Origin of the sequence: Enterococcus sp. M190262 (assembly GCF_005843965.1) — a bacterium.
Classification (GTDB): domain Bacteria; phylum Bacillota; class Bacilli; order Lactobacillales; family Enterococcaceae; genus Enterococcus_D; species Enterococcus_D gallinarum.
In genome coordinates this window covers 1,353,015-1,410,685 of sequence record NZ_CP040461.1, presented here as the reverse complement: position 1 = coordinate 1,410,685, position 57,671 = coordinate 1,353,015, and the positions used below count along the sequence as shown (strand labels likewise).

Sequence of the window (57,671 nt, the reverse complement as noted above, 5' to 3'; positions counted from 1 at the left end):
GTCCGCTTTTTAGCGCATAACCAATACCGGCTCCGTTGATGGCTCCCCCAAAAATCCCGCAGATCATCGGATCTGTCGTCAGTGTTTCTTCTGGAAGAATCTGTACGAACAAAGATGTTAGGACTACAGTAATTCCTGTGAAAATCGTAAATTTATGACCAATCTTGAACCAGCCGAGAAAGAAAAGCGGAATATTCAGCAACAATAGGGCGACTGAGACGGGGATATAGAATCCAAGCCAATCCGTGGAAACGGTGGTCAAAATTTGAGCTATCCCTGTGATCCCGCTAGAATAGATTTTGCCGGGTTGATAAAAAAAATTGACTGCGATCGCCGATAAAATGGCGTAGACGATCGAAAACGATAATTTGTTGGCATAATCAGGGTGTGGCAGCCATTTAAAGAGGGTATTCATTTCATTCAAGAGCCTCGCTTTGTTGATTTGCTCTTATTATACTTCAGATAGTAAAAAAAGAAACGAACAATGAAAGAAATAGACAAATTCTCATGGAATTTTCTTAATCGTCTATTTTCATTCATCATTCGCTCGTTTGTTCTTTACTTGTTCATTTCTTTTTACTTAGTCTTCTTCAACTGTCGTGACATCAATATTCAATTCGAACAATTGCAGCGGCGCCACTTTACTTGGCGCTTGTGACATTGGATCGGCGGCTTTCCCGTTTTTAGGGAATGCGATCACTTCACGGATGTTTTCTTCACCAGCCAGCAACATCACTAAACGATCCAAGCCTAGTGCGATTCCGCCATGTGGTGGGAACCCATAGTCTAATGCCGTCAGCAAGAAACCAAATTGTTCTTCCATTTCACGGCGAGAAAAACCAAGGGTTTCAAACATTTGTTCTTGAACATCCCGCTGATGGATCCGGAGAGACCCACCGCCAAGCTCGTAACCGTTCAAGACGATATCATAAGCTTCCGCATACACTTTTGCAGGATCAGTTGCCAACAATGGTACATCTTTTTCTTTAGGCATCGTAAATGGATGGTGAGCAGAGACATAGCGGCCAGCTTCTGCATCGTATTCAAATTGTGGCCAATCTGTTACCCATAAGAAATTGAACTTGCTTTCATCGATCAAGCCTAATTCTTTTCCTAACTTGCTGCGGATTGCTCCTAAAGCCGCCGAAACGATCTCAAACTTATCCGCACCAAACATTAGGATATCGCCCACTTCTGCATTCGTAGCAGCAATGATCGATGCTGCAGCGTCAGTCAAGAATTTTGCGATTGGTCCTTTTAAGCCATCTTCTTCTACTTTGACCCATGCTAACCCTTTCGCACCAAACTGTCCTGCGTAATGTCCCAAATTATCCATATCTTTTCGGGAATATTTATCCGCAGCACCTTTCGCATTCAATGCTTTCACCACACCGCCATTTTCAAGCGCCATTTGGAAAACTTTGAAATCAACATCTTTAACGGTTTCGGACAAATCAATCAATTCCATGTCAAACCGAGTATCTGGCTTGTCGCTGCCATAACGTGCCATGGCATCATCGTAAGTCATTCGCGGAAACGGCGTAGTTACTTCTAGCCCTTTGACTTCACGCATGACATTGACTAACAGTTCCTCCGTGTAAGCTTGAATCTCTTCCGCCGTCAAAAAGGTTGTTTCAATATCGACTTGGGTAAATTCAGGCTGACGGTCTCCCCGCAAGTCTTCATCCCGGAAGCAACGGACGATTTGATAGTAACGATCGAATCCAGCACCCATCAATAATTGTTTGAAAATTTGTGGCGATTGTGGCAATGCATAAAAATGACCAGGGTAAACCCGGGAAGGAACGAGATAATCTCTGGCGCCTTCTGGTGTTGATTTCGCTAAATAAGGGGTTTCGATATCTAGAAAGTCATTGGTATCCAAGAAATGACGAATCACTTGTGTCGTTTTTGCCCGCATCATGATATTCTTAGTCATTTTGGGACGGCGTAAATCCAAATAACGATATTTCAACCGCGTTTCGTCTCCTACGATTTGATCATCTTCGATCGAAAATGCAGGTGTTTTGGCTGTATTCAAAATAGTGATCTCGCTGACCATCACTTCATAGTGCCCGGTTTTCATCTTAGGATTGATTGCTTCCGGTGCCCGATTGATGACTTGACCTGTCACTTCTAGCACATACTCGCTGCGGCAAGTATCTGCAATCGCCCATGCTTCTTTGGATACTTCCGGATTAAAGACAACTTGCACGATTCCTTCTCTGTCCCGCAAATCAATGAAAATCACTCCGCCTAAGTCACGACGTTTTTGGACCCAGCCTTTTAAAGTAACGGTTTGATCTAAATGGGCTTCTGAGACGCGCCCACAATATACTGTACGTTTGCTCATTCTTCTTCTCCTTGCTTGATTAAGATTGTAGTCATTTCATCATAGATTTCATCAAAATGATCATACAGATCGGCTAACTTAAATTGTTTCTCGATCCGGCTTGCCATCGATTTGATGTTGATCACTTGTTCAGCTAATTCATTTTCACCTAGGGTCAGCACCAAACGCGCCCCTTGCTTATCTGCCGATTTGAACTGCGCTTTTGCTTTCCGATTCATAAAATCACGATCTGCCGAAAAGCCAAAATTACGGATCGCCTGAACGACTTTCAATGCTTCCAAATTGGTTGCTTCTCCTAGACCAACAACATAAGCATCTAATTCGTTCAATGCTGGAATAACGACTTCTTCTGCTTCCATTGTGATCAATAGACGTTCTAAGCCCATCGCAAAACCGAAACCTGGCGTTTGTGGGCCGCCTAATTCTTCGACCAGATGGTCATAGCGTCCACCCGCACAGATCGTAGCTTGCGCCCCCATTTTTGGCGCTTCACTCATAATCTCAAAAATAGTATGGGTATAATAATCCAGTCCCCGGACCATATTTGAATCAATCTCATAAGGAATGTCCAAAGCATCCAACATCGTGATGACTGTTTCAAAATGGGCTTTAGCTTCCGGACTTAAATAGTCCAAGATCGAAGGAGCATCCGCAACGAACTGTTGATCTCGTTTGTCTTTACTATCTAAAACCCGCAGTGGATTCTCATGCAGACGACGTTTTGAATCTTCACTTAATTCTGCTTCATGAGGCGATAAATAATCAATCAGTGCTTGACGATAGTTCTTACGCGTTTCTTTATCCCCTAAAGAGTTAATCACTAATCGAAGTTGACTTAGCCCTAATTGTTTAAAGAAATCCATCGCCATCGCCATCGTTTCAACATCTGTCGCAGGATTTGCGGAACCAAATGCTTCTACACCGATTTGATGGAATTGACGTAAGCGACCTTTTTGCGGCCGTTCATAGCGGAACATCGGTCCAATATAAAAGACTTTGTAAGGCTTGTTGTATTCAGGTCCGAAAAGTTTATTTTCAACATAAGAACGAGCAATCGGCGCTGTGCCTTCCGGACGCAATGTCACATGGCGCTCTCCTTTGTCATAGAAATCGTACATTTCTTTTGAAACGATGTCGGTTGTATCGCCAACGCTTCTAGCAATCACTTCAAAATGTTCAAAAATCGGTGTGCGGATTTCATTGTACTGGTAATCACGAAAAACCAAACGGGCTGTTTCTTCAACAAACTGCCATTTTTCGGATTCTCCTGGTAAAATATCATTGGTGCCTTTTGGACGTTGATAACTCATCTGTTTTCATCCTCCTATTGTGGGTATCTTCGATCGATCAAAAACGATCGTATGTATTCATTACAACTGTACTGATTTGATCCATTGTGGGAAACGATTTTCTGTTCATCATCTGCTCGTCTACTCTGCGTTACCCTACAGTCGCTTCTAAGCTGTCGCTAAGAAGGACTTGCATGGTCTTCGACCAATCGCAGTGATTCGAAAAGCGGTGACTACTCTCCCTCCGGTCGCCTACTACTGTTCATCATCTGCTCTGCCCTGCTTCGCAGGTCAGTCGCAGTGATTCGAAAAGCGGTGACTACTCTCCCTCCGGTCGCCTACTACTGTTCATCATCTGCTCTGCCCTGCTTCGCAGGTCAGTCGCAGTGATTCGAAAAGCGGTGACTACTCTCCCTTCGGTCGCCTACTACTGTTCATCATCTGCTCTGCCCTGCTTCGCAGGTCAGTCGCAGTGATTCACAGCAAAAAACTCGCCCTTGTTTTCTACACAAGGGCGAGTTATTACACGCGGTACCACCTAAAATTCGAGAACTTTCATTCTCCTTTCGATTAACGCTCGTTCACGGAACAGCTTTTCTTCTGTTCATCTCCAGATTGTCTTTCCGGCATTTGTCCTAAACTGCTTGCAGCCATGGCAGTTTTCTCTTTGAAGGTCCAATAATGACGTACTCGATCTTTCACAGATTTTTGATATTATCTATAAACTACAAGAATCCTTTGGAAATGTCAAGCTGTTTCATAGGCTTTTTCAATACTTATGAATATCGTTTTTCAAGTTTTTCCTTTACACTAAAAGAAGAGATTAGAAGGAGGAATTGCTTTATGACAGATGTTCAAATCGGCAAATCACAAGTCTATGTACGCTCCCTTGGCTTAGGTGCAAATGCCATCGGTGGCCACAATTTATTTCCAAATTTAGATGAAGAAGAAGGCAAGGAAATTGTGCGGACGGCGCTGCGCAATGGGATCAATTTGATTGATACTGCCTATATTTACGGTGAAGGTCGATCAGAAGAACTGATCGGTGATGTCTTGCAAGAAGAAGCGTTCGATCGCAATCAAGTCATCATTGCCACTAAAGCAGCTCATCGACCAGAAGAACCAAACAAAAAAGATAATTCGCCGGAATTCCTGACCCAAGCCGTTGAAGAAGCTTTAACACGCTTAAAAACCAACTATCTGGACATATTTTATATTCATTTTCCAGATGAAACCACCCCTAAAGAAGAAGCGATACGCGCATTGCATCAACTGAAAGAAGCTGGCAAAATCCGTGCGATCGGTGTCTCCAACTTCACACTTGAACAATTAAAAGAAGCCAATGCCGAAGGATACGTCGATGTTGTGGAAGATGAGTACAGTTTGATCCATCGCCAAGCTGAATCAGAACTTTTCCCTTATTTAGCTGAACATTCAATCAGTTTTGTTCCGTACTTTCCACTAGCATCCGGGTTGTTGACTGGAAAGTACACACAAGAAACGACCTTTTCAAACGACGATATCCGTAGTAAAAAGCCGGACTTTCAAGGTGATCGCTTTAAAAAAATCGTGTCGGCTGTCGACCAATTGCGACCAATCGCTGCCTCTTATGATGCAACGATCCCCCAACTTGTGTTGGCTTGGTACATGAAAAATCCTGCAGTTGCAGCAGTTATTCCTGGTGCAAAACAAGCCAGTCAAGTTGCTGACAACGCGCAGGCATTGGATATCCATTTATCCGCAACCGATTATCAAGCGATTGATCACCTGTTTGCTGAATTTAAATAGTCCCGAAACAAGAGAAGGCACTTTGCATTTCTCTTGTTTTGTATTATGCTGATGAAAACAGTTATGAAAAGGAGCAACCCTGATGTCCTTATATTCCGGCTATATCCGCCAACCTCATTACTATGAAACTGATCAGATGGCAATCATTCACCATGCAAATTACATCCGTTGGTTCGAAGAAGCACGAGTAGATATGCTCGCCTTTTTACAATTGCCATACCATAAAATCGAAGAAGCGGGTTTGATTGTTCCCGTTCTTGAAGTCAATGCACAATACAAGGAAATGATCCGTTATGAGGATCAAGTACGCATCGATGTGCTCGTCGATCATTACACCGGTACTCGACTTGATTTTCGTTATGAGATTTATAGAACTGACAACAATCAGTTAGTCACAACTGGCGCTTCCAAACATTGTTTTTTGAGTAAAGAGACCTATCGCCTAGTCCATTTGAAGCGCAGCTTTCCTGAGATCCATCAAGTATTTTCAGATTATGCGACATTATCGGCTGCCTCGAAAAATTAATCTCGAGACAGATTAATTGCATTTAGAGCACTTTTTTGTATAATCAAAGGTAATTTTTATGGGAGGATGATGACAATGTATGTTGTTAAAGTCTTGCATGGTTACATTGGCAAAGATGGTCGTCGCACTCGTGAAAAAATACCGGACAAGTTGTGGATTTTTGAAGATCGGAAGCAGTCGGAAGCCTTTGCAGCAAAAATAGGCGGAAGAGTCAAACCTCTCACAGAATTAAAGCCAAATCAATAAAAAGCAAGACAGCGAAAGAACGCTTACTGGCGTAAGTTTCATTATTCGCTGCCTTGCTTTTTTTATTGCTTATCGCTTTTGCTAGTCATCTTGTTCAGTTTCTAAAATTTCTCCTGTTTGCGCATTGATTTTAACATTTGTTTTTTTGTTGCCGTCTTCAACTTTGACTTCCCAATAAGTCACATTCATTTCTTTATCAAGATCCCAATCTGTTGCTTGTCCACCGCCAGCTTCTTTCACAGCACTATCGGAAATCTCTTTCAATGAAAGCAAGTTGGTCAGATCCAATTGATCGGCTTCTTTTTTGACGCCGTTTTGTTCGTCCGCATCTAGTTTTTCGGTTCTTTCTTCAGAAGTTTCTTTTGTTTCTGCATCGATCTTTAGTTCAAATTCATTCGTGTCGTCTACGCCTTCAACTTGATAGAAGTACTTACCAAAAGAAGTATCCAAGTCAAGCGATGTGATTGCTGCATCTGGATATTTGTTTTGGAACACTTGGATGGCTTCTTCTACTGTCACTGTAGGCAAACCGCCATTTGCGATGGCTGCACTGCTTGAAGATCTGTCCACAGCTTGCGAAGAAGTTGTTTCACTTGATGATGCGACTGCTGAGCTTGAACTGCTGTTTTGTGCAGGTTCAGAATTTCCAGTGTTATTTTGTGTACATCCTGCCAATAATCCTAGGGCAGCGATTCCGAACAAAATTGTTGTTTTTTTCATGTTTCATTCCTCCAATTAATTGTCTATTCCTTTTTTCTATATATTTAGAATAACAAGTCCTTCAGAAAAAAGAATCAAAAATGCTTGAAGAAAATCTAAAAAAATATTCATCTTTCTCTTTCACTTGGGAAATCAATTTTAAAGACACTGCCTTGCGGCTGATTATCCGTGACGGTAATTTCAGCATGATACTTGTTGGCCAGCTGCTTTACCAGTGATAATCCGATTCCTGAACCGGAAATTTGACTGGAACGAGAATCTTCCACTCGATAGAAACGCTCAAAAATCAACGCTTTCTTATCATTGGGGATCCCAATACCAAAGTCGGCAACGGTTAGAGACAAGTGCGTTTGATCTTGTGTCAGTCTCACATGAATGGGCTGATCTGCTGGTGAATACTTCGCTGCATTTTCTAAAAGATTTTGGATGATCTGTTGGAAGTCACGTTTGTGCCCTTGCTTCCTACACTGGTTTTCCACAAAATATTCAATCGATTGCGGAACGATCGTTGCTTGTTTTTCACATTCTTCTCGCACGATCTGCGAGACATCAACGAGGCTTATTTCTTGGGTTTGGTTTTTTTCCAAATCCAGCAGTTGATTACTCAATGTTTCCAAACGCTTCGATTCTTTATCGATAAAGGCCAGTGAAGAAGGAATGACTTCTGGGTGTTTGGTTCCACGCCGCTGGATCAATTGGACATGTCCGCGAATCGCGGCTAAAGGTGTCCGCAGTTCATGAGAAGCATCGGCAACAAACCGTTTTTCTCGCGCGATCGTCTCACGCTGTTCTTTCAGTAGTTTATTGAAAGCCAACGCCACAGAACGAATCTCGATTGGTTCTTCAACAATCGTCAATTCGCCTTTTTGGCTTTGTTCGATTTCAGCAATTTCTTGCGCCATCCCTGTTAATTTCCGGCTCCATTTCCCAACGCTCCAATAAATCAATATACTGCCAACGACTACAGCGATCAGGTTCAAGAAACTGCTGATCATAAAGAGACCATAGGCTAATTCCACACTGTCCTCACCATTGATGGCGATCTTCACCTGATCCCTATCGATTTCTTGGGTTTTCGTATAATAGATACCATCATCTGTAAAGACGATGCCTCCAAAAATGGGATGATCCGTCCTTGATTGATCTCGGCAAAAATCTCTGCTGCATCTTCTGATAAAATGACACTGCCATCAGCTAAGATCACTTGCAAGGCATCTTCTTCATCTGCCGAAACATAGGCATTGACTAGATCATTCCAGTCATCCCCTGAAGCCTCCCCGTTTTCGATAGCCTCAAGAATATTGCTCGCACGATTTTCGATATGTTCAAACAAATACCCTACGGATAACAAGATAAACAATACATTGAAGAGAATCAACAGACCAAATAGAATCAAAGAAAAGCGGCTCGTTAATTGAAACTGGGCAGTTTTTCTGCGTGGGTTGGCGAACTTATTCTTCATGGGCGGTCCTCAACACATAGCCTAGTCCCCGAACAGTTGCGATCATTTTCCCTTTACCGCAGACATCCAGCTTGTTGCGAAGGGTGCGAATATAAACATCTACCACATTTGTTTGACCATCGTATTCATACCCCCATATCTCATTCAATAGCTCATCTCTGGTTTTGACTACTTCTGGTTCTTTCATCAACTCATATAAGATTCCAAACTCTTTAGGAGTCAATTCAATGGTCTCTCCGGCAACCTGGACCAAGTGTTTGGCGATGTCCATCATCAACTCGCCTACCACCAACTGATTTTGTTGATTCTTTTGCTGTTGGGCTTCCCGCTGCAACCGTCGCTCAATCACGCGAATCCGGGCAAACAGTTCTTCGATTTCAAAGGGCTTCGTTAAATAATCATCTAGGCCAACGTCAAGACCAGTCACGACATCGGCAGTTTGATTTCTGGCTGTCATCATCAAAATCGGAATATCGCTTTCTTTGCGAATTCGCCGCGCCACCGTGATGCCATCATAGATTGGCAGCATCCAATCCAACAAAATCAGATCAAACAGATCAGTTTGCTGATTGAACAAGGTCAATGCCTCTTGGCCATCTTTGGCCCATACCGTGTCGTACCCCTCAAAAGTCAACTCAGTCTGGATAAAACTGGCTAAACTTTCTTCGTCTTCCACTATCAAGATTCTCAAGGCCATCTGCTCTCCTCCTATTTTTGCTTCTATCATAACGGATTTTGTAAAAACTTCCTAACGGATTGAAAGAAAAAGATCATGAAGATTTTTTCATGTTCAGACAAAAACGGAGTGAACCAATGCTCACTCCGCTTTTCTTTTATCCCCCATTTGTCGCTAACTGATAGGTATCAACTAACTTTCCCTGTTCGAGTTGGATCACGTAAGGGCAGGTTTCATCCAAAAACTCTTTATCATGACTGATCACGGCTAACAGATCGACTTCTTTGGCAACTTCCTGCAGCAGATTTCCGACCTCTTCCATTTGTTTCAGGTCTAATCCGCTAGTCGGTTCATCGAAAAACAACAAGCGTTTACCTGAAAGCAATGCACTGCCGATCGCGACTCGCTGCTTTTCGCCACCGGACAAAGATTGTGGATGTCTGCGCAGTAAATGCTCTAGTTCCAACAAAGTCACGACTTGTTCAAAACGTTCCGGTCTGGCAGCTTTTGCCAACAATTCTTTTTCGACAGATTCAAAAAAAAGCTGCAGGTTCACATCTTGCATAACCAGAAAACTTTCTCGCAATAACTGTTTTTGATTGATTGGTTGACCATGCAGCCAAAATTGAGCTGCTGAACATTTTTTTAAGCCAGCGAACACTTGAAACAATGTCGATTTGCCAGCACCGTTCGGGCCAATCAAACCCACGACTTGTCGCGTAGGCACAACAAGTTTCGCAATATCAAGAGCTGGTTGCTGTTGACGTCGATAAGTGACTTGGAGATTCGTCGCAATCAGATCAGCTGAGAAACTCGCTCCCTCTGTTTCGTTGATTGCCAACTCGAACTGCGGTTCGTTGATCCGCCTTAATCCGAGATTGTGAATCTGTTGCGGGGTATGAGAAAGCAATGCTTCACTGGTATACTCTGTGACCAAGCGCCCTTCTGCTAGTAATAAGTAACGATCCGCAATCCCCGTCAAGTAGGACAATCGGTGCTCTGCAATGACGATCGTCTTCCCTTGCTCTTTCAAAAGGCGGATCGCTGCGGCAATTTTTTGTAGTGCTTCTTCATCAAGATTACTGGAAGGTTCATCGAACAAAAAGAGATCATGAGAAAGCATCGTTGCACAAGCGATTGCTACTCGCTGCTTTTCGCCACCAGACAGTTCGAAAACACTTGCATCCAACAATTCTGACAAAGAAAATTGTTCTGCCACTTCTTTGATCCGTTTTCGTATTTCAACTGGCTCTACCCCTGCATTTTCCATTGTAAACGCCAGTTCAGAATAAACATCTGTTGTAAAAAATTGTGTTTTGGGATTTTGAAAAACGACACCGATTTTTCTAGCGTAGGCGGGAAAGTCTTCCGTCGGCAAAGAATCCCCTGCCACTTGAACAACCCCCGTCATTTCTGCTGGATATAGTTCAGGAATCAAACCATTGAGAACATTCAACAAGGTTGACTTACCGCTACCGCTTTGGCCGCATAACACGACGACTTCACCAGCAAAAATCTGACAAGAGACATCTTTCAATACCTGCTGGGTGCCCCGTTTAAGAGATAGTTTTTCGATGGTGATCATTCCTTCACATCCTTACAAACAAAAAAATAAGTAGTAACACAGCACCAAACACTACATAATCAGCAAGTTTCAACCGCAGTGTATAAACCGAGGTATGAGGATTTTTAGCCGACAGGCCTCTTACTAACGCGGTCGCTGACAATTCTGTGGCAGTATTTTCTGCAGACATCAATAAAGGAATCAAAAAATACTCCACCGTCTGTAGAGGATGTCTTACATAGGACCAGCCGTTCAAAGCAATTCCGCGAAAGCGCATCGCTTGGCGAATACTTTTGACATCTTGCAACAATGTTGGAAAAAATCGAAACAGTACGGCCAGCGGTACCAGCAAAAACGAGGGAATGCGGATTTTTTGCAAAGCAGCTAACCATTCACTGATTTTCGTCCCACTCATCGCAAATACGGCTGCCATGATCGTCGGTAACAATCGGCGATACCCTACGGAAAAGAAATCCAGCAGGGTGGTTACTATTGAATTGTTTTGCCCTGCAAAAAAACCTTCTACCAAAGACAATAATAGAAACAGCCCGAAAAACAACAATCCCTTTCGCCAGAAACCGCTAAGTAGAAACAAGATAAACAAAAAGCTGATCACAATCAACTCTTTTGTCCACGTCAATGAAATCATCAATGTGACACTTGCAAAGAATGTCACAAATAATTTGCATCTGGGGTCAAGTGAGAGCCTAGTCACATCGATCACCCGTTTGTTTGATGCAACGTTGGTTGGAAATGTTTTTGATATAGACGAGCACCGAGGCCTATCCCGACAATCGAAGCAACCAGTACAGCGAGCCCGCAAATCACCAGCATCGCTGTGGAAGTATGCGCAAAGACCCCTGCAATATAGCTTTGGTCTTTTCCACGAGCAACTAGCGAATCAATATACGCATTTTTCATGAACCACAATGGCAAGATGGGACCCATTAAACCAAAGCTAAATACGGTATAACTAATAGTTGTCTTGAGACTTCCTTTCCACTTGCTTTTATACTGAATCGTATCTGCCAGTACTGCACATAAAATATTCGGCATAAAGGCTAGCGGAAAGTGACCTGAAATCAAAAAAAAGAGACCTACCACACTGCCCATGATGGTGATCGCGCCAAACTTTGGTACTTTATTCAACATCAATAGATAAATGACCCCAGAAAAAAGTGCTGTAACGGCTGGAATGAATAAATTATGAAATCCTGGAATAACAAACCGTAAAATCAGCAGACAAAAACTCATCAATAAAAAATAAATAGCTGTATATATCCCGACAGCAATCAGGTCTTGAACTTTTAAATTTTTCATTTCTTATGCTCCTTCTTTCAAGCACCGGTTCTTGGTGCGATTACAAGCATCTAGTATAGCACATTCCCGCGCGAAACAATGGAAATGATGCTTATCTAGTCTAAGACGGTATAATCTGTGCCAAATTCAAGTGCTACCCAGTCACTGGAATCTGTCTTCGTATTAACAGTTAACCCATCCAACAAAATCTTTTCGTTCAATGTATCGCGAATCGTATAGTAGTCAGCGTAAATTTCGTCGCCTGCAGAGACTGGAATATCCGCAACTTGATTGCCATCTTTGTCATAAACTGGTGTAATAACCATGTCTTTCGCTGCAATTTGATAGAGTCCGCTTGGAAGAGTGGCATTGGCTTCCCAAGTGAAATGATTTCCTGCTTTATTGGAGAAACCTTTTCCTTCTTCAACGGTCTTATCTGGTTCAAGCAAAGATTCCATAATGTTCTTCGGTTGAACGACTACATCATAGATTAATGAGCCTAGATCATCACGGTCCGTTTGAGGTACTTGCACAAAGAATGGATCTGCTGGTTTTGCAACGGCAGGAGAGACACCACGGTCATCTTCTAATTCGGTAACTAAATAAATGCCATCTGCCGCATTGCCGCTACCCAAATTCGCTTTGACAGACCCATCTGCTCCTGTCGTTACTGTTTGAGCAGTAAATGTGTTGTCAATCGTATAATCGGTTCCTTCTTTTTGATCTAATGGATTCGTTAAAGCAGCATCACCGATTGCCGTTACCCGTTGTATGCGGAATTTGATCCCTGCTAACGGCGTCTTTGTAACCGTATCATCCATCTCCCCATCGCCACGATCACCCAGTTCAGATAGATCTTTCACTTCATATTTCCAAAGTGTAATGGAACGAGGGCTAGTATTATCTGCAACAGGACCTGTAGTCGCTGCATAGGCAGATAAAGTGCCAACAGCTGGAACCACCAAACTACCTGCTGTGAAAAGAGTTGTTGCAACAACGAACTTTGTAACTAATTTTTTCTTTCGTTTCATTTCTGTACCTTCTTTCATATTTTTTTAAATCTTTCCTAACCTACACATGCCTAAACAACCAATCCAACATTTTCGTTTTACATAAAGATCACTCCTAAAAAAGTGCAAAGATTATCTAAACAGATTATCGGATATTTTCGCTATTAGGAACTGACAAAATCCTTTCAAAAAATAAGTATTTGAGTCTCATTCTTACTTAGTAATCTTTTTAAAAAAGGAGTAATTCTTATCATTTTGCGCCTGGAAATGAATGGATAAAAGCGATTTTTATCTCAGACTTGAGCATTTTTTTAATAAATAAGGACATTTTACTTCGTTTTTTTCTGAAATATGTGTTAAAAATCACATGATTTGGGATTGAGAAATCTCTTTCACTTATTGACCTGTTTATGAAAAAGACAAAATTCAAAATAAATCAACTTATTTTGTCATATTGCGCATTTTTAACGGTTTCTCTCTATTCGTTGATAGACAAAAAACAAAAAACACCTCATAAATCTCCGTATAAACAAGAGATTTATGAGGCGAGTCAATTAATGAAATAACCCCAATTTGAATTGGATCAATACTGTTAGTTTGTCGTTTTTATTGCGGATAAGAGGAGTATACTTTAAATATCAATAATCATCCCATCATAGGCTGTAATCAGTTGATGTTTGTCTCCTAATGCTTTCATTTCTTGATAGGTAAGACCTCCGTTATGAGAAAAATGATTTGCAATGAAAATTGTTGCATCATCGCACAATGCACGTTCTTTTAAGGTTGCGATTAATTGCAGATTCTCCTCTACATTCATATGAATACCGCCAGATCCTTTTAAACCTTGTCCGGTACAATCAAGGGAAATCACATCCAACTTCAAATGATGTTCTTCTAAGTAGTCCAACACATCCAATGTAGGAAATCCAGTGTCATGAGTGTAGAATAAGCGTTTGCCTTCCCGCTCAATCACATAGATAAAACAATCCCCCTCTTTTTTTCCATGAACTGCAGGCAATGCATGCACGGTATATTGACCGATCGTATAACATTCGAAAGGGGCTAGCTCTTGAAATTCGATTCGTGCTCCTTCGGTCATTCCTTCCAATTGAAACGCCCGATCATAAAATCGATGAACCTCTGCATTGCCGTAAACAGTCAATTTATTGTCTAAATCATTCCCATAAGGGCTCATACGGAATGCTAAATCTTCAGCATACAAGTGATCACTATGCCAGTGTGTAATCAATAGATGCTCAATCGTATTAAAATTTAATTGATGTTCGCGCAAATGCAAATAACTGTCGCCAGGAAAATCGATCAGCAAATCCCCATCATCTATTAATGTCTGTGTTTGGGACCGCAACTCCTTTCCCCCATACTGTCGGGCATACTGACACACACGACACTGACAAAAAATCGCAGGAACTCTTTCTGCTGCCGCAGTACCTAAATAGTGTAGTTTCATCTTTCCTCCTCCTACCAGTAAGTTGACCAGCTACGATGCAATCTTGTTAGTGCTTCAAAATAAAAATAATCACCCCAAGCAGTACATTCGTTTACCCCATTCCCATTAGGTTTGGAATAAACACCTTGAACCAGTAATCCATTTGATTCCGGGTAGTTTCTTGTTGTATAACTTTCCATTAATCCTAAGATGATTTCTTCAGCAGCTGCCTCATAGCGTTGTTTCTTCCCATCTGTTAGTGGTAGATGTTTTGCTAATTCTAGCAATCCACATACAGTGATGGCTGAAGCCGATGTATCCCGCTCTTCTGCCCCTGATTGAAAGAATAGATCCCAATAGGCAATTTTGTCTGCTGGCAAATGAGCTAAATAATAATCAGCAAGATGACAAGCAGCGTCCAAAAGTGTAGTATCCCCGATATGCGTAAAACTGATAGGAAATCCATAGATCCCCCACGCCTGTCCTCTTGCCCAGCAAGAATCATCAGAAAAACCTTGAGCAGTCGCGCCAAAACGGGGTTTTCCTGTTTGGATATCCATATAATACGTATGAAAAGTTGAAAAATCTTCTCGAATCAAATATTTTTGTGCTAGCTTCACGTGGCTTTCTGCTGCTTTTCGATACATTGGATCTCCCGTTTCATTAGAAGCAAAATACAAAAGAGGCAAATTCATATTGCAGTCAATAATCATTCTTCCCTGTTGTTCTTTGTCTGTTACATCTCCCCAAGCTTGAAAGATTCCCGCATTCTCATTGTACCGACGCATCAGAACTTTAGCTGCCCGCAAAGCCATCTCTCTTGACGAAACTGTCTTATTTTCCCGATAATCTGCTACTGCGGATAATGAATACAAGAAACCAATATCATGATGATTCAAGACGATTTCTTTGTCTAAACGATTACTAAAAACAGCTAGCTGTTTAGTGATCACTTTTTGAATTCGTTCATCGGGTCGATAAGATTGTGCCAAGTGCAACATTCCGATCCAAAAACCATCGGTCCAATCAGCATTTTCTACTGCTGGGTAAACATAATCAGTTGAAACAGCTGCTGGGACTAACGTTTCAAAAGTCGTTAAATTACCAATGATTTTTTGATAAACAAATTCTATTTCTTCTTCGATGCGTTCCTTGGATAGCATATAGGATCCTCCCATCAGTACAAAACCATTCGTTTATTATCTTTTACTACCATTATCCGACCATAATAGTATTTACCTTCTATCCGATAAGCACGTCTTCCTACATTTGGTTCTTGATGTTGCAAAATGACCAGTTGTTGTGTCCTCTCTTCAAATGTAAATTTGATGGCTTCTACTACATTTGATGATTGCTTTTGGTCCTCTGCATAAACCGGAAGCTGTTCGACATTTTGAATAAGACCCTGTGGAGCAAGAACATAGGAACTAGTGTCTGTCCTTTGAATTTCCTTTTTAAGAATACCGCAGCAAATGGACTTGGTTTCATTGTACGTTGGCGAAACAACAGTATCCTCAATCGTTGCTTTCATTCTTTCATCCAGACTGATCAATTCGAAATCCAGATCCTCAAGTATCAGTCCTCTTTGTGTCAGCTGGACGTCATTCGAATTGAAATGAAAATAGGTACAGATATTATGCGCTCCATGGCAGAAGTAACTATCACTGATCAAACAAAACCCTTCTGGAAAGTGTATTAATTTCCGATTGAGATAGACTGGATCTGACAAATCAAAATAGCCTAGATGTCCTCCTTCAAAGAAGTGAATACCTGAATGAGACAGCAATTTTTGATTGATTGGTGAAGCGACTTTTTCACTGTTCCAAGCATCTGTATGGTGATTGAAATTCTGATCATCCACTACAATTGTATTGTGTGCATAAGGCGCTTTATAATCAAGTCGACCTTTAGATACTTCATAACTATAACGGCCAGAATCAATCAAAATATCTTTGCCTCGGTGTGTATAAGACACATGAAGTAAATCATCATGTCCATGTCCCCCACCCAATGGACCACATTTAAACAAGGTATAGTCTTCAGGTGTTTTGGCAATCATCAATCCGGCTTGTTGGAAATGATGTACCGAAAAAACAGATAAAAATTTATTTTCTAACGGAAATTCCCCATAACCAAACGATTGCTTTGCAAAAAAAGTGGGACGTTTTTTTGCAAAAGATGAAGGACTTACTATTCCCTCTGCATACTGCAAAAGGCCCGTCATATCTTCTAAATCGCTATCACCATAGACGGGTTGCTTGCCATCAGGTTTGACAAAAGATGCCGCTGCCTGCGTCATCTTTTTGGCATAGTTCAGAATCAGTTCAGGAATTTCTTGCTGATTTCTTTGTGCCAATTGAATGATTTGCAGCAAAGAAAGCAACACTTCGTTATGATACATAAACGATTGTTCTCGCTGCATGCCATCTTCTTCCACTTGAAGTGCGAGTGATTCTTCCAAATAAGCCAAACTAGCTACTCGCCAGTCACTTGCTGATGCCCATTCGGGATAAGCTAGACTGATACTATACAAACCAGCAATTTCCAACACTTGCCAGTTACTTTGTCCTCGTTCGATCGAAAGATGATCATAGAGATACTTGCCATGATGGCTGATTTCTTCTTCCATTCGTTGCGCTAGTTCTGGTGTAAACAATGGGAAATGACGATGGATTTCAAGTAATTTAAGCCAATGAACCACTCGCAAGCCTACATCGATCGTTCGCCAACTATAGCCCTTCGTCTGTTCATTCAATGGATTATGCTCTATGAAAGCCTGTAGAAAATCGGCCAAATACCTTTTGTAAATTTCTTCTTCTGTCAGCAAATAGGCCAATCCGATATCTACCAAAAACCGATGACGGTTCAACATATAATTCCATTCTGGATCATTATTTGGGCTATCACCCCATTGAATCTCAGCCAACTGCCAATGAATAGATTCATGTGTTCTCTCCATGTCCCATTCATTGTCAAAAAGATATTCTCCCGAGACAAAACGTCTACTTCGCATCAATAATTTCTGACAATCGTTTGGGTACTCAAGCAGCTCCTCTTTAAACGAATTAAGTTCCTCTTTTGTGGTACAGTTAAAAAAAACTACATAGTTTTTATTCATTGCTTTACTCCATGATTGGTGATTGAAGGAAACGTAATTCATCAATAGGGATTCCTTCTGTTTCAAAAACGATGACTTCATTCGCGCCCTTTCGCCAGAAATAATCCGGAATATAGAGGGTTTTGACTGGTCCTTCATTCCAATAGCGTCCCATATTTTGCCCATTTACAAAAACAACGCCTTTACCAAAGCTACTACAATCTAGGAAAGTATTTCCAACCTGTTCTAAAGCAATTGTTGCCTTATAAAAAGCCGGTGTATTTGGTGTCATCGCTTTAGAAAAATCGATTCTAGCAATTTGTTCTGGCTCGAATTCAAGGCAATAGTGTTCCCAGTTGCTGATGTAATGGATATCTTCCATCACACCACTGCGAATCCCTTTTCTTTGGGTTTCTGCCACGAGCTTAGGACCGTAATTGTTTCTTCCCATGTTTTCAACTAGCAAACTCAATTCATTTTGTTCTTCAGTTAGGTCAAAAGTAATTTCTTCGCCGATCGTGTCTTGATATTGGGTTGCTACTCTAGCTTGATTCACAAAAAACTGGATACGATCCAATCCATCAATGACTTTCAATTTTTCTATCCGCCGCTTTTCCATTAATTGACTACGGTAAAGAGTGTAGCCAAAATTCTGTCCTAAATACTCCATCGGTAATGTGTAATCATTGCTGATCGGACTGCTGATTTCGTCGAGAACAGAAAATAATCCTACGCTTTCTTGAATTGGAAAAATCCCCAAACTAACTAACTGAGGATAGAGTGGTTCAGATGTCTGCGCTCCAGGAACTTCTTCTTGAATCACTTTTTGAATGGCAAAATATTTTTCGGTAGGTGCCCCCCATTCTGTCAATGGTGCATCATAATCATATGAAGTGATTTGCGGTTCATTCCGAACGCCTGCATCCGAAGAGCCATTATAAAATCCATAATTCGTTCCACCTTGAAACATATAAAAATTAATGCTGCCTCGTTTTATTACCTCGCGAACTTCTTCAGCTGTTTCCTGCGGATCCCTACGAATAATTTTTTTCTGCCAAGAATTGAACCAGCCGTCCCAAAATTCCATACACATAAGCGGTTCAATCAAGTTGTTTTTTTCTTGATAACGTTTGAGCCAAGCAAAGTTCTCGTTTGCATCAGAACCAAAATTAGCGGTAGCTAAAATGTCTTCTTCTGGAAGAGTGCCAGCTTCCAATACTTCTCGCCAACCTCCATCAGAAGTGAATAAAGGAACCGTGAGATATTTCCGAAGCTCTTTCACTAAGAATTTCAGGTAATCTTTGTCTTCACCATAGGAGCCATACTCGTTTTCCACCTGCACCATCAATAGATGGCCTCCATGGGTAAATTGATATGGAACCAATTTCGGCAAAAGTTGTTCATAATACTCCGTTATTGCTTGTAAATAACCAGAATATTGACTACGGATCCGCATCTTACTATCGCTTAACAACCAAGCAGGCAAGCCACCGAAATCCCATTCACCACAGATATAAGGACTTGGACGAACAATTGTAAATAACCCTAATTTTTCAGCTATATCCAAAAATGTCGTTACATCTGCCAACCCCTCAAAATCAAATACTCCTTTTTTTGGTTCGTGCAAATTCCACGGCACATATGTTTCAACACAATTACAGCCCATCGCTTGCAAATTACGCAATGTTTGTTCCCATTGTGTTGGCGGAATTCTAAAATAGTGGACAGCGCCAGAAATTAATTTTAGCGGCTGATCATCTAGGTAAAATTCCTCTTTGATTTCAAACTTCATTCCATTGTTCCTCCTAAAAAGCACCTATTTAATCGCTGAATCTAGCCCATTTGACTTGAATTTTGATTGTAAAAACATATATAGCAAAACGATCGGTATAACTGATGTGGCCAAAATTGCCATCAATGCGCCGTAATTCAATGGGTCATAATTGTTTTGTGTCATATTTTGTATAATCAACGGCACCGTAAATTTCTTGGAGTCAGACAGTACAATCAATGGAATCAAGTAGGAATTCCAATATCCCATGAAGGTAAGCAAAGCAGTCGTAATGATGCTAGGTGTTAAGACCGGAACGGCGACTTTCCAAAAGATCGTCCACTCACTTGCGCCATCAATTCTCGATGCTTCCATTAATTCATTAGGAAACTGCTGTGCATATTGTCGCATCATAAACACGGAAGTCGTGGAGGCCACACTAGGAATAATGACACCGGCAAACGTATTTGTCAGACCAAACTTACTTAAAATATAAAAAGTAGGGATCAATGTCGCGAACCCAGGAATCATGCGGGAGATCATGACTAGATTAAAAATTAGATTACTTCCCTTAAAGCGGTATTTCGCCATTACATATCCCGCTAATGTCGTGATAAAAGTTGAAACGGCTGTACCCACAAAAGTTATGATGCCTGAATTGATCAGTACGCGAATGTAATCATATTTTTCTTGGACTTCTTTGATGTTTCTCAAAAAATGAGGTCCAATCGTGAAATTTATTTTTTCGCCTAAAATGACATCATTGGACTGAGTAGAGGCAATCAGCATGTATACATAAGGTAATGCAAAAATGACCAATCCAATTAAGAGTACAAAGTAAATAAGTAATGGGTTCAGCTTACGCTTCATTGTTTTTTCCCCCTACAATAAATTGGATGATGGATAAAATGGCCGCAATGATTACCATTGTCCATGCAATCGCAGAAGCTTTTCCAAAATCGACCATTTCGAAACTCGTCTTATATAAATTAACACCGACAGTTACAGCCGAAGATTCTGGACCAAAGCCATTTTTAAATAAAATGTTTGGTACTTCAAACGCACCTAGACCGTTAATGGTTGATAAAATCATCCCCATCAAAACTACAGGCTTCAATAGTGGAATCGTGATCTTAAAAAACTTTTGCAGGCTGTTTGCTCCATCAATGTCCGCACTTTCATAGATTTCAGTTGATATATTTTGCAAGCCGGCTAAAAATAAAACGGTGTAATACCCCACGTTCAACCAGACCGAAATAATAATGATCGAAACCCTAGCCCAAAAGGGATCAGTCAGCCAAGGAATTGGCGCTAATCCAATCGTCGCCAAAACTGAGTTAAATAATCCTGTGGGGTTGTAAAAGGTCAAAAACACTGAGGAAACAGCTACGATTGAAGTAATAGCTGGTAAGTAATACACGGTACGAAAAAAACCTTTTCCTTTAATCGTTGGTTTATTTAACAACACAGAAAAAATCAGTGCTAAGAAGATTGTGATTGGTATGGAAAAAAGCATAAAAATGAAAACATTGAAATAGGATTTAAAAAATAATGGATCTTTAAAAATGGCAATAAAGTTTTCCAAACCAATAAATTCAATTGCTGTCGATACTTTCGAGAAACTAAATCCCAATGACATGACGGCTGGAATAAGTAATGTAACGATAAAAAGAAGAAGAAATGGCAGCAACATAATGTAGGCTGTGCGGGAATAATTTGTAATCCCTCTCTTTTTACGAAATTCCATATGGATACCCCTTTTCAATTTTAAAATCGGGGTTATTCTATCACTCAAAACAACGCTATAACTTTCAACTACCTCTACGTCTGAAATCAGTTGATCGTCATGAACTGAAGGACCTGCTAGAAATCAGAATCATTGTACATGGATTCCTACAGTCATTGGTTAGCTTTGTAGAATAACCCCTTTAAAAATTATTCGTTCACTTTAACGCCATATTTTGAAGCAAAATCATCAGCTTGTTTCTTCAATGCATCATCAACAGAAACACCGTTATTTTTGATATCGTAACTAGCAGCTTCAATATAGTTGTCTAAATCAGCTGAATAAGGGAAAGCATACCCTTCAATACTGTTTTGGCTGATTTCATCAAGTGTCAATAAGATTTTTTGATTGCCATAATAAGGAAATTCCTTCTGAGCAACTTCACTTGTATAAGCTGTTGTATTCGCAGGTAAGCCGCTTAACTCCATATAAGCATCTAACGCTTCTTTATCTGTTAATGCAAAAGTAATAAATTGTAGTGCAGCCAATGCATTTTCCGAATTTTTCGGAACGTAATAACTAGAGCCACCACTCATTGGAGAATAATTATTGTCCTCATCAACTGCTGGAATCGCACCAATTCTCCATTTCCCTTCATCATCGGGATAGTCACTTGCTTGATATGATGCCAACCAGCCCCCAGCAAGAATAATACCGCAGTCTTGACCGATCACTGTATAATCTTTTGAGTTACCATATGCAACTAAATCTTCATCTTGTAATTTTTTTATGATTTCATAAGAATGTTTTACAGCAGGATCTAAGAGATTCAAATTTCCGTCTTTATCAAATAATGAAACGCCTTGCTGTTCTGTTAAGTACTTGACCAAGTCTAACTCGCCAGTATCCCTCATAAATAATAGCTTTTTGCCAGTTTTCTCTTTTAATTTTTTACCAGCCTCGATCAATTCATCCCAAGTTTTGATTTGTTTCATATCTACACCAGCTGTTTTAAATGCTTCTTCATTGTAAAACATAGATGCATTGCCCCAGTCATTTGGAAATCCAAAAACTTTTTTCGATGGTGCAATATTACTTAACATATTCATTTTGGCTGAATAAAAGTCTTTTCCATAATCTTTCACAAATCCAAAATCTTCTGCTGAATAAAAGAGATCTTCAAATTTATCAAAAACAGAACCTGCATTGCTGTCTTGTAAAAAAATCAAATCTGGCATTTTTTCATTAGCGACTAGCTTTGGTGTTACCTTTTGCACCATCGGAATTGCAGGTGCCACATCTACCGGGTTCAATTCTAGTTCAGTGCTATACTTCTTGTTATAAAGCTCAATCGATTTTTTTAAATAATCCGTATTTTTCCCTTGTGGCACATACACTTCAATGCTCGCCTTTTCTACCCGTGCTTCTTTTGCCAAATCTTTTGCTGAATCCGCTTTCGATTCAGACTTAGAATCACCTCCACCACATGCTGCCAAACTAACGATTGCCAATAAGCCTAACGTACCGCACAACATTTTTCTGAACTTCATATTTTCCCCTCCATATTGTAAACGCTTTTTTTCAATACATAGAATACACGAAAGTAAACAAAAGGTCAATAAGTTCACTGAACTTTTTACATTTGTTTACTGAATATATTTGTACAAAAAAGAAGCCATGACAAGAGGTTTGTCATGGCTTTTTCTCACTTCTTTTCATTATCGGTACTTCCTCGCAAACTTAATTCCGTCGCAATGATTACTTTTTTTGCTACTTGGCGCTCCGTTTCTAAGCGTTCGAGTAATAATTCAACACTCACTTCCCCCATAATTTCCGTATGTATCCTAACTGAGCTAAGGGTCGGAAAGACATGTTTCGCTATGCTAGTATCATTAAAACCAATCAATGAAACTCTTTCCGGTACTTTGATTCCATTTTCCAATAAAGCCCTTAAAGCCCCTACCGCTAACGGATCATTTGCAGTAAAAAAAGCAGTAGGTAGATTATCGGCAAGTTTTTCGATAGCTTTTGTCATCATTTCGTAGCCACTCTCAACATCGAAAGAGTGCTGAAAAACATTTTCTGGATTATACACACCTTTTATCCGAGTATATTTTTCAAATGCAATGGTCCGCGTATCCTTGCCAATAGGATGATTGGGTAATGTTTTGCCGTAATCAAGTCCTCCGATAAAGCCAATATTCCTATGCCCTGTTTCAACAAAAAAATTTACTACACTACTGACCGCTTGATCAAAATCGAGTGAAACAGAGTCATATTTTGCAGAAAGAATATCCATCCCCACAAAGACTAGATTATCCGTAAAATCGATCAAAGATTGTTGCTGTTCCGGTGAACATTCGCCAATTGAAATGATGCCGATGATGTCATCATCGAAAAGCATTTCATCATTGCGAAAATAACGAAGGATTTCATACCCTTCATCTAAAATCTTCTTCTCTGCACTCATTCTAAGCGAAAGATAATAGACATCATCCAATTCATCCTTTTCAGTCATCCATTGAACGATCGCGATTTTCCCTTTATCAATCACTCGATTCCGCTTATATTTCGTATATTCAAGTTTTTCTGCTGCTTCAAAAATCCGCTTTCTAGTTTCATCACTAACAGAAAGAGTTTGGTCAAAATTCAACACCCTTGAAACAGTCGTTTTAGACACACCAGCTAAATCTGCTATATCTTTGATTGTTGCCATACGAACACCTCATTTTCTCTCTGTTTAAATTATATTTTTGCCTTTTTCAATAAAACATCTAACATGTATGAGTTGACCAAGCTGAATAAAACGCCAATAACAACGGATTTTATTCCGTATGTAAAAAAACCTAAAGCCAGTACCATAAAATTGATATAACGGATTCCTCGAGCAATGTTAAATTCAGGATGTCTTTTATTGATTGCCAAAGCAATCACATCCATCCCTACTGTCGAAGCATTTGCAGAAATACAACAATAATATCCTATTGCAATAAAAATGCTGGCAAGTAAAAAGTCAATTCCTATATTCACTTGAAAGTTGATATCTATATAATAAAAAAGAGCAAAAAATATATTATAGCAAATACTACTGACGATAGACTTGAAAAAATTGGCTTTCCCTAAGAATAACCAACAAAAAACTAATAGAAGCAGTGTGATGCCCGACGTTAAATAGACAATCGGTATGCTTGTCACCTTTTCAACGATCATAGCCATACTTGTAACACCGCCATTTATAATGCCATTTGGCTTCATCCATTTTGCATAAGCAAAACCCATCAATACATTTCCTAAAACAATTTTCATAACGTTCTTTGTCTCATCCATTGCCTTATCAGTGATGATCAATTTATTCATCTCACAGCCTCCACCTCAAACTGGAATCCGATTTCATTATAATTTAATATACCACTAATTTGGAGGTTCGACAATTAGTTTAGTGAATATTTAGTGAACTGAAAAATAAATTGACCGCTTTTTTAAATTCACCAAATCACTCCATAGACAGAAAAACAGTTTTCTTATCCCCATAAAAACAAAAAACCCGCTCATAGAGCGGGTTCAATCGTTGTAGAACAACGTGAGTTTATTTGTTTAAAGCGTCTTTTGCTTGGTCAGCCAATGCAGTAAATGCTGTTGCATCGTTTACAGCCAAGTCAGCTAACATTTTGCGGTTGATGTCGATTTCAGCTAATTTCAAACCGTGCATCAATTTTGAGTAGCTTAAGCCATTCATACGAGCCGCTGCGTTGATACGAGCAATCCACAATTTGCGGAAGTCGCGTTTCTTTTGACGACGATCGCGGTATGCGTAGTTGTATGAATTCATTACTTGTTCTTTTGCTGTTTTAAATAAAGTGTGTTTAGAACCGTAGTAACCTTTTGCTAATTTTAGCACTTTTTTACGACGTTTACGAGTTACTGTTCCACCTTTAACACGTGCCATGTATAATTCCTCCTAATATGAAAATCGATAGTTGTTTGAATTTGTAAAGCCTGGGACGCAATTATTTCATGCGTGCTAATTGTTGACGGATACGTTTGTAATCGCCAGCTGAAACCATAGAAGCTTTACGCAATTGACGACGTTGTTTTTTTGTTTTACCGTGGAAACGGTGGCTAGTAAATGCACGGAAGCGTTTCAATCCGCCGCCGCCAGTACGTTTTACGCGTTTTGCTAATCCGCGGTGTGTTTTTTGTTTTGGCATAACTAATTTCCTCCTCAAAATCTTTCGTTATCTGACTTTAAACTGAAACTCAGTGAGTCATTATTTATCATTTTTTGGCGATAATACTAAGAACATGCTGCGTCCATCCATTTTTGGTTTTTGTTCAACGGATGCTAAATCAGCTGTTTCTTCAGCCAAACGATCCAACACTTTCTGACCAATCTCTTTATGGGTAATGGCACGGCCTTTGAAACGGATCGAAGCTTTTACTTTGTCCCCTTTTTCAAGGAATTTACGTGCATTACGCAACTTTGTGTTGAAATCATTGACGTCGATCGTTGGACTTAAACGAACCTCTTTAATGTTGATTACTTTTTGTTTTTTACGAGCTTCACGGTCTTTCTTCTGTTGCTCAAAACGATATTTTCCGTAATCCATAATTCTTGCTACCGGTGGTTTCGCATTTGGTGCCACCAATACCACATCAAGGTTTGCTCGTTCTGCAATTTGCAATGCTTCAGCTTTACTCTTTACACCAAGTTGTTCGCCGTTTTGATCAATCAAACGCAATTCACGTGCACGAATGCCGTCGTTTACCATCATATCCTTTGCTATGGTCATTCACCTCCGAGTTTTTTGAGAGAAAGAAAAGCTTGTCGATTCGAAATCAGACAATAAAAAAAAACGAGTTCTTCACGAACCCGCACGTACTCCATACACAAAATGTAGGAATCCTATTCTGCCCAGCGATACAGTCACTCAGGCGAGAAGCGGGTGCTTCTGCTTTAATTTCTCAACTTTTATAGTATACTGCTTTTTTTAGTTCTTGTCAATGGTTTTCATGATTATTTCAAAAAAGAGCGCATAACAAAAGTGACCAGCCACCTGAAGTTTCGGCTTGGTTCCAAAGAAGCTACTTCTAATCGTTTATTTGAAAAAAGAAGCTGCGACAAGATTTTTGTCACAGCTCCCTCAGCTATTTATTATTCAGCTTTCAATGCAGCCATTGTGATGTAGTTGTATGGTTGATTGAAGTGTGGTAAGAAGAAGATATCAAGTAATTTCATCTTGTCGATGGTTACACCTTCTTCAATTGCTAATGAGAACATGTGGATTCCCATAGCGATTTCTGAAGTACGTGATGCCATTTGGGCACCAATCACCCGACGTGATTCTTCTTCGTAAACGATCCGGATTTTCACGGTATCGTTTTCTTTCATGAATCCAGGTTTTTGCGTATCTTCATAATCTGAATACTTCACTTTCACACCGTTTCGTTCTGCTGCTTCTACGGAAAGACCGGTAGAAACCATGTTGTAACCAAAGATTGAGATTCCGTTTGATCCTTGGACCCCAGTTGATTCCAATGATGTACCGCCAATGTTATGGCCAGCTACGATCCCTGAGCGAACGGCATTTGTTGCTAAAGCGATGTAGGTCGTTTGTTGCAATGCATTTGAATAAACCGTTGCACAGTCTCCAACCGCAAAAACATCTGGGTCACTTGTTTGTTGGTGACGGTCTACCAAGTAGGCACCATTCGTAAATAGTTCCAAGTGCTCTTTGCCTAATGTATTGTTTGGCAAGAAGCCGATCGCATTGATCACAAGATCCACTGGATATTCTCCATTATCCGTTACCACTGCTTCTACTTTGTCGGTTCCTTTGTATTCCCGAGCTAATTCACCAAAGTGCAATTCGATCCCATGCTCTGCTAAGTTTTGATCCATGTCATCCGTGAACCATTTGTCATAGTAGTTTGGTAATGCACGGTTAGCGGCATCAAATAAAAGAACGTTTTTACCACGACGTTTTGCAGCTTCTGCAATTTCCACTCCAATATAGCCGGCCCCGATGACAGCAACATTTTTTACTTCTTCAGCTGCTAGTTCTTTATCCACAGATTGGCCATCTTGGAATCTCTTCAAGAAATGAATATTGGCTAAATCACGACCAGGTACTTTTGGCGAAATTGGTACTGAACCTGTTGCCAAAACAAGTTTGTCATATGTTTCTACCACTTCTTCACCATCTTTTGTTACTGCATGAACCGTTTTTTTCTCAAAATCAATATGGTCAACAGTTGTTTCCATATAGATTTTTGCTCCCTTTGCCTCAAAATCTTCCCGTTTTGTATAGAATAAGCCTTCATACGAATCGATTTGACGTCCAACCCATAATGCAGTCCCACAACCAAGGTAACTGAGGTTTGTATTCCGATCGATCATTACCACTTCTTGATCTTGGTAATTGTCTAATAAGGTATTTGCTGCGGCAATCCCTGCGTGGTTCGCACCAATAATCACTGTTTTTGTCATGGAAAAATTTCCCCCTTTTGTTTATGGTTTCATTATAGCTACATTGTGAATTTAAAAACTATCAAGATTTTCGCAAACCGTTAAAAAAATGACAGTTTTTACTGGTTATTGCCGAATTATCCTTGAATTATGCTTCTGAAATGAAGATTTTTCTTAAAACAATTCATAACCTTGTGAATATAAGCGTATTTATTTTTCATAAAACCTTGCTATTTCAGCAGCTAAAGTTAGCCTATTGAATTAAATTCACAATCTATCCATCAAACATCTTTGCACTGCTAAAGGCATCGCTAAAAACATGGTATACTATTAAAAAAACAAAATTTTGAGGTGCAAAATGAAAAAAAAGCAGCCGGATCCTCTTTTACCGATTATTGAATACTCAGAAACAAAAGATTTTTATCTTGAAGATGAAGAAATTTTTGAACAAGCTTTTTTTACAGAAACTGATGCCAGTTATGACGCTTGTACGGGTCTTATTTTAAAACAGTGCCACTTGAAAAAGGTCACCATGCAAAAGACAAGACTAGAGCATTGGGAATGCCAAAATGTTTTCTTTGAAAACTGCGACTTTTCCAACATGGAATGTTTGGGCGCTAGCTTTCATCAAGTACACTTCAAAAACTGCAAGCTGACCGGTACAAATTTTGCAGAAAGTTATTTTCGTGACTGTACATTTGAATCTTGCGTCGGCAATTTTGCTTCCTTCAGCAACACCAATCTCAAAACGATCCGCTTTGCAGAGTGCCAGCTGAATGACACAGAATTTTACGAAGTCCAATGGAAAAATCTCCAGTTGCAGCACAATCAGCTGACAAACAGTAATTGGTTCCGAACCAAACTCTATCAGCTGGATCTGCGGACCAATCCTTTCCAGAAAATCGCTCTTTCGCAAGAATTGTTGCGGGGATTGATCGTTGACCAAGAACAAGCATTAGTGATTGCAGCGGGGTTAGGTCTAGTGATTGACTGAAGCATCACTTGATTCTGCGCCAGAGTGCAATCAACATCCATCCTGACAAGACTAAACTGATCAGCAGAGCGATTCCCCAGCCAAACACGGTATTCGTGAAGGGCAATGGAACGTTCATGCCAAAGAAGCTGGTAACGATCGATGGTACCGTCAGCAACAACGACCAAACAGTCAGGAATTTCATCGTGTCGTTCAAGTTGTTGTTCAACAAATTATTGTACGTACCTGACAATTGTTCCAGAATTTGAAACGCTAACTGAGTCATTTCAACGGCTTGTTTCGCTTCGATCAGTGCATCATCCAACTGCTCTTTTTCATTGTCGTCCATTAAACGAAAGAATGACAAAGCTTTGATCTGTTCTAATAAAACGGCGTTTTGTTTCGTTGCCGAAACCAGATAAACGAGTCCGATCTCCAAGTCAGACATTTCCAACAAATTTTTATTGGTGGTCTTTTCCCGCAGCCGTTGATTGAGATGCACGCGATCGCTATTGACTTCTTCGACTAAAGGAAAAAAAGTTCCTGAGATCAAAAAAAGACTATTAAAAAGAAAATGAATCGGTGTTTGCAAAGGATTTTGCACGAGTATCCGTTCCATCATCGGAATCACATATTGGGTATTTCTCGAAGAAAAAGTAAACAGCCGATCTTTTTTTAAGATAAACGTCATCGGACTTGTTTCAAAATGATTGTCTTTCTTTTCTTGTTGAGGTACGTTGAACACCAACAACAATGCTTGGTCATCAGTATCGAACTCCACACGGGCACGTTCATTCTTGTCTAATGAGTAAGTTAACATCTCATCAGTCAACTGGTGCTGTCTTTGTAAACGCGCAATACTGCTACTGTCTTGTTGATCCACTTGAATCCATTCATAACGGCCATTGTAAAATCGTTTTTTTTCCACTGGTTTCCCTCCACACGTTACATGTTCGCTTTCTTCTATTATAAAAGAAAACAGCTGGAATCCCCACTTTTATGGGCTGGACTCCAGCTGTTGCTTTATTTGCGCACTTTTGCCAGTGCTTCGTCGACCATCGCTAATACCTTTTGGGCTGCTTCTGGATCTTCAACAAAGTTGAATTGATCGCCGTCGATTTGGATTTTTGGACTTTCTTGGTATTCTTCATACCATTGATCATACCGCAGATTCAATTCTTGATAATAGTCATACAAGGTAGGATCAAAGGATAACTGTTCATATTCCCGTCCCCGTTTATTGATCCGTTCTAACATAGTTTCAAAAGAAACCCGAATATGGACCAATAAATCTGGATGTTTTTTATGAGCTGCATAAGGCAATTCTTCCAACATGTTGGCCAATAAATCATCATAAACCCGAACTTCTGTATCCGTTGCTCGTCCTAAATCAGCATTCAAATGGAAAAGCAGTGAATCTTCATAAATGGATCGATCCAATACATTATTATCATCATTCAATGCTTTTTTGATACTATCAAAACGTTTATTCAAAAAATAAATCTGCAATAAAAAAGCATATTTATTTGGATCGGCATAAAACAACGGCAGCACTTCATTATCATCGATTGACTCATAAAATGCTTGACTGCCTAAATGATCAGCTAACAATGCAGTTAAACTTGATTTTCCTGCGCCGATAGTTCCTGCTAATACGATCACGCTCATATCCCCCAACTCACTCATCACTAAATATTGTATGTTTCATTTGCGTAATCAACTATACACTACTAGATATTGTATCGTCAACCCAGCGCTTTTGAAGCACAAAAACAAAAAATTTTCAATAAAAGTTTAAATATTTTCAGTTTTTTACGATTTCTTTTTCGGAATGCTTAACGAAACAGCCTTCTTCTAGTAAAATAAGAAAGAATCTTTTATTCGTTTTTCTGCGAACTTTTCTGTTCTAACGGAAAAACAAGGATCTATGATGAAATCACTAGTAATTATTAAGTAGATTGCAGCTTAGTTTAAAAGAATGACTCACAGGATCAAAGGGGAACCTTTATTTTTTTGCCTGCTGCTTCCTCTGAGACATTCTTTTGACTTCTGCTGCAGTTCTAAGAGAAATGAGGATAATGAATGTCACTCGGTACTGGCATAGCTACAGGGAAAATCATATTAATGGGTGAACATTCGGTCGTCTATGGTGAACCCGCCATCGCTTTTCCATTTGCTGGCGCAAAGGTCCACGTGACGATCACTGCCAGCCTAACGAATGATTTAACCTCCCATTATTACCATGGCCCACTAGAAGAAGCTCCTTCGCATTTAAAAAATGTGAAAGAACTTCTTCATCGCTTGCAGCAAGACCATCAAACCGGTCCCTTTTCTGTTTCGATCGTTAGTACAATCCCTTCAGAACGAGGAATGGGTTCAAGTGCGGCAGTTGCAGTTGCGTTGACTCGGGCCTTTTTTGATTGGCAGCACAAAGAGTTAAAAAAAGAACGGCTATTGGATTATGTCGATTTTTCTGAGAAAATCGCCCATGGAAATCCTAGCGGTATTGATGCTGCAGCAACAAGCGGCAACGAGGCGATCTACTTTACCAAAGGGCAGCCGATTACTTCTTTTCCATTGACGATCGATGGCTTTTTGTTAGTCGCCGATACAGGGATCAAAGGTCAGACCCGCACAGCTGTCAAAAGCGTCGCGCATCTGTTTGAAACGCAAAAACACCAAACGAGTCAGGCTATCAGCCGCTTAGGTTCTTTAGCAAAGACCGCTAAAGAAGCTATCTTACATAATCAGCTGACGCAGCTAGGTCAGGCAATGATCCACGCACATGAGACCCTCCGGCAACTAGGTGTCAGCAATCAAAACCTGGACGATCTCGTGTCACTGGCATTAGCCAACGGCGCTTTTGGCGCAAAGCTGACGGGCGGTGGCCGCGGTGGCTGTATGATCGCTTTGACTCAAACAAAAACACAGGCTGAAGTGATCAGCCGTATTTTATTGTCCAATGGCGCCCATGCCACTTGGATTCAAGGATTAGGAGCTTACGAACATGTATAAAGGAAAGGCGCGAGCCTACACGAATATTGCTTTGATCAAATATTGGGGCAAAGAGAACGAAACACTGATCTTGCCAATGAATAACAGCTTATCTTTGACGTTAGATGCTTTCTATACAGAAACCTCTGTTACCTTTTCAGAGGAATATACTCAAGACCGTTTTTTCCTGGATGACAAACAGCAGAGTGAGGCTGCAACGAAGAAAATCTCCGCTTTTTTGGATCTTGTACGCGCAAAAGCCAATTGTCCTTTTTTCGCGCAAGTCAACAGCCGCAATTTCGTTCCAACAGCTGCTGGTCTTGCTTCATCTGCTAGTGGACTAGCTGCTTTAGCCGGAGCCTGTAACGCAGCACTTGACTTACAATTATCACAAACAGAACTATCCCGTCTCGCTCGGCGGGGATCTGGCTCTGCTTGTCGCAGTATTTTTGGCGGCTTTGTCGAATGGCATACTGGTGATGATGACACGTCTTACGCAACACCGATTGCTTCGGAAGGCTGGGAAAAAGAGCTAAGTATGCTTTTCATTTTGATCAACGACAAAGAAAAAGATGTTTCCAGTCGTGACGGGATGCGTCGGACTGTAAAGACTTCCAGCTATTATTCTGGTTGGCTAGAAAGCACACCACACGATTTGAAAAAGTTAAAGCAAGCCATCCGCGAAAAAGACTTTCAGTTATTAGGTGAAACGACAGAAGCCAATGCCCTAAAAATGCATGCCACTACTATGGCGGCGACTCCACCGTTCACCTACTGGTCTCCTGAATCCTTGCGAGCAATGGATTGCGTCCGTTCCTTGCGTCAAAAAGGGCTGGCCTGCTACTTTACGATGGATGCCGGACCAAATGTCAAAGTGCTTTGTCAAAGAAAAGACGAAGAAGCTATATTAACCCAGCTGAAAAAAGATTTTCATCCTGAACAATTAATCGTTGCTCACGCAGGACAAGGGTTGGTTGATTTACCAATGACAGTGACCGATCCGTCTATGACAAATGAAGGAGTGTCGAAATGATAGAAATCTCAGTCCCCGGCAAATTATTTATTGCAGGTGAGTATGCGGTCGTTGAACCTGGACATCCAGCGATCATCGTTGCGGTGGATCAATTTATCAATGTGACGATCGAAGGCGCCCGCAAAAACGGCAGTATCCAATCTGCCCAGTACAGTGACTTGCCGATCCGCTGGACTCGCCGCAATGGCGAACTAGTACTGGACCACCGAGAAAATCCTTTTCATTACATTCTAGCTGCTATTCGTCTAACAGAAAAATACGCTCAAGAAAAGGGAACCTTGCTCTCTTTTTATGACTTAAAAGTAACGAGTGAGTTAGATAATTCCAACGGTCGAAAATATGGACTTGGTTCTAGCGGTGCAGTGACCGTTGCTACCGTCAAAGCACTCAACCTCTACTATGATCTAAAAATGGATCGCTTGACGCAATTCAAGATCGCCGCATTGGCCCATTTGGCCGTGCAAGGGAATGGCTCGTGTGGTGACATTGCTGCTTCTTGCTATGGCGGCTGGCTAGCTTTTTCCACATTTGATCATGAGTGGGTCTTACGAAAACAGCAGGAATGGACATTGACTCAGCTATTGACCAGTGATTGGCCAGAGCTTTCGATCCGTCCATTGACTGTACCAAAATCATTGCGCCTGTTGATTGGGTGGACAGGTAGTCCTGCTTCCACTTCTGATTTAGTTGACCAAGTCTACCAATCAAAAGAAGCCAAAGAAAAGGGCTATGCCAAATTTTTGGCAGACAGCAAAGACTGTGTCAATCGTTTGATTGATGGCTTTTTAAATGAAGACAGCCGAACAATCAAAAAAATGATTACCGAAAATCGAAAATTACTTGTAGGATTATCTAGTCTGACTGGTGTAACCATTGAAACACCCGCTTTAAAGAAACTATGTGACTTAGCAGAAACCTATCGCGGGGCCGCCAAGTCTTCAGGCGCTGGCGGCGGGGATTGTGGCATTGTGATTGTCGATCAAAAAACCGGGATCTTACCATTGATGAGCGCTTGGGAAAAAGCCGACATTATTCCATTGCCACTGCATGTCTATCATTATCGGGAGGAGATTTAATGAATCGAAAAGATGAACACGTCTCATTGGCAAAAGCCTTTCACAAGCCACGGTTGAATGATTTTGATGCGGTTCAAATTATTCACCAGTCCTTTCCCGAGATCGATAGCGCACAAGTCACTTTGGAAACGGAACTCTTTGGCCGCTCTTTCGCTACCCCTTTTTTCATCAACGCCATGACAGGCGGAAGTGAGAAAAGCAAAAAAATCAACCAAGACTTGGCTGAAGTTGCGAAAGCTTGTGACCTGATGATGGCGACTGGTTCTGTCTCAGCTGCATTAAAAGACCCAGCGCTGTCCGACACGTTCCAAGTCGTTCGCCAAGTCAATCCAGAGGGCTTTCTTTTAGCAAATGTCGGTGCTGGTAGTTCCGTTGAAAATGCCTTGCGTGCGATCGACTTATTTGAAGCCGATGCCTTACAGATCCATCTGAATGCCCCTCAAGAATTGGTGATGCCAGAAGGGGACCGTGAATTCAGCAATTGGCTAAGTCTGCTGGAACAAATCGTAAAGGCGGCTCCAGTACCAGTTGTCGTAAAAGAAGTCGGTTTTGGTATGACCCGAGAGACTATTCAGCAATTGATTTCGGTAGGCGTACAAACGATCGATGTTGCTGGTAGCGGCGGAACGAGTTTTACCCAAATTGAAAATGCCCGCAGAAAAAAACGAGAAATGGCTTACTTGAATCACTTCGGCCAATCGACGGTTATTTCTTTACTAGAAGCCAACGAAGTGCAACACTCCTTCACGACAATCGCTTCAGGAGGGATTCGAGATGCCTTTGATATTTTCAAAGCTTTATGTCTTGGTGCCAAAAGTGTCGGAATCTCTGCTACGATTTTGACCATGCTCTTAGATAAAGGACCTGAAGAAACGATTGCCACCATCCAGTCTTGGAAAGAACAGCTTCAGCTGCTCTACACCATGGTCGGACAAACCCGGACACAGGATTTGACCAATGTACCGCTAATTTTCTCCGGTTCTGTCAAAGACTGGTGTCATGCCCGGCATATTTCGTTGTCGGATTATAGTTTTCGCTAAAAAAGAGGCTGGGACAGAAATGTTAAACTCCACAAAATAAGGAGGAATACACGGAAATTGCTTTTCAAATTTTGGGGTAGTTCGATTAATTTCTCGGAGTTGCTTCTGCTTCCGCCATTTAGACGTGTTTAGAGCGTGGGACAAAAGTGTTTTTTACTTTTGTCCCACGCTCTTTTTGTCTACTGATCATGGAGAGTCGCTTCTGCTTCGTTTGCTTGCTGCTCCGCAAAAAGTTTACTATCGTACATTCGGAAAAATGGATAATAGCAGACAACCGAAATCAATAAATTAAGGATAGCGATCAAGATTCCGCGAAAATCACCGCCAGTTCCAAGAAATGCTCCAATCCCAACAGGTGAGATCCAAGGAATCCCGGTGATCACTTTAGCTACAAAGCCAAAGGATGTAGCAAAATAAGCAATCGTCACATTGATCAGCGGTGTCACAATAAAAGGAATAATCAAATAGGGATTATAGACGATTGGCGCACCAAAGATCACTGGTTCGTTGATATTGAACAATCCTGGAAGGATCGCCGCTTTGCCCAATACTTTCAACTGTTGGGATTTAGCTCGAAACAGCATCAACAAGACCAACCCTAACGTACTGCCAGCACCGCCAATAAAAATGTACATATTGACAAAATCACCGGCAAAAATGTTGGTTGCTCCATCGATGTTTTCGGTTAAAGCAACTAATAAAATAGGATTGATAAAACTGTTTTTGATGACGGCTGTTCCGTGAACACCAACGGCCCACAACAAATGGATCAACAACATGATTACAATGATCCCTAGCCAAGAACCTGTCAAATCTTTTACAAATTCAAATGGTTTTGACAACAAACCATGCAAGTCGGTATGAAAAACGGCTAAACAGCCATTGATCAGAATCATCAAAAAAGCAATAATAATCGCTGGAATCAGGGAAGCAAATGCTTTACTGACCCCATCTGGTACTCCCGCTGGCATTTGGATCGTGATTTTCTTTTTAACACAAAAACGATAGACTTGGGTTGCCAGCACCGCCGTAAGGATACCGATAAAAATACCGACCCCACTAAACCGTGTCACCCAAGAGCCAAGTGCTACACCATTATAGATGATAGCTGTCTCTCCAGTTGTTTGAAGCAATTGTGCCCCACTATCTGAAATATCGACTTGAATGATCGTCATCAAAAATGCAAACAACCCAAGAATTGCGCCAACAAAGCTGCTCAATTGGAGTTTTTCTTCTTTGCGATAGATGTCCGTTAAATAATACGCAGTGGCTAAACAATAAAAGAGTGCGATCGAGCCGATAGACATAGTTGTCGCGACACTATAAAGCGGGGAAAATTTCAAAATCGTCTGTTCAAAAAAGCTGGCCAGCGGTGGAATAATTTGAGGCAGGTTATTGATGATCAAAAAAATCGAGCCAACGATCGTGAAAGGAACCGTGATGACTCCCGCTTGCATGATTGCTCGGATAAAACGCAAGTTAGCGACTTTATTTAATGGCGGCATCAATCGCTGCTCTAAAAAAGTAAAGACATGATTCATTGCTTATCCCTCCCAATGTCCGTTTTCGATCAACTTTTGATACCAGTAAAAACTATCTTTTTTCACACGCTTTTGCTCTTTTTCATCGGCATCATTCCGATCCACATAAATAAAACCATAGCGCTTTTTGATGCCTTCATGGACACTGATCAAATCGATCGCAGACCAAGGACTATAGCCAATCAATTCCACTCCTGACTCGATAGCTGCTAGACATTGCTGGATGTGCTGCTGCAAATAGTCGATACGGTAAGGATCATGGACTGCGCCGTTTTCTTCCAGATGATCTTCTGCTCCCAAACCGTTTTCTGTGATGAGGATTGGTAGATGGTAGCGATCATAGAGTGTTTGCAAAGTCGTTTTTAAGCCCAGAGGATCAATGGTCCAGTTAAACGCATTTTTCTTCAAATAGGGATTCGTAAATCCTTTATAAAACCCTCGTTCCATGATGTCTTCACTTTGTTGATCACTGATCCCATTCGTCATGTCTCCTTCCATCGTTGGCTGTTCAACTGTGACCGTTGTATAGAAATTCATAGCTACAAAGTCTGGGAAGGCACTGGTCATCAAAGCCTGATCCTCTGGGTGGATAGTGATCTTCACCCCATTTTGATTCAAGTAATCTTGAAAGACTGTATTGTAGCGTCCTAAGCAGGCAAAATCTAAATACGCCCAATTCCGAACGCTATTGAAATAAAGGGCCGCCTGATTGTCTTCCGGCTTGCTGGTTGCTGCATAAACAAGCGAGATATTAGGGACTGGTCCAATTTTTCCATTTGGAACGAGTTCATGGCAATGTTTGAAGGCAAGCTTTTCAGCAATCATCAGATGATGGAATTGCTGGTACTTCTCTGGTAGAGGAATCGTCTTGCCTAGAATCTTGCGATCGACTAAGAGCATGATATTCGGCTCATTGATCGTCAACCAATGGGTCACCCGATCACCATAAGCGTTGAACAATGTCTTAGCATAGGTTTCAAAAGCTTCAACTGTACTGCGATTTGTCCAGCCTCCTTGATCTTCCAATGCTTGTGGTAAATCAAAATGATTTAATGTAATAAATGGTTGGATTCCCTGCTTCAACAGTTCGTCGATAACAGCACTATAATGGTCCAATCCTTTCTGGTTAACACTTCCCCGCCCCTCAGGGTAGATCCGTGACCATGCAATTGAAAAGCGAAAAACTTTGATTCCTAGTTCTGCTAACAAGGCGATATCTTCCTTGTACCGATGATAATGATCCACCGCTACTGTAAAATCGGCGATCTCGTTATTGTCTCGGGGACGAGTATCTTGAACACTTAGTCCTTTACCATCCGCTAAATAAGCTCCTTCTGTTTGATGTGCGGAAATGGATGCTCCCCATAAAAAATCTGTTGGAAATTTTGATGTCATGATGTTCTCCTGTCTTTTTTAGTAAAGCGCTTTCTGGTATTTAGGATAATCGTCTCCTTGATCAAAAGCAATAGCCGGACAAGAACTGTTCATGAAAGAATATTTATGAACGATTCTCCTTAATTGATTGTCTGAGAAAAACTTCAATGCTAAATTAAAATCATAGCAGTGAAAACTGCAGACCTTGAGAAGAAAATTGCGCCGTCTCGATCTCTGAAAGTTGCCTATTGCTAAACAAGCGATTCGCCATAAACGTACGATCAATCATAAATCCTCGGACATGGCCAATATTTTCTCCTTCCGTATAGATGATTTTCTCTCCTTGAGTATGCTGAAGCATCGTCCGATACACAAAGGATTCACTTAGTGTCGTTGTTGTGATTTCATGGGAGTCGATTCCTGAGGCTTCAATCAAACACAAATCAGCCGTATATTTGCTGAAAGCCAGTGTCGCTATATCTCCGACTAACGCAGTGGAGTTGCTTTCCACTTCTCCTCCACACAGACAAACAATCGCCCGTCCTGGTTTTAGATCAATCAATGCGGAATGGTCATTGGTCACAATCGTTAAATCAAAATCAGCAACTGCGTGGATCAATTCTTTCGACCAGCGTCCAGCCCCCACAAAAATCAATTTCTTTTCTTGCAGCAAAAGGTGTAACGGTGGAAGCAATCGTTGCCAAGGAAATTCTTCTACCGATCCAAGTTGCTGGGATTCTCTTTTTTCTGATTTCTTAATCCGTTTCACGCCGCCATAATAACGTTCAATCAACTGCTTTTTTTCCAGAAACAACAAATCCCTGCGAATCGTCACTTCTGATACTTGAAATCGATCCGCTAATTCTGAAACAGTCCCATAATCATACTTATCTAAGTAGGTGATCAAGGCCTCTCGTCGTCGAAAAACACTTCCCTGTGTGGCTTTCATTTTTTCACCTTCTATACGTTTTTTGAATTTTTGATTGCCCGACCTCTTTGAGTCAGTTTACCTTATTATCAGCGAAATGTCTGTGCCTTATGTCGTAAAAAACCCCCAGTAATCGAATCGATTACTGGGGGTTGGACGTTGATTTACGTTTGCAAAATCTTCTCTTGCGGATAACTAGTTAAGAAAATTATTTTTTCTCTGCTTTATCGTCAGTCAATAATGCTTTGCGAGACAAATTGATCCGACCTTGTTTGTCGATCTCTGTGACTTTCACAAGAACTTCATCGCCTTCTTTGACAACATCTTCTACTTTGTTGACCCGTTCATTTGCAAGTTGAGAAATGTGAACTAACCCATCTTTGCCTTTGATCAAGTTGACAAAAGCGCCGAATTTTTCAACACGAACAACTTTCCCTAAATAAACTTCGCCAACTTTGACTTCTTTTGTTAGATCTTCAATGATCTTAATAGCTTTCTTGATCATTTCCGCATCAGAAGAAGCAATTGATACTTTTCCGTCTTGATCGATGTCGATCTTCACGCCTGTTTCATCAATGATGCCATTGATCGTGTCGCCACCTTTACCAATCACATCTTTGATTTTGGCTGGGTCGATTTGGATCATCTCGATCTTCGGTGCGTATGGACTCAATTCTTCCCGTGGTGCAGCAATAGTTGAAGTCAATTCATTTAAGATTTCCATCCGTGCTTTTTTCGCTTGCGATAGAGCTTCAGTTAAGATTTGCTCGGTGATTCCTTGGATCTTGATATCCATTTGTAAGGCTGTGATTCCATCTTTTGTTCCGGCAACTTTAAAGTCCATATCGCCTAAATGATCTTCCAATCCTTGGATGTCGGTCAAGATCGTATAGTTTTCGCCATCAGAGACAAGTCCCATCGCGATACCAGCAACAGGGGCTTTGATTGGAACACCAGCATCCATCAATGCCAATGTACCCGCACAAATACTTGCTTGTGAGGATGAACCATTGGATTCTAATACTTCTGCCACTAAACGGATTGTGTAAGGGAAATCCTCTTCACTTGGGATTACTTGCGCCAAGGCACGTTCACCTAAAGCGCCATGTCCGATCTCACGACGACCTGGAGAACCGGCACGTCCTGTTGAACCAACTGAAAACTGCGGGAAATTATAGTGGTGGATGAACCGTTTTGATTCTTCTACCCCTAAACCATCAATGATTTGATGTTCACCCAATGGTGCCAATGTACAAGCAGATAATGCTTGCGTTTGCCCACGAGTGAATAGTCCTGAACCATGAACACGAGGCAACAGACCGACTTCTGAGGCTAATGGACGAATTTCATCCAATTTCCGGCCATCCGGACGAATTTTGTCGATCGTGATCAATTCACGGACAACATCTTTTTCAAGGTCTTCTGCGATTTGTTTCACTTCTTTTAGAAGCTGTGCTTCATCCTCATGACCCGCAAATTTTTCTGCATAAACTTCTTTAACTGTTTCTTTGACGTTGTCGATCTCGTCTTCACGAGCCAATTTTTCTTCGGTCATAACAGCCGTTTTCATTGTTTGATAGTAGCCATCGAAAATTTCTTTTTTCAAGTCAGCATCTACTTGAAGCAAAGTCACTTCCATTTTTGGTTTACCGACTGCTGCAACGATTTCTTCTTGGAAAGCAACCAATTCTTTGATTGCTTCAAAACCGAACAGCAAAGCGCCTAACATATCATCTTCAGAAACTTCTTTCGCTCCTGATTCTACCATGTTTATGGCTTTTTTCGTACCAGCAACCGTCAATTCGATATCTGTTTGCTCTGCTTGTTCAACGGTTGGATTCAACACATATTCCCCATTGACACGGCCAACTTCAACACCAGCGATTGGTCCGTCAAAAGGCACATCAGAAATAGACAACGCTAAAGAAGAGCCTAGCATTGCAGCCATTGCTGGTGAGCAATCTTGTTCCACACTCATGACAATATTTGTCACTTGGACTTCATTTCGGAAACCATCCGCAAACATTGGACGGATTGGACGGTCGATCAAACGAGCAGTCAATGTTGCTTCGGTACTTGGACGACCTTCACGTTTGATGAAACCACCAGGAACTTTCCCGACTGCGTACATTTTTTCTTCATAATTGATCGTTAAAGGGAAGAAGTCTGTATCTTTTGCTTCTTTTGAAGCAACGGCTGCACTAAGAACTACTGTATCGCCATAGCGGACGAGTACTGCGCCATTTGCTTGTTTGGCTAATTGGCCAACTTCAACTTGTAGCGGACGCCCGCCCCAAGTCGTTTTGAATACTTGTTTTTCTGTCATAATCTGCTCCTTTTTTTCTGAGCCAAGCAAGTCACTACTAAACAAATGAAAAAAGCGGATCGGTGCTTCCGCTGCTTTCATTTGGTTAGTAGGAAGCTGCTCGCCGTGTCTCAGAGATTCTTTTTTAGTTGCGGGTTTGATTCACCAGTCAAGTCCCGCTAATTGAGTTTGTTAAAAAGATGGGGCCACTATTATTAGTCGCCTAGTACTATTCATCATCTGCTCTGTGCGGCTTGTACCTCCCAGTCGCAGTGATTCCGCTCGGGTGACTACGCTCCTGGTTAGTCGCCTAGTACTATTCATCATCTGCTCTGTACGGCTTGTGCCGCCCAGTCGCAGTGATTCCGCTCGGGTGACTACGCTCCTGATTAGTCGCCTAGTACTATTCATCATCTGCTCTGTGCGGCTTGTGCCGCCCAGTCGCAGTGATTCATAGCAAAAAAGTGAGATTCGGGTTGAACCTCACTTTTCTTTGTTTGATTAACGACGTAATCCTAAAGCTTGGATCAATTCGCGGTAACGTTGTACGTCTTTTTGACGTAGGTATGCTAATAAGTTACGACGGTGACCAACTTTTTTCATTAGGCCACGGTATGAATGGTGGTCTTTTTTGTGCATACGTGCATGTTCGTTCAAATGGTTGATTTCTTCTGTAAGAACAGCGATTTGAACTTCTGGAGAACCAGTATCTCCTTCATGACGAGCAAATTTGTTGATGATTTCGTTTTTGCGTTCTTTCGTAATTGCCATGTTTTTCACCTCTTTTTTCTTTTTTCACCTGCGACTGAGTAAAACGTTGGTGACTCGTTGAACCAAGTAACAGGTAGCGTGTATTCACACGTAATTACTTTACTTTATTCTACCTAAAAATGCAAGTTTCTTCGCTGAATCTTTTCATTTTAAAATGAAAGCAACACTCCAACTTATGGTATACTAAATCTAGAAATTTCTTAAAGCAGGTGACCTTATGAGCGTCCTTTCTCGCATTGAAAGTATCCAGAGCGAATTATCCAATTCCGAAAAAAAACTTTTTGATTACATCAAAAAAAATTCTGAAAAAGTTCCTTCGATGACTGCGAGTCAGTTGGCTCAAGCTACCGGGATCAGCGCCCCTACAGTTGTTCGTTTTGCAAAGAAAACAGGCTTTTCCAGCCTAACTGATCTTAAGATTCAGCTTTCTGCGGAATCTGGCTCCCGACAAACCCATGAGGAGATCATTGGCTATGCAGATGTTGCATTGAACGAATCTTTTCATGATATTACTGCGAAATTGAGCCATAATGCCCAAGTGACTATGCATGAGACTGCGGACCTTTTAGAAGAACAAGTAATGCTGGCAGCAGCGGACCTACTGAAAACCCGCAATCGGATCTTCGTATGTGGTATCGGTGCTTCCTCTTTGATTGCTCAAGATATCCAACAAAAATGGACTCGCTTAGGCAAAGTGGTTATTTTCGAAACCGACTATAATTCGCTGTTGCCTCAATTGATCAAACACGAAAAAGAATGTTTGCTCTGGGCTGTCTCAAACAGTGGTCAAACACCTGAAATCCTACACCTTGCGGAGTTTACGAAGGAGATGGGGATTCCAGTTCTATCTTTGACTCGCTTTGGCAGTAATTCCCTTTCGAAATTAGCAGATGTTCCGCTGCAAGTTTCCCGACCGAAAGAAGCCAATATGCGCAGTGCAGCAACCAACTCGATTATTGCTCATCTTTTGGCAGTTGATGTGCTGTTCTATGTCTTTTTGAGTAAAAATGAACAGCTGGCTCAAAATATCTACGAATCAAGACAGGCCATTGCTGACTATCGTCACAAATATCTCTGATCGTCAAATGCGCCTGCTAAATTCAGTGGTCGAAACTTAAGCATAAAATAAAATCAGTTGAAACACTCAAAGCATGCTCCAGAGGTCCAATCGTCCCTCTGAAGCATGCTTTATTTGTTGGCTAATCAGGTCCATTCCCTGAATCGATCCCATTGTCCTTTGCTACTTGCGCCATCCAAAAGCTCGACGCTTTTGGTGTTCGGGTATCATCTGTCAAATCTACTCGATAATACCCATAACGATTTTTATACGCATTCAGCCAACTCCAACAATCGATAAATGTCCACATATGATAACCGAAGCAAGGGGCTCCTGCTTCGATCGCCCGCTGCAGTTCTTTGAGATGATCTGTTACAAATTCGATGCGATAGGTGTCATTAATCTCCCCCTCTTGCGTTGCGAAGCGTTCTTCTTGAGAAACCCCCATACCATTTTCAGAAATATACCAAGGAATCGTGCCATAGCTATTCTTTAGACGCATGGCAATGTCATAAATACCTTGCGGAAAGATTTCCCAACCGCGATGAGGGTTGATTTTTTTGTCCGGCCAATCATAGCCTCGAAAAAGATCCCTCGGCCCTGTGATTGGATCGTTCGGCGCAATCGGGGCTTGAACTCGTAATGGCTGGTAGTAATTGCAACCAATAAAGTCCACCGTATTTAAGGCAAAAAGTTCTCGGTCCCCCTCCTCTGTTACAGGAGCAAGACCTGACTTTTTCAGCATCGCGACTAATTTTTCTGGAAATCGTCCGAGGACTGTACAGTCTAAAAAACTGCGAATATAGAGTAAGTCTGCCCATTCAGCAGCTTCAAGATCAGCAGACTGCGGGCTTTTCGGATAGACGGGCGATAAATTTAAGATAATCGCTATCTCTCCGTTAGGAATCGCAAGTTCGCGAAAAGCAGCTACTGCTTTTGCGTGAGCTAACAGTGTATGATAACCTACTTGGATCGCTCGTTTAAAATTATGAACTTTAGGCCAATGGGCATCCCCCATATATCCGCATTCAATATGAACTAAAGGTTCGTTGAATGTGGCCCATTTTTTGACAATGTCGCCAAATTGCTCAAAGGCGATACGAGCGTAAGCGGCAAAGTAATCTACCGATTCTCTGGCTTCCCAACCACCTCTTTCCATTAACCACCACGGCATATCAAAATGGAACAAATTGATGATAGGTTCGATTCCTTGATCGACCATTTCTTGAAAATAGGCACGATAGAAGGTGACTGCTTGAGGGTTGACCGTCTTTCCATCAGGTACTAGTCGTGTCCAAGCAATTGACGTCCGATAAGAGTTCAGATTCATGGCTTTCATCAGCGCCACATCTTCTCGAAAGTGTCGGTAGGTATTCGAAGTATCACTAGGTCCTACGTGATCATAGAACTTGTCTGGCTCCAATTCGAACCATTTATCCCAAGTTGAAGGGCTTTTGCCATCAATCGCCGCAGCGCCTTCCGTTTGAGGAGCAGAAGCAGCTGCTCCCCATAAAAATCCTTCCGGGAATTTTAACATGATTTCTCTCCTTTTCCATTTTCTTCTTGTTTCAATGGCTTCGTGAATACTTGTTTCTGATTGGCTGCTTCGACTTGGATGATAAAATCAGCTGGCAATTCATTTGGTGAAATGTTCAACCGTTTCAACGTTTCATAAGAAACTGTTAGAGAAAAGTCGACGGTGCTTTTGGCTGGCAAAAAGACTTTTTGAAAACCGCATAACACTTTCACACGCGGTAAGACCTGCTGTGAGTAATTGCGAAGGTACACTTGTACCACTTCAGCTCCTGCTATCGCCGAAAGATTCTCGATTGTTCCATTAATTTGGATTGCTTGCGGAGCATACTGCGCATGGATTCCCTTAAGCATAAATTCTGCATAGCTTAGACCATAACCAAACCCATAACGAGGGGTTCCTGAACAATCTGTGTAATCTCTCTGGAAAGCAGCCTCACGGTAGTTGTAATAAACTGGCAGCTGCCCATTTTCATCTGGAATAGAAACAGCTAGTTTCCCACTGGGATTCGTTTCGCCAAAAAGAATCCGAGCTAGCGCACTTCCGCCAAATTGCCCTGGATAACCTGCAAAAAGCAACGCATCAAAAGCGGCACTGACCTCACTTAACAGATGAGGACGGCCAGCAATGACAATACCGATCAGGGGTTTCTGAAATTTTTTCAATTCAGTAATCAATCGTTTTTGACATTCTGGCAATGCCAAAGACGCCAGATCGATATTTTCCCCACTGGTCATCTCCGCAGATCCTTGCAAGGCAGCTCCATTCTTATCAAAATCCGTCGAAAAGTCACGAATACTAGAGCCGCCAATCGTTAAAATGATTTGATCCGCTGTTGCTGCCGCTTGGCATGCGGCAGTCAGTTGCTCTTTGGTTCCTTCTGTGATGCCGCAGCCATCTGCTTGAATAAAAGTGGTTTCGGTCCCCTTGATTTCCAGCAACCCCTCCCACAGATTGCGGCACTCAGACAGTTCTTTGAAAGGAGTATAGTCCCCTAGCTGATGATAGCTGTTTTTGCTATGAGGACCAATAACAGCAATTGTTTGTCTTTGTTTCTTTAACGGTAAGACCTGCTCATTTTTCAACAAAACGATGGCTTCTTCTGCTAAACGAGTTGCACTTTCTTGAAACTGCTTTTGATCCGGAACGGACACCGTAGGCACCGGTTCGTCAAAAAGTCCTAACTGCTCTTTCAGTTTCAGAACGCGCATCACGGATTGATCAATGGTTTCTTGCTTAATCAACCCTTGATCAACAGCAGCTTCCAACTGAGGGAAAACATTGTCCCATAAACTGATGTCTACGCCGCTGTTCATGGCCCGGGCTGCCGCTTCTGGTTTGTTTCCTAGCCAATCCGCTAAACGGTCCAACGCACAACCATCTGCCATCACAACTCCTGCAAAGCCGGCTTCCTCTCGCAAAATCTCTTGAAGTAAGCGAGGGTTCGCGTGACAAGGGACACCATCCCAATCATTATAAGCAGCCATGCACCCTAGTGCCCCTGCCTGAATTCCCGCCAGCATAGCGGGTAAATGAATCTCTCGCAATTCTTGCTCCCCAATATTGACTGGTCCTGCATTGTGCCCGCCCATACTTGAACCTTGAGCTGCAAAATGTTTTAACACGGCCAGTACATGGGTTGTCGGTTCATGACCAACCATTTCCCCTTGCATTCCCTTGACCGCAGCTTGCGTAAAACAACTGGCTAAGTAGGGATCTTCACTGAAACATTCCTCGGTTCGTCCCCACCTAGGATCTCGTACGATATCCAAGGTAGAGATCAGCCCAACTTGTGCCCCTTTAGCTCGTAACTCTTGTGCCACGAACGTCTGCACGCTCTGATAAAGATCAGGATTCCAACTAGCCCCTGTACTGAAATTGACCGGCAGTGTTGTTGCTGCTAATCCTTGATGACCATGAGGACATTCTTCTGTCAAAAAAGCTGGGATTCCAAGACGAGTATGTTCTTTTAAATAGTCCTGAATCATCCGGCTGACTTCCCGTGATTCTTCCACCGAGAGACCCGTTGTTGCGTCCTTGCCCGACCAAGGATCTGCTCGGAAAACGCCGTAGATCCAGCCAATCGAGCCAAAGCGAGCAACTTCCGACTTGAAGTAGTCTGTCAAATAAAGTTTTCCTTCCTTTTTCTGATAAACTTGCCAGCCATACAATCGCTGATTCAACTGGCCGATTTTTTCTTTTAGGGACATCTTCTTTACAATTTCTTCGATCATTTTAAACTCCTATCATCAAAAGTGCCGATTAGTCAAAATAGACCTTGACCGTTTGAATTTCATAAGGGTTGAAAGGAATCACCACTTGGTAGCACACGCCCGTGACCACTAACTCCTGCTGTTCCTCTTCCAATAAATTCGTTAGCACTGCTCGTTTGATTTTTTTAGCTGCGGTCAAGCGGCATGTCGTTTTGCGATTGTGGTATTCATACAAACGTACCACGATGGCTTCATCTTCTTCAGCCTTTTTGACCGAATCGATCAGCACATTATTGTGATCCACTTGTAAAAAAGATTGCTCTTGCTGCTGATCAAAATCTGCCAATACATATGCTGGTACATTGAGTGCCAACGCTTCTTCCATCGTTTGACCTTTCTTCCAGTCACCTTCATGAACATAGAGAGAATAGGTAAACGAATGAAGTCCTTGATCTGCTTCTGGATAGGGATCAGTCGCCGACTTGATAAGAGAGATACCAATTTTTTGGTAAGCTGTGCTGAATCCGTATTTACAATCCGTCAACACACTGACTCCATAACCATCTTCAGACAAGTCGACCCATTTTTGCCCACAACTCTCAAAACGTGCCAAATCCCAAGTGGTATTTTTGTGGATGGCGCGCTTGACATTCCCAAATTGGATATCGAAAGTGGCATCTAGCGTATTGACGGCAATTGGCAACTGCGCCTTCAATAAAAGATGATGCTGATGCCAATCGACCGTTGTCTCAAAGTCGATCCTGCCGGTTCCATGATAGAAATGGATCAGCTGAATGATCGTTGATTGCTCAAACGTCCGTTTGATACGGATCGTGTCACGAATCTCGCCTCGCTCGACGATTGATGCGTCAGTCACATCCTCTACTGGATAAGCTTTACGATCGTAGTAGATGTCTATATCCCACGCATCATAATCCATCGGTAAGTCTTCATAGGCAATCAATTGATTCATCACTTCTCCTGCTGGCAAGACCTCTCGCTGGTGTCTTTTGTCAAAAAGAGCAGTCATTTCATATGCCGCGTTAAATGTTACGACAAAGTCGGTCGTTTCCAGTTGACGAGTCAGCGGAACACACTCTTGTTCTACTGGTTCTGAGATAGTCTCCCTCAACGTTAGGGGCCGCAGACCTAAGCTAGGGACTTGCGGAACTTTGACCAGCAAACAACCATCTTCGGTTCGCTGTGTCAGATAATCTTCTTGAATCGCCGGACTATCAACTTTGATTACGGCATCACGAGTAAAGCCTAATGGATTATAGACCACCTGATGATTTGCATCACTGGCGGTTCCTCCTGCCACGAGGGACTGGATCAATTGCTCGCCTTCTTCAAAAAGAGCAGCATACTCTTCTTCTGTCTGCTGGTACACTTCGCCAATCGAACTTCCTGGCAAAATATCGTGAAATTGATTGAACAACAATTTTTTCCAGAGCCTTTCAAGGAGCTCTTGCGGATACGCTTCGCTTCGATAGGCACTGTAAAGCTTCTCAATAGTTTGCAATAAAAATTCGCCTTTGCGGTTGGCTTTCTTATTTTTACCGATGGAGGTCAGTGTCCCACGATGGTACTCAAAATAGAGTTCACCAAACCAGACCGGGGCTTCTGAATGAGCAAAAGCTGCGGCTAATCGGTCAAAAAATTTGCCCGCATGATCGCCAGTGATCACTGGCATCTGAGGGAGTGGTTTTGATAACCGCTGTTTTGTCTCCAGCATCTCTCTAGTAGGTCCGCCGCCGCCGTCTCCATAGCCGTATGCAATCAAGATTTCATCATGCTGATCTTTTTGTTGGTACCGTTCAAAGCTGCCTTTGACTGTATAAGGGTCTAAAAGCCCATTGTAAGTGGTGTAGTAGGGTCTTGGACTGTAGCCTTCACTGATCGTTGTAATAAAGTGGGTCAAAACTCTGCTGCCATCGATCCCTTGCCAGTAAAACGAATCATAAGGAATCTGATTGAATTGATTCCAAGACAATTTAGTTGTCATGAAATAAGGTGTATTGGTCTTTTGCAAGATCTGTGGCAATGCGGCGGAATAGCCAAAAACATCCGGCAGCCACAAAATCTGACTCTCATGATCAAACTCTTCTTTGATAAAGCGTTTGCCGTATAAAATCTGCCTTACCAATGATTCACCGGAGGTCAAGTTGCAATCTGCTTCTACCCACATAGCACCTTCTACTTCCCAGCGTCCAGATTTAATCTTCTCTTTGATTGCCTGATATAACTCAGGATATTGTTCTTTGATCGCTTGATATAACTGGGGTTGGCTTTGGAGAAACGTATATTCAGGGTATTCATCCATCAATTTTAATACGGTCTGAAAACTGCGTTCTCCTTTTTCAACCGCTTGCTGTGCCGTCCAAAGCCATGCCAGATCGATGTGGGTATGCCCGACTGCGGTCACTTTTTGACGAATCTCTTGGCTGTAACACGCTTGCAGACATTCTTGCGCGTTTGTGAGGCCTTCATAGAATCGCGGCGTATAGGGGGCTCGAAAATCTAATGCATTGGCAGCTTGTGACAGACAGCTTTGATAGATTTGTTCTTCTCCACCAAATTTCCTAATGGCACGCCAACTGTCAAAAATCGTCGAGAAATCAAACCAGACTTGCTCAACAATAGGATCGATCGCCAATAGATTCACGTAAAGCGGAAACTTCTTCTCTTCTCGTCCCGAAAAAATATCGATCTGTAAGGCTATTGTTCCTGTTACCTCCGAGGGATCCAACCGCACTTCTCGATGGTTGACATCAATTGCCTGAATGTAATTCCCATTCAAGGACACTTTCATTTGCGGATTTGTCGTATTGTCCCATTCAGAGAGCGAAGAATAGACTTGCAAAGCAACCGACATCTCTTTCCAGTCTTCCGGTAGTTCAAAAGTTCCTTTCATTGTGTAATAACAATTCTTTTCTCCAAAAAAAGTTCCTTGCACATAAGGTGCCCAGTTTTCTTGCTTTAACTGCAAGTCATTAACAGGCACCTGATAGCGAATCCGGTAATTCTTTAATTGAAATAAAATCTTACGGATACGTTCAAATTCAAATAACTGCACGCTGTATTCTCTCCTTTACTCGGTTTCTGAGGAGGAAAAAAGCGGGTAGACAAGAAATTGTCCAAGCCCGCTTCTCCTATTGCCGTGACTCTAGTTCTCTTTCCAACGATCATATGCTGTTTGGTAAACGGAAATGTAGTCATCGATCCCCATGGACTCGATCGTCGAAACATATTTATCCCAATTACTGATTGGCTCGACACCCGTAATGAATTTGGCTTCCATTTGTTCGACATACGTTGTCAAATCAGTAGCCGTAGCAGCCACTTTATCATTTTCTTCTACAGTCAGATAAAGTAATGGAAATGGCACTTCCGCAATGTCATCCATCTTATCTGCTGTTTCTTTGGCCACCCAGTCACTGAAACGAGTATCAGGTTGTTCATCCGCGGATTTCAAGATTTGATATTCACCTGTCGTATCGATAACAATGTTCGGTGTTGTCAACCCGTATGCTGGTGTGATCTTGCCACGTTCATCTTCTGTATTTTCTGTATCAATGCCTTCTGCATAAACTCGTACTTTTTGGCCGTCAGCATTTTCTTTGTACTCCCAAAGAACGCCTTCAGGTCCTTGTTCGATATATTTCGTACCTTCTTCAGAATAGAAGTAATCCACCCAGCGCATCGAAGCTTCCGGCGATGGATTGACATTTGTGATGGCAAAGGTGCCCCGAGAAATTCGTGGACTTCCTGGAATCACTGCTTCTGGCGACCATTTTGAAGTCAATGGTTGGAACATGGCATCGTTCATCGCTTCAATCTCGCTGCGGCCTGTCGTAAAGAAGCTGAAGTAATCGGCGAACAAGCCCAACTGATCATTTTGTCCTTTTGCTTTTTTCTGTTCATCAGATTGGCCATAAACTTCCGCATCCAACAAACCTTCACTATACAATTTGTTCATATACTCAAGGAATGCTTTATAGTTTTCCGAGATTGGTGTATAAGAAACCACATCATCATCTACTTGAACGCCTCGTGTCCGTAACCCAAAAGCTGCCATCAGCCATACCCTTGTTGAATTCATATCGACATCGGTCAAAGGAATCTCATCGGCTTTGCCATTACCATTGGGATCTTCGTTCTTGAATCGTGTCAGCAAATCATACAATTCATCCGTTGTCTTTGGCAGTTCCTTGACATTCAACTTATCTAGCCACGTTCCGTTGTACCACATCGGACCTTGCCACCAAATAGATGTCGCATTTCTCGAAATCATCGGCAATGAATAAATATGGCCATCTGGTGTGGTGATCGATTTTAAGATGGACGGATCTTCTTGGGTCAATGCATAAAGATTAGGCATAATTTCCGGCGTGATATATTCTTCTAACGGCAGCAGAATTCCTTGGGAACCATAATCGATCTCCATTGAAGAAGTGAGCGAATTCGATCCTGCGCCATAAACGATATCCGGCAGATCCCCTGAAGCAAATGCTAAGTTCAACTTGGTACTAAAGTCAGCAGAAGGGGGTGTCGTATAAGTCAGTTTGATTCCTGTTTTTTCTTGATAATCCTGCAGCGTCGGCATATCTTCCCATTCTGCCATACCTACTCCTGGCGCCATAATGTTCAGCGTCAGTTCTTCGCCTTCTTTAATGATCGGAAATTGGCTGTCATGATTGATGGCTACCCCTTCATTTTCTCCTGTTGTTTCCTTTTTTGTGTTCCCGCACCCACTGAGTAAAAGCGCACTGCACAAAAACACCCCTGTTACTCCTAAAATTTTTTTCATTCCCATCTTCTTCCTCCTCTATGTTTTATCCTTTAATTGATCCTACCATCATGCCTTTGACAAAATATTTCTGCAAAAATGGATAGACAATAATGACCGGTAATGATGAAACGATCATGACACCGTATTTGATGACCTCTGCTAACTGTTGCTTGCTGTATAACATACTGGCCATTTCGGAAGTCACATTGCTGACAGTATTTGATGACATATCTTGTAAAATCAAAATTTCCCGTAAAATCATTTGTAATGGATACATGGATTTATCTGACAGATAGATCAATGCGCTGAAGAAACTGTTCCAGTGTCCTCCCCCGTAAAAAAGTGCCATAACTGCAATGATTGGCGTAGATAAAGGCAGTACGATCTGCATGAATAAGCGAAAATCCGAGCAGCCATCCACGATTGCCGCTTCTTCCATCTCTCTTGGGATCGTCGTTTGAAAAAAGGTCCGCGTAACGACCACATTATAGACAGAGACAGCTCCTGGGATAACCAAAGCCCAAACCGTATTCAACATCCCTAAGCTGCGGATCAGTAAATAGCTAGGGATCAAGCCCCCAGAAAGAAACATTGTCACTAGCATGAAATTGGTAAAAGCTCTTCTGCCATAAAAATCATCTCTGGAGAGTGCATAAGCACAAGGCAGTGTCACCAACAAATTGATGGATGTTCCTAAAACAGTGTAATAGATCGTATTTAAGTAGCCGCGCCAGATGCTGCTATTGCCTAAGAGAGTTCGATAGCCTTCAAAGGTGACCCCTTTTGGCAATAACCACATTTCCCCCGAGTTGACTAAATGAGGATTTGAAATCGACGCACTAACGATATAGATCAATGGATAGAGAACGATTAGTAATGCTATGGCTAAAAAGAAATAAACAAAAACCAAAAAGATTTTATCTGCACGTGTATCTTTCACTAATGAAGTTGTTTTCATTCCTATACCACCTTTCTATAAGAGACTCGAATCGCTCAGCCGTTTCGCAATCCCGTTGACTAAAATCAAGAGAATTGAATTGATCAACGAGTTGAATAACCCAACAGCTGCTGCAAAACTATATTGTGCATCTAAAAGCCCTTGCTGATAAACGAAGGTTGCAATGACATTCGATGATTCCATATTCAATGGGTTTTGCATCAAAATGATTTTTTCGAATCCCACCGACATCAAACTACCAAAACTCATGATCAGTAAAATCACCATGGTCGGCATTATCGTTGGAATATTGATATACCAAACTCTTTGGAGCCGAGAAGCACCATCGATGGTGGCAGCTTCATGCAGCTGAGTATCCACTCCAGACAATGCTGCCAAGTAAATAACCGATCCCCAACCTGTGCCTTGCCAGACGCCTGATAATACATAGATTGTTTTGAACCACCGCGGTTCAGTCATAAAATTGATTCTTCCCACGCCGATAAAATCTAGAAAGTGATTGATGATCCCAGTGGAAGGAGACAGAAATGCAATAACCATTCCGACCATTACCACTACTGCGATAAAGTTTGGGGCATACGTGACTGTCTGGGTAATTTTTTTGAATGGACCATCCTTGATTTCATTCAAAGCCAGTGCAAGGATGATCGGTAGCGGAAATCCGACGATCAAAGAGTACAAACTGATACCTAATGTATTTTTCATTAGATCCCAGAAGTAATAAGAATCAAAAAAGCGTTGAAAATGTTTGAACCCTACCCAAGGACTTTCGAATATTCCCAAAGAAGGCATATAGTCTTTAAAGGCGATGATCACACCATACATCGGCCCATAAGAAAAAATCAGAATAATCAAAAAAGCAGGCAGGACAAACAAATATAACTGTCGACTCTTTTTTAATTTAGTCTTCATTTCTTTGATTTTACTTTTTGATGCTGACACAGGCTCTCTGATCGTTGTTGTTTCCATTCATACTCCTCCTTGTGTTTTTGGTTTGTATACTAAATATGAAATGAATTCGCTTTCAAAGCAATGTGTATTTTTTCTTCAATGTGTAGAAATGCGAATGCCAACTGCTCCAAGTTCGGGCTGATGCACTTCTGATGAAGCAATATAGGCGTTTTCACCCGTTCCATGAATCGTCAGTGATTGATTGGTTGCTAAATCTGTGATCACGGATTTTTCATTTGCATGGATCTCCTTCAGAAAAATTCGCGGCTGCAAATTTGTTGTGATACTGCGAAAGGCATAATGTGTTTTTTTATCTTTGCTATAGGTAAGATGCCAATTCTCCGTCCACGCTTCTGGTCTAGCTCGGGTCTCGTAAATGCCTTCCCCATATTGTTCCAACCAATCACCCACTTCAAGCAGGCGCTGGGTCTCTTCTTTCGTGAAAGTTCCTTCTGGTGTTGGACCCACTCCTAAAATTAAGTTTCCGCCTTTACTGACGACATCGATTAATGTATCGACTAACTCTTGGCTGCTTTTAAAGGTGTCATGGGGAACATAGCCCCAGTCATTGCCTATAGGTATATTACTCTCCCAAACTTTTGTTGGGATTTCTTCTAAAGAAGGAATCTTGCGTTCTGGCGTCACATAATTCTCATGTCTGCCGCCCATCATACGATCAACAATGATCAATTCTGGCTGGTTTCGCCGGGCAATCTCCGCTAAGCGATCCATCTGCAAATCTTCTTTCCCCTGCCCGCACCAGCCGGCATCTAGCCATAGCAAATCCACTTTTCCATAGTTGCCAGTGATTTCATGAATTTGTCGATGAACAAAATCCACATACCGCGACCAGATTTCCGGCTGTTCTAATGGATCATAACTTGCGTGACGCCCTTTGATCGTTTCATCATCCAGCCAATAAAACGGTGAGTACCAGTCCGCCTTAGAATAATAAGCCCCAGTAGCAATACCCGCTTGTTGGAACGAGGCAAAAACTTCTTTTAGGATATCTCGTTTAAAAGGACTCAATTTACCGCCAATTTTGAATTCTGACCCCAGCGTATTGAAGAGATTAAAGCCGTCATGGTGTTTCGTTGTGAACAAACAATACTTGAAGCCAGCTTTTTTACACGTTTCAGCCCACTGATCAGTATCTAATTCTATCGGTGCAAACGCTTTGATCAGTTGCCAATAATCAAGACGCAATGTGTTGATATCTTCTCGATAAGCTTTATTTTCCCTTGCCCATTCATCTTTTTCTGATAGTTGCCATGATTCAACGATACCCGCTTGTGCGTATAAGCCATAATGGAAAATTACCCCAAATTTTAAATCTTGGAACCATTCCAAACGCTTCGCCAGCATCTCTGACTCAGGGTACCAACGATCATCCTGCTTACTGTTTTTCGCAGACTCAATGTCCCCACGAATTGTTGTCAATTTATCCAACCCCTTTCGCCACTAATCTAACGAGAAAATAAAGCGCTATCAATATGTAGTTTCAGCAGCTATGTCAAACTTTATTTTTTTGTAACAAAAGAGCACTCTTTTTAAGAAACATACCACTTCAATTGAAGTTTTAGCTTACGGTATCAGACGCCATGTTCACTTTAGCAATTTCGCCTTTCTCATTTGTAAGAAAACTGCGGGCTAGCGCTCCTCGTTGTACTTTTCTCTTTATTTAGAAAACTTGCTCCTGCGGGCTGGCGCTCCTCGTCGCAATCGAATGTTTTCAAAAGATAGCTTTAGGAGGGTGTATGTATTAGCTAGTTCGGCTATGTAATTTTTTGAATACGCTTTCTAAAAGGTCCATTTCTTGCTACTATTTGGCTAGTAGTGTTCTACTTTTTATCAATTAGTTAAAAGAGGTGTGTCCATGAAACAATCACGAGGGTTATTTGATCTATCTTACCGTTTGGGTGATTATTTGCTGATGGTGATTCGATTGCATTTTTTGTGGTTCTTTTTTGTCCTACGGGGGGGAATCATTTTTGGCTTCTTTCCAGCGACGGCTACTGTTATTCGCTATTTCTTTGAATTATTTGCAAAAAAACCACTGCCTGCCGAACTTTATAGTTGGTTCAAACAACAAACAGCCAAAAATTTTTGGCGTAGTAATCAACTAGGTTTGCTGCAAATGGCGATCTTGCTGCTGCTATGGATCGAGCTGCGGATTTCCAGTACATTCTTGCAAAATGCCTTTCTCCATTTCGGATTGACGGTACTCTTTATCAGCGGTTTGCTCATCAGTTTTTATTTACTGCCGGTCTTTGTCCGCTACCATCTTCCTTTTTGGGTCTATTTCAGGAATGCGTCTCTTTTAATGATCGTTAGTGTGCCACAAACGATTGCCATGATCTTAGGTGTGTTTTTGGTTACATTCGCCGCTACCTTTTTGCCGATTTTGTTATTCATTGCCTTCATCCCTTTGCTTCTCTGGCCAATCAGTTGGTTCGCCTATCAAGCGATCCAAAAAACAGAGTTGCTAACAAATGAACACTGACGATTTTTTACTAAAGGAGAGTGAATCATGGAGATAAAGATTGTCACCAACGAAGACGTCGCCGCTTTTTTTCAAATCGTTGCTCCTGAACTTGGCTTGTCACTATCAGAAACCGGCAAACCGCTTGAATTAATCCGCCGAAAAGGATCATTGAAAATCATTTCCAATACAGAAAAAGCCACGATTTACTATCAGGAAAAAGCCCATTTATTTCGAGGGCTCCTTCTATGGATGCAAGCAGATATCGATTTTATCCACGAAGAGACTCCGCAATTTGACCAAATCGGTCCTATGATCGATTTATCTCGAAATGCAGTACTGACAGTGCCTCAGTTGAAACGTTTCATTTTGTTGAGCAGTAAAATGGGGCTCAACAGTCTCATGCTATATATGGAAGATACTTACGAAATTCCTGAATATCCTTATTTTGGTCATTTGCGAGGGAGATACAGTCAATCTGACTTGCGGGAATTGGACCATTACGCTGACCAATTAGGCGTTACATTAGTTCCTGCGATCCAAACACTCGCTCATTTGACAAATCCATTAAAGTGGCATTTTGCCAAAGAGATACGTGACACGGAAGACATTCTGCTAGTTGGTGAGCCCAAAACTTACATTTTTCTTGAAGCCGCTCTTCGTTCCATTCGCAGCTGCTTCAAAACAAATAAAATCCATATTGGTATGGATGAAGCACACCAATTAGGAAAAGGTCGTTACCTCGAACACAATGGTTTAGAAGATCGCTTTGCCATCATGATTAAACATTTAAAACACGTCATCACTCTCTGTGAACAGCTACAGCTAGAACCCATGATGTGGAGTGACATGTTCTTTCGGATCGGTTCTCCAACAGGCGATTACTATGATCCAGCAGTCGTCATTCCTTCAGAAGTCATTCAGCAAATTCCAGCGGTCAACATGGTGTACTGGGATTATTATCATCATGATTTTCAAACGTATCAACGACTGTTTGCTGAACATAAAAAGCTAAACCAACCCACAGTATTTGCTGGCGGTATTTGGACATGGAATGGACTGGCACCCAATTATGGCAAAACCATCGCTACAATGGAGCAAGCATTAAGAAGTGCCAAAGCAAATGGCATCACTGAAGTCTATGCTACCTTATGGGGAGATGACGGCGCAGAGACCCCGATGATTGCCAGCTTGTTAGGTCTACAATTATTTAGCGAGGCCCAGTTTTATGCCACGCCATCGCGGGAGATTGTCACAGATCACTTGAAACTATTTCATGGATCACAAGCAGAAGATTTTCTTTTGCTGGATCTTTTTGACCAAACTCCCGGTGTTGCTGCCGAAAATCCTTCTGGATCAAATCCAAGTAAATTATTGCTTTATCAAGATATTCTTTATGGCCTTTATGAAAAGACATTCAGAGAGGTGCCATTGACCCAACATTATGAGGAACTGGCCCAACGATTGGCCGCAGTCACGGGGACACAGGACACACAACGGATGTTCCGCTTTTATCACCAATTAGCGGTGGTACTAGCTTTGAAAGCTTCTTTGAGTCCCTGGATCTCAGAAGCCTATCATGAAAAAAACCGCGAGAACCTTCAAAAAGCCCTTGAGATGATTCAGCGCTATCAGCAGGAATTACAATACTTGCATCAATCTCATCGAGATCTGTGGTTTGAATGGAACCGCCCCTTTGGGTTTGAAGTGATCGATCTTCGCTACGGCGCTCTATCTAAACGTGCCGAGATGGCACAATGGCGTTTGCAGAACTATTTGGATGGTCACATCACTAGATTACCAGAACTAGAGATGCCACTGTTGCCAGTAGATGATCCCTCAAGTGTCGGCAGTTTGGGAAGAAATCTTTTCCATGGCATTTATAGTGCCAGCAAGATATCTGATGTATAAGTACAAAAAATAGTGCAGAAAACAAGGAGGATTTGCATGAAAAAAAAGAGTTATCCCTTATTTTTCGTTGGTTTACTTTTCATTTGCGGTCTATTTTTTTATCAACAGACAACTTCTCGTTCAGCAGAAACCACTGTAGCGCGTTTGCAAGTTACAGGAGCCGTTACAGATTCTTCTGCAGCACAAGCGTGTCTGACCGTACTAAAGCAAAACCTGCAGGCAGCCACTCAGAAAGACGTTGAGGGCTACACAGCGACCCTTGTTACTTCTGCAAGAGAATCTACGGCAAAGGAAATGC

48 protein-coding genes, 1 pseudogene and 2 other annotated features (2 of these 51 cut by a window edge) are annotated in these 57,671 nt (G+C 41.6%); of the genes and pseudogenes, 12 read left to right on the top strand and 37 right to left on the bottom strand.

The features are described from left to right. From FE005_RS06630 to hisS, 3 genes are all read right to left on the bottom strand, one after another. Positions 1-415: the 5' portion of a YitT family protein gene (locus tag FE005_RS06630; protein WP_060813031.1), read on the bottom strand. 461 nt of this gene lie to the left of the window's left edge; the window shows 415 of its 876 coding nt (coding positions 1-415); the start codon lies at positions 413-415; its stop codon lies off the left edge, out of view. A 165-nt stretch (positions 416-580) separates the two neighbouring features. Continuing rightward, positions 581-2,353, bottom strand: coding sequence for an aspartate--tRNA ligase (gene aspS, locus FE005_RS06625; RefSeq protein ID WP_003128677.1), 1,773 nt, complete (start codon positions 2,351-2,353; stop codon positions 581-583). Beyond that, complete coding sequence (hisS, locus tag FE005_RS06620; RefSeq protein ID WP_003128675.1) at positions 2,350-3,663, bottom strand: histidine--tRNA ligase; 1,314 nt, start codon at positions 3,661-3,663, stop codon at positions 2,350-2,352. Before hisS ends, aspS begins: the two co-directional genes overlap by 4 nt. Positions 3,664-4,149: 486 nt before the next feature. Continuing rightward, positions 4,150-4,353: a binding site (T-box leader), on the bottom strand. Between the two features lie 132 nt (positions 4,354-4,485). Here hisS and FE005_RS06615 point away from each other — a divergent pair. The 3 genes from FE005_RS06615 to FE005_RS06605 all read left to right on the top strand — a co-directional run bounded on the left by FE005_RS06615 (position 4,486) and on the right by FE005_RS06605 (position 6,202). After that, positions 4,486-5,430 carry an aldo/keto reductase gene (locus FE005_RS06615; RefSeq protein WP_005472695.1) on the top strand — a complete coding sequence of 315 codons (945 nt, stop codon included), beginning with the start codon at positions 4,486-4,488 and terminating at the stop codon, positions 5,428-5,430. A gap of 82 nt (positions 5,431-5,512) precedes the next feature. Further along, entirely contained in the window at positions 5,513-5,956 is a 444-nt protein-coding gene (locus tag FE005_RS06610) for a thioesterase family protein (RefSeq protein ID WP_003128673.1), read from the top strand. Positions 5,957-6,031: 75 nt separating this feature from the next. Continuing rightward, complete coding sequence (locus FE005_RS06605) at positions 6,032-6,202, top strand: hypothetical protein (protein ID WP_175413540.1); 171 nt, start codon at positions 6,032-6,034, stop codon at positions 6,200-6,202. Positions 6,203-6,283: 81 nt separating this feature from the next. Here FE005_RS06605 and FE005_RS06600 read toward each other — a convergent pair whose 3' ends face one another. From FE005_RS06600 to nox, 20 genes and pseudogenes are all read right to left on the bottom strand, one after another. Beyond that, positions 6,284-6,922 carry a PepSY domain-containing protein gene (locus FE005_RS06600; RefSeq protein WP_103300366.1) on the bottom strand — a complete coding sequence of 213 codons (639 nt, stop codon included), beginning with the start codon at positions 6,920-6,922 and terminating at the stop codon, positions 6,284-6,286. A 107-nt stretch (positions 6,923-7,029) separates the two neighbouring features. Further along, positions 7,030-8,384, bottom strand: a pseudogene (locus FE005_RS06595) (sensor histidine kinase). Then, a complete protein-coding gene (locus FE005_RS06590) occupies positions 8,374-9,081 on the bottom strand; it encodes a response regulator transcription factor (RefSeq protein WP_003128669.1) in 708 nt (235 codons plus the stop codon). The pseudogene FE005_RS06595 and the gene FE005_RS06590 overlap by 11 nt, the downstream one beginning before the upstream one ends. A 136-nt stretch (positions 9,082-9,217) precedes the next feature. Continuing rightward, on the bottom strand, positions 9,218-10,645 hold the full coding sequence (locus FE005_RS06585) for an ABC transporter ATP-binding protein (RefSeq protein ID WP_138371493.1): 1,428 nt from the start codon (positions 10,643-10,645) through the stop codon (positions 9,218-9,220). Between the two features lie 4 nt (positions 10,646-10,649). Continuing rightward, the gene (locus tag FE005_RS06580) at positions 10,650-11,348 is read right to left on the bottom strand and encodes an energy-coupling factor transporter transmembrane component T (protein WP_175413539.1); all 699 of its coding nucleotides are present in this window, start codon (positions 11,346-11,348) and stop codon (positions 10,650-10,652) included. Continuing rightward, positions 11,345-11,944 (bottom strand): MptD family putative ECF transporter S component, encoded by a 600-nt coding sequence (locus FE005_RS06575; protein WP_060813040.1) that lies wholly within the window; start codon positions 11,942-11,944, stop codon positions 11,345-11,347. Before FE005_RS06575 ends, FE005_RS06580 begins: the two co-directional genes overlap by 4 nt. 95 nt (positions 11,945-12,039) lie before the next feature. Beyond that, positions 12,040-12,954 (bottom strand): SpaH/EbpB family LPXTG-anchored major pilin, encoded by a 915-nt coding sequence (locus tag FE005_RS16830; protein ID WP_175413538.1) that lies wholly within the window; start codon positions 12,952-12,954, stop codon positions 12,040-12,042. A 610-nt stretch (positions 12,955-13,564) separates the two neighbouring features. Beyond that, entirely contained in the window at positions 13,565-14,401 is an 837-nt protein-coding gene (locus FE005_RS06565) for an MBL fold metallo-hydrolase (protein WP_138371491.1), read from the bottom strand. Positions 14,402-14,412: 11 nt separating this feature from the next. Beyond that, positions 14,413-15,543: a glycoside hydrolase family 88 protein gene (locus FE005_RS06560; RefSeq protein WP_103300354.1), complete on the bottom strand. Its 1,131-nt coding sequence runs from the start codon at positions 15,541-15,543 to the stop codon at positions 14,413-14,415. Positions 15,544-15,557: 14 nt separating this feature from the next. Beyond that, entirely contained in the window at positions 15,558-17,498 is a 1,941-nt protein-coding gene (locus FE005_RS06555; protein WP_175413537.1) for an alginate lyase family protein, read from the bottom strand. A 4-nt stretch (positions 17,499-17,502) separates the two neighbouring features. After that, positions 17,503-19,269, bottom strand: a complete 1,767-nt coding sequence (locus tag FE005_RS06550; protein ID WP_138371489.1) for a beta-galactosidase family protein — start codon at positions 19,267-19,269, stop codon at positions 17,503-17,505. A gap of 24 nt (positions 19,270-19,293) precedes the next feature. Next, positions 19,294-20,118: a carbohydrate ABC transporter permease gene (locus FE005_RS06545; protein ID WP_103300351.1), complete on the bottom strand. Its 825-nt coding sequence runs from the start codon at positions 20,116-20,118 to the stop codon at positions 19,294-19,296. Continuing rightward, positions 20,108-20,995 (bottom strand): carbohydrate ABC transporter permease, encoded by an 888-nt coding sequence (locus tag FE005_RS06540; protein ID WP_103300350.1) that lies wholly within the window; start codon positions 20,993-20,995, stop codon positions 20,108-20,110. Before FE005_RS06540 ends, FE005_RS06545 begins: the two co-directional genes overlap by 11 nt. A 188-nt stretch (positions 20,996-21,183) precedes the next feature. Further along, a complete protein-coding gene (locus FE005_RS06535) occupies positions 21,184-22,524 on the bottom strand; it encodes an ABC transporter substrate-binding protein (RefSeq protein WP_103300349.1) in 1,341 nt (446 codons plus the stop codon). Between the two features lie 155 nt (positions 22,525-22,679). Continuing rightward, the gene (locus tag FE005_RS06530) at positions 22,680-23,690 is read right to left on the bottom strand and encodes a LacI family DNA-binding transcriptional regulator (protein ID WP_103300348.1); all 1,011 of its coding nucleotides are present in this window, start codon (positions 23,688-23,690) and stop codon (positions 22,680-22,682) included. A gap of 29 nt (positions 23,691-23,719) precedes the next feature. Next, positions 23,720-24,331, bottom strand: coding sequence for a YitT family protein (locus tag FE005_RS06525; RefSeq protein ID WP_103300347.1), 612 nt, complete (start codon positions 24,329-24,331; stop codon positions 23,720-23,722). A 229-nt stretch (positions 24,332-24,560) separates the two neighbouring features. Continuing rightward, positions 24,561-24,920, bottom strand: coding sequence for a 50S ribosomal protein L20 (gene rplT, locus FE005_RS06520; RefSeq protein ID WP_003128653.1), 360 nt, complete (start codon positions 24,918-24,920; stop codon positions 24,561-24,563). A gap of 61 nt (positions 24,921-24,981) precedes the next feature. Further along, positions 24,982-25,182 carry a 50S ribosomal protein L35 gene (gene rpmI / locus FE005_RS06515; RefSeq protein WP_003128650.1) on the bottom strand — a complete coding sequence of 67 codons (201 nt, stop codon included), beginning with the start codon at positions 25,180-25,182 and terminating at the stop codon, positions 24,982-24,984. Positions 25,183-25,242: 60 nt separating this feature from the next. Then, positions 25,243-25,764 (bottom strand): translation initiation factor IF-3, encoded by a 522-nt coding sequence (gene infC, locus FE005_RS06510; protein WP_003128645.1) that lies wholly within the window; start codon positions 25,762-25,764, stop codon positions 25,243-25,245. Positions 25,765-25,813: 49 nt separating this feature from the next. Further along, positions 25,814-25,935: a sequence feature (ribosomal protein L20 leader region), on the bottom strand. Positions 25,936-26,126: 191 nt separating this feature from the next. Then, entirely contained in the window at positions 26,127-27,461 is a 1,335-nt protein-coding gene (nox, locus tag FE005_RS06505; protein WP_003128643.1) for a H2O-forming NADH oxidase, read from the bottom strand. 337 nt (positions 27,462-27,798) lie between these two features. Between nox and FE005_RS06500 the strand changes: the two genes are divergently transcribed. Next, complete coding sequence (locus tag FE005_RS06500) at positions 27,799-28,434, top strand: pentapeptide repeat-containing protein (RefSeq protein ID WP_003128642.1); 636 nt, start codon at positions 27,799-27,801, stop codon at positions 28,432-28,434. Positions 28,435-28,438: 4 nt separating this feature from the next. Here FE005_RS06500 and FE005_RS06495 read toward each other — a convergent pair whose 3' ends face one another. Both FE005_RS06495 and FE005_RS06490 read right to left on the bottom strand, forming a co-directional pair. Beyond that, complete coding sequence (locus tag FE005_RS06495) at positions 28,439-29,341, bottom strand: magnesium transporter CorA family protein (protein WP_003128641.1); 903 nt, start codon at positions 29,339-29,341, stop codon at positions 28,439-28,441. 95 nt (positions 29,342-29,436) lie between these two features. Then, positions 29,437-30,081, bottom strand: coding sequence for a deoxynucleoside kinase (locus tag FE005_RS06490; protein ID WP_003128640.1), 645 nt, complete (start codon positions 30,079-30,081; stop codon positions 29,437-29,439). Between the two features lie 414 nt (positions 30,082-30,495). On the opposite strand from FE005_RS06490, the gene mvk reads away from it, so the two are divergent. From mvk to fni, 4 genes are read left to right on the top strand one after another with little or no spacing between them, the layout of a single operon-like run. Then, complete coding sequence (mvk, locus tag FE005_RS06485; protein ID WP_138371488.1) at positions 30,496-31,428, top strand: mevalonate kinase; 933 nt, start codon at positions 30,496-30,498, stop codon at positions 31,426-31,428. Further along, entirely contained in the window at positions 31,421-32,440 is a 1,020-nt protein-coding gene (gene mvaD / locus FE005_RS06480) for a diphosphomevalonate decarboxylase (protein WP_138371487.1), read from the top strand. Before mvk ends, mvaD begins: the two co-directional genes overlap by 8 nt. After that, a complete protein-coding gene (locus FE005_RS06475; RefSeq protein ID WP_060813070.1) occupies positions 32,437-33,516 on the top strand; it encodes a phosphomevalonate kinase in 1,080 nt (359 codons plus the stop codon). The genes mvaD and FE005_RS06475 overlap by 4 nt, the downstream gene beginning before the upstream one ends. Next, the gene (gene fni / locus FE005_RS06470; RefSeq protein ID WP_138371486.1) at positions 33,516-34,556 is read left to right on the top strand and encodes a type 2 isopentenyl-diphosphate Delta-isomerase; all 1,041 of its coding nucleotides are present in this window, start codon (positions 33,516-33,518) and stop codon (positions 34,554-34,556) included. The genes FE005_RS06475 and fni overlap by 1 nt, the downstream gene beginning before the upstream one ends. 179 nt (positions 34,557-34,735) lie before the next feature. On the opposite strand, the gene celB is transcribed toward fni, so the two are convergent. The 5 genes from celB to rpsO all read right to left on the bottom strand — a co-directional run bounded on the left by celB (position 34,736) and on the right by rpsO (position 41,475). After that, entirely contained in the window at positions 34,736-36,097 is a 1,362-nt protein-coding gene (gene celB, locus FE005_RS06465; protein WP_029487281.1) for a PTS cellobiose transporter subunit IIC, read from the bottom strand. Positions 36,098-36,100: 3 nt separating this feature from the next. Further along, positions 36,101-37,492, bottom strand: coding sequence for a glycoside hydrolase family 1 protein (locus FE005_RS06460; protein ID WP_103300342.1), 1,392 nt, complete (start codon positions 37,490-37,492; stop codon positions 36,101-36,103). A gap of 160 nt (positions 37,493-37,652) precedes the next feature. Continuing rightward, positions 37,653-38,420: a DeoR family transcriptional regulator gene (locus FE005_RS06455; protein ID WP_081131380.1), complete on the bottom strand. Its 768-nt coding sequence runs from the start codon at positions 38,418-38,420 to the stop codon at positions 37,653-37,655. A gap of 187 nt (positions 38,421-38,607) precedes the next feature. Then, on the bottom strand, positions 38,608-40,725 hold the full coding sequence (gene pnp / locus FE005_RS06450) for a polyribonucleotide nucleotidyltransferase (protein ID WP_041119857.1): 2,118 nt from the start codon (positions 40,723-40,725) through the stop codon (positions 38,608-38,610). Between the two features lie 480 nt (positions 40,726-41,205). Then, entirely contained in the window at positions 41,206-41,475 is a 270-nt protein-coding gene (gene rpsO / locus FE005_RS06445; RefSeq protein WP_003128628.1) for a 30S ribosomal protein S15, read from the bottom strand. A gap of 217 nt (positions 41,476-41,692) precedes the next feature. Here rpsO and FE005_RS06440 point away from each other — a divergent pair, with 217 nt between their 5' ends. After that, entirely contained in the window at positions 41,693-42,553 is an 861-nt protein-coding gene (locus FE005_RS06440) for a MurR/RpiR family transcriptional regulator (RefSeq protein ID WP_003128626.1), read from the top strand. 121 nt (positions 42,554-42,674) lie between these two features. Here the strand turns inward: FE005_RS06440 and FE005_RS06435 are convergent, their stop codons facing one another. The 7 genes from FE005_RS06435 to FE005_RS06405 form a co-directional block, all read right to left on the bottom strand. Beyond that, the gene (locus FE005_RS06435; protein ID WP_003128624.1) at positions 42,675-44,069 is read right to left on the bottom strand and encodes a glycoside hydrolase family 1 protein; all 1,395 of its coding nucleotides are present in this window, start codon (positions 44,067-44,069) and stop codon (positions 42,675-42,677) included. Further along, the gene (locus FE005_RS06430) at positions 44,063-46,300 is read right to left on the bottom strand and encodes a glycoside hydrolase family 3 N-terminal domain-containing protein (protein ID WP_138371485.1); all 2,238 of its coding nucleotides are present in this window, start codon (positions 46,298-46,300) and stop codon (positions 44,063-44,065) included. Before FE005_RS06430 ends, FE005_RS06435 begins: the two co-directional genes overlap by 7 nt. A gap of 28 nt (positions 46,301-46,328) precedes the next feature. After that, complete coding sequence (locus tag FE005_RS06425) at positions 46,329-49,355, bottom strand: glycoside hydrolase family 38 C-terminal domain-containing protein (RefSeq protein ID WP_138371484.1); 3,027 nt, start codon at positions 49,353-49,355, stop codon at positions 46,329-46,331. Between the two features lie 90 nt (positions 49,356-49,445). Further along, positions 49,446-51,095: an extracellular solute-binding protein gene (locus FE005_RS06420; RefSeq protein WP_021149119.1), complete on the bottom strand. Its 1,650-nt coding sequence runs from the start codon at positions 51,093-51,095 to the stop codon at positions 49,446-49,448. A 19-nt stretch (positions 51,096-51,114) separates the two neighbouring features. Next, positions 51,115-52,029, bottom strand: coding sequence for a carbohydrate ABC transporter permease (locus FE005_RS06415; protein WP_138371483.1), 915 nt, complete (start codon positions 52,027-52,029; stop codon positions 51,115-51,117). 15 nt (positions 52,030-52,044) lie between these two features. Further along, a complete protein-coding gene (locus FE005_RS06410) occupies positions 52,045-52,998 on the bottom strand; it encodes a sugar ABC transporter permease (protein WP_003128614.1) in 954 nt (317 codons plus the stop codon). 78 nt (positions 52,999-53,076) lie between these two features. After that, positions 53,077-54,420, bottom strand: a complete 1,344-nt coding sequence (locus FE005_RS06405; protein ID WP_138371482.1) for an alpha-L-fucosidase — start codon at positions 54,418-54,420, stop codon at positions 53,077-53,079. Between the two features lie 436 nt (positions 54,421-54,856). Between FE005_RS06405 and FE005_RS06400 the strand changes: the two genes are divergently transcribed. The 3 genes in view from FE005_RS06400 to FE005_RS06390 are tightly spaced (at most 36 nt apart) and all read left to right on the top strand, a layout consistent with a single transcriptional unit that may run on beyond the window. After that, positions 54,857-55,483 (top strand): YesL family protein, encoded by a 627-nt coding sequence (locus FE005_RS06400; RefSeq protein WP_138371481.1) that lies wholly within the window; start codon positions 54,857-54,859, stop codon positions 55,481-55,483. Positions 55,484-55,510: 27 nt separating this feature from the next. Next, on the top strand, positions 55,511-57,373 hold the full coding sequence (locus FE005_RS06395; RefSeq protein WP_138371480.1) for a beta-N-acetylhexosaminidase: 1,863 nt from the start codon (positions 55,511-55,513) through the stop codon (positions 57,371-57,373). Positions 57,374-57,409: 36 nt separating this feature from the next. Then, positions 57,410-57,671, top strand: the 5' portion of a protein-coding gene (locus tag FE005_RS06390; protein WP_060813083.1) for a hypothetical protein. Its footprint extends 224 nt past the window's final position; only the first 262 of its 486 coding nucleotides appear in the window; it begins with the start codon at positions 57,410-57,412; its stop codon lies beyond the right edge, outside the window.

What these genes read in the sequence shown, in the direction of transcription:
- aspS (WP_003128677.1), bottom strand. Translation starts at nt 2,353, where the DNA reads ATGAGCAAACGTACAGTATATTGTGGGCGCGTCTCAGAAGCCCATTTA.
- hisS (WP_003128675.1), bottom strand. Translation starts at nt 3,663, where the DNA reads ATGAGTTATCAACGTCCAAAAGGCACCAATGATATTTTACCAGGAGAA.
- FE005_RS06615 (WP_005472695.1), top strand. Translation starts at nt 4,486, where the DNA reads ATGACAGATGTTCAAATCGGCAAATCACAAGTCTATGTACGCTCCCTT.
- FE005_RS06610 (WP_003128673.1), top strand. Translation starts at nt 5,513, where the DNA reads ATGTCCTTATATTCCGGCTATATCCGCCAACCTCATTACTATGAAACT.
- FE005_RS06605 (WP_175413540.1), top strand. Translation starts at nt 6,032, where the DNA reads ATGTATGTTGTTAAAGTCTTGCATGGTTACATTGGCAAAGATGGTCGT.
- FE005_RS06600 (WP_103300366.1), bottom strand. Translation starts at nt 6,922, where the DNA reads ATGAAAAAAACAACAATTTTGTTCGGAATCGCTGCCCTAGGATTATTG.
- FE005_RS06590 (WP_003128669.1), bottom strand. Translation starts at nt 9,081, where the DNA reads ATGGCCTTGAGAATCTTGATAGTGGAAGACGAAGAAAGTTTAGCCAGT.
- FE005_RS06585 (WP_138371493.1), bottom strand. Translation starts at nt 10,645, where the DNA reads ATGATCACCATCGAAAAACTATCTCTTAAACGGGGCACCCAGCAGGTA.
- FE005_RS06575 (WP_060813040.1), bottom strand. Translation starts at nt 11,944, where the DNA reads ATGAAAAATTTAAAAGTTCAAGACCTGATTGCTGTCGGGATATATACA.
- FE005_RS16830 (WP_175413538.1), bottom strand. Translation starts at nt 12,954, where the DNA reads ATGAAACGAAAGAAAAAATTAGTTACAAAGTTCGTTGTTGCAACAACT.
- FE005_RS06565 (WP_138371491.1), bottom strand. Translation starts at nt 14,401, where the DNA reads ATGAAACTACACTATTTAGGTACTGCGGCAGCAGAAAGAGTTCCTGCG.
- FE005_RS06560 (WP_103300354.1), bottom strand. Translation starts at nt 15,543, where the DNA reads ATGCTATCCAAGGAACGCATCGAAGAAGAAATAGAATTTGTTTATCAA.
- FE005_RS06555 (WP_175413537.1), bottom strand. Translation starts at nt 17,498, where the DNA reads ATGAATAAAAACTATGTAGTTTTTTTTAACTGTACCACAAAAGAGGAA.
- FE005_RS06550 (WP_138371489.1), bottom strand. Translation starts at nt 19,269, where the DNA reads ATGAAGTTTGAAATCAAAGAGGAATTTTACCTAGATGATCAGCCGCTA.
- FE005_RS06545 (WP_103300351.1), bottom strand. Translation starts at nt 20,118, where the DNA reads ATGAAGCGTAAGCTGAACCCATTACTTATTTACTTTGTACTCTTAATT.
- FE005_RS06540 (WP_103300350.1), bottom strand. Translation starts at nt 20,995, where the DNA reads ATGGAATTTCGTAAAAAGAGAGGGATTACAAATTATTCCCGCACAGCC.
- FE005_RS06535 (WP_103300349.1), bottom strand. Translation starts at nt 22,524, where the DNA reads ATGAAGTTCAGAAAAATGTTGTGCGGTACGTTAGGCTTATTGGCAATC.
- FE005_RS06530 (WP_103300348.1), bottom strand. Translation starts at nt 23,690, where the DNA reads ATGGCAACAATCAAAGATATAGCAGATTTAGCTGGTGTGTCTAAAACG.
- FE005_RS06525 (WP_103300347.1), bottom strand. Translation starts at nt 24,331, where the DNA reads ATGAATAAATTGATCATCACTGATAAGGCAATGGATGAGACAAAGAAC.
- rplT (WP_003128653.1), bottom strand. Translation starts at nt 24,920, where the DNA reads ATGGCACGTGTTAAAGGTGGAACAGTAACTCGTAAACGTCGTAAAAAA.
- rpmI (WP_003128650.1), bottom strand. Translation starts at nt 25,182, where the DNA reads ATGCCAAAACAAAAAACACACCGCGGATTAGCAAAACGCGTAAAACGT.
- infC (WP_003128645.1), bottom strand. Translation starts at nt 25,764, where the DNA reads ATGACCATAGCAAAGGATATGATGGTAAACGACGGCATTCGTGCACGT.
- nox (WP_003128643.1), bottom strand. Translation starts at nt 27,461, where the DNA reads ATGACAAAAACAGTGATTATTGGTGCGAACCACGCAGGGATTGCCGCA.
- FE005_RS06500 (WP_003128642.1), top strand. Translation starts at nt 27,799, where the DNA reads ATGAAAAAAAAGCAGCCGGATCCTCTTTTACCGATTATTGAATACTCA.
- FE005_RS06490 (WP_003128640.1), bottom strand. Translation starts at nt 30,081, where the DNA reads ATGAGCGTGATCGTATTAGCAGGAACTATCGGCGCAGGAAAATCAAGT.
- mvk (WP_138371488.1), top strand. Translation starts at nt 30,496, where the DNA reads ATGTCACTCGGTACTGGCATAGCTACAGGGAAAATCATATTAATGGGT.
- mvaD (WP_138371487.1), top strand. Translation starts at nt 31,421, where the DNA reads ATGTATAAAGGAAAGGCGCGAGCCTACACGAATATTGCTTTGATCAAA.
- FE005_RS06475 (WP_060813070.1), top strand. Translation starts at nt 32,437, where the DNA reads ATGATAGAAATCTCAGTCCCCGGCAAATTATTTATTGCAGGTGAGTAT.
- fni (WP_138371486.1), top strand. Translation starts at nt 33,516, where the DNA reads ATGAATCGAAAAGATGAACACGTCTCATTGGCAAAAGCCTTTCACAAG.
- celB (WP_029487281.1), bottom strand. Translation starts at nt 36,097, where the DNA reads ATGAATCATGTCTTTACTTTTTTAGAGCAGCGATTGATGCCGCCATTA.
- FE005_RS06460 (WP_103300342.1), bottom strand. Translation starts at nt 37,492, where the DNA reads ATGACATCAAAATTTCCAACAGATTTTTTATGGGGAGCATCCATTTCC.
- FE005_RS06455 (WP_081131380.1), bottom strand. Translation starts at nt 38,420, where the DNA reads ATGAAAGCCACACAGGGAAGTGTTTTTCGACGACGAGAGGCCTTGATC.
- pnp (WP_041119857.1), bottom strand. Translation starts at nt 40,725, where the DNA reads ATGACAGAAAAACAAGTATTCAAAACGACTTGGGGCGGGCGTCCGCTA.
- rpsO (WP_003128628.1), bottom strand. Translation starts at nt 41,475, where the DNA reads ATGGCAATTACGAAAGAACGCAAAAACGAAATCATCAACAAATTTGCT.
- FE005_RS06440 (WP_003128626.1), top strand. Translation starts at nt 41,693, where the DNA reads ATGAGCGTCCTTTCTCGCATTGAAAGTATCCAGAGCGAATTATCCAAT.
- FE005_RS06435 (WP_003128624.1), bottom strand. Translation starts at nt 44,069, where the DNA reads ATGTTAAAATTCCCGGAAGGATTTTTATGGGGAGCAGCTGCTTCTGCT.
- FE005_RS06430 (WP_138371485.1), bottom strand. Translation starts at nt 46,300, where the DNA reads ATGATCGAAGAAATTGTAAAGAAGATGTCCCTAAAAGAAAAAATCGGC.
- FE005_RS06420 (WP_021149119.1), bottom strand. Translation starts at nt 51,095, where the DNA reads ATGGGAATGAAAAAAATTTTAGGAGTAACAGGGGTGTTTTTGTGCAGT.
- FE005_RS06415 (WP_138371483.1), bottom strand. Translation starts at nt 52,029, where the DNA reads ATGAAAACAACTTCATTAGTGAAAGATACACGTGCAGATAAAATCTTT.
- FE005_RS06410 (WP_003128614.1), bottom strand. Translation starts at nt 52,998, where the DNA reads ATGGAAACAACAACGATCAGAGAGCCTGTGTCAGCATCAAAAAGTAAA.
- FE005_RS06400 (WP_138371481.1), top strand. Translation starts at nt 54,857, where the DNA reads ATGAAACAATCACGAGGGTTATTTGATCTATCTTACCGTTTGGGTGAT.
- FE005_RS06395 (WP_138371480.1), top strand. Translation starts at nt 55,511, where the DNA reads ATGGAGATAAAGATTGTCACCAACGAAGACGTCGCCGCTTTTTTTCAA.